This window comes from Amycolatopsis sp. A133 (genome assembly GCF_031082405.1).
Taxonomy (GTDB): domain Bacteria; phylum Actinomycetota; class Actinomycetes; order Mycobacteriales; family Pseudonocardiaceae; genus Amycolatopsis.
The window spans coordinates 165,556-222,008 of record NZ_JAVHJU010000015.1; the positions used below are offsets into that span (position 1 = coordinate 165,556).

Here is a 56,453-nt window from a genome sequence, read left to right on the forward strand (position 1 = left end):
ACCGCCGACGGCTCGCCCATGTTCTGCAGCGGCAGCAGCGCCATCGGGGCGTGCACGGTGAAGTAGGCGTAGGCCATCACGCCGGAGAGCAGGATCGCGGCCGGCCTGCTGGCGAGCCCGATCAGCAGCAGGACGGCGCCGGCGAGCTCGAGGACACTGCCCCACCAGCCGGGCCAGGAGCCGAACGGGACGCCGCCGCCCTGGCCGTCGATCCCGCCGAAAAAGCCGAATCCCTGCAGGCCGTGGAAGCCGAACAGGAACGAGATCACGATCCTGCTCGCGCCGACCACCATGCCGGTGACCTGGTTCTTCGCCTGGGTGGCGGTGGTGGTGGTCTGCGGGGCGATGGTGGCGGTCATGGTGGTTCCTTCCCTGGGTTCCGCTTGCCTTCTGCCCACGCGTCGATCGGGCCCCCGCCGGATTCGACACCCGCGCGGAAAAATCTTGAAGTCTTTCGGCAGACTGGGCGGATGGCGGGCAAACAGAGTGCCGGGCTCCTGCTCTACCGCGGCCGCGGCGACGACGTCGAAGTGCTGCTCGGGCACATGGGCGGGCCGTTCTGGGCCAAGAAGGACGCGGCCGCGTGGTCGCTGCCCAAGGGCGAACTCGAGCCGGACGAGTCACCGGAGAAGGCGGCCCGGCGGGAGTTCGAGGAGGAGCTGGGGCTGCCCGCGCCCGACGGCGAGTACGTCGAGCTGGGCGTGGTGAAGCAGTCGGGCGGCAAGGTCGTCACGGCGTGGGCGGTCGAAGCCGACCTCGACCCGGCCTCGGTGGTGCCCGGGACGTTCACGATGGAGTGGCCGCCGCGCTCGGGCCGTCAGCAGGAGTTCCCCGAGGTGGACCGGGTCGCGTGGTTTTTGCTGGAGGACGCCCGGGAGAAGCTGGTGAAGGGCCAGCTGCCGTTCCTGGACCGGCTGCTGGCGCTGGTCAGCGGCTGAGCAGGGCTTCGAGGGGCTTGGCGGTGAACGACGGCAGCACGATGTCCGCCTGCCCGAAGTCGAGGCTCTCGGTGATGGCGTTCGGCACGGCGACGCAGGTCAGCCCGGCGGCCTTGGCGGAGGTGACGCCGTGCGGGGTGTCCTCGAAGGCGATGGCCGCTTCGGCCGCTGTTTCGAGTGCGTCGAGGGCGGCGAGGTAGAGGTCGGGGTCGGGCTTGGCCTTGTGGCGGTCCCCGGTGAGGACGGCGTCGAAGTAGCCGTCGATGCCGAGCCGTTCGAGGTGCGGCCGCACCCAGCCCCCGGACGAGCTGGAGGCGACGGCCAGCTTGATGCCCCGCTCGCGCGCGGTCTCGAGGTAGCCGAGGACGCCTTCGCGCGGGCCGAGGGTCTCGAGCAGCGCGTGGACGCGGGCCTTGGTGACCGGGCGCAGCGCCTCGACGTCGATGTCCGGAGCGTGCTCGGCGAGCAGGGCGAACATCGCGGGCGTGGTGTGCTGGGTGCCGATCACGGCGTACCAGGCGGCCAGCGGCAGCTCGGTGCCGTGCTCCCGGAAGACCTCCTGCCAGGCCTGCAGAACGGCGGACTCGGTGTCGGCGAGCGTGCCGTCGAAGTCGAAGACCAGGGCGCGGGTGGGCACGCCTGCACCCTGCCCGCTCGGTGATCGTTCAGGCAAGGGAGTTGTGACGAGACCGAAAGGCCTGCACAGCCGCTTCGCCGCGCAGAGCGAAGACGACCTCTTCGATGGGGCCGGCTTCGGCTTCGGAGACCGTGGTGAGCGCGATCCCCGCGGCCGACTCGATGGGCCAGCGGTAGACGCCGGTGGAGATGGCGGGGAACGCCACGGTCCGGGCGCCGAGCTCCCGCGCCACCCGCAACGCGTTGCGGTGGCAGTCGGCGAGCAGTTCCGAGCGGTCTTCGGAGGCCGACCACACCGGGCCGACGGTGTGCACGACCCACTTCGCGGGCAGCTTCCCGGCGGTGGTGGCGACGGCTTGCCCGGTCATCAGGCCCTTGCCGTAGTGCCCGGCTCGCAGCTTCCGGCACTCGGCGAGGATCTCGGGGCCACCCTTGCGGTGGATGGCCCCGTCGACCCCGCCGCCGCCGAGCAGCGAGGAGTTGGCCGCGTTGACGACGACGTCGACCTCGAGCGTGGTGATGTCGGCGTCGAGGATCCGGATGCGCATGGTGCCATTCTCCACCGCTCAGCCGAGGAAGAACCCGGTCAGCACCGGGGCCAGCGCCGGAGCCTTTACGATGTGCGTCTGGCCTGGCAGCGTCCGGTACTCCGCCGACGGCAGCACCTTCGCCAGTGACGCCACGCCGTGGCGCATCCAGTCCGGGCTGCGGCCTCCGTCGATCGCCAGCACCGGGACCTCGACCTCCGGCCAAGCGGCCGGCAGGGGTTCGCCCGACTGGTGTTCGAGCACCAGCGCCGAGTCGTACGGGATCGTGTGGGCGACCCGCTTGAGCTTCGCCCAGAACGGCAGGACCCGCATCATCGCCACCGTCGTACCGCTCAGGCCGACGCCTTCGGTCATGAACAGCTTGACGGCCTTGCCACGCTTGCCTTCCCGCAGCGCCTCGTCGAGCCGGGCCGCGTGGTCGGCCGGGACGCGGGGACGGGTGTCGTCGACGACGAACGGCGGCTCGTACACCGCCAGCTTCGGCACGGGGAGACTGCGAGCCGCTTCGAGTGCCAGCGCGGCGCCGGAGGAGATGCCGAACAGGAACGCCTCGCCGCCCGCCTCCTTGAAGAGCGCGGCGAGGTCTTCGACCTCACGCCTGACCGCATAGGGCCCGGTGTCGGTGCTCTCGCCCCGGCCGCGGCGGTCGTAGGTGTACACGGTGAAGTGCGCGGCCAGCTCCTTCGCCAGCGCGTCGTTGGGCGACGAGCCGCGGTAGCACATCGCGCCGTCGACGAGGACGAGCGCGGGGCCGGCGCCGGTGCGGGTGTAGGCGATCTTCGTGCCGTCGGCAGCGGTCGTGGTGGTCATGCGGACAGCGTGACTCCGACGGTCTGATCTGTCAAGACAAAAAAAATTGTCGGTGGTGCCGTCCAAAGACGGGCCGGGAAAATCAGGCCGGACGCAGGGTGAGGAGCGTGATCTCGCTGGGCGCGAAGATCCGGAACGGCGGGCCCCAGAAGCCGGTGCCCCGGCTGTTGTACAGCTGGGTCTCCCCGTGCCGGGTCAGGCCGGACAGCGTCGGCTGGTCGAACCGCACCAGCAGGTGGAACGGCCAGATCTGCCCGCCGTGGGTGTGCCCGGAGATCTGCAGGTCGACACCGGCTTCGCGGGCCTCGCGGACCTGCTTCGGCTGGTGCGCCAGCAGCACCACCGGGACGTCGCCGGGCCGGTCGGCCAGCGCCGCGGCCAGGTCCGGGCCGTGGCCGGGCAGGCCCGACGCCGCGCCGGTCGGGTCGTCGATGCCGGCGAACAGGATCCGGTCGCCGCCGCGCTCGAGCAGCGTCGAGCGGTTGTGCAGGGTGTCCCAGCCGAGCCCCGCCATGTGGTCGAGCCACGCCTGGGCTTCGCCGAAGTACTCGTGGTTGCCGGTGATGTAGAACCGGCCGAGCCCCGCCTGGACGCCGCCGAGCGGGTCGACCTGCTTGCGGCGCTTGGCCACCGCGCCGTCGGCGAGGTCACCGGCGTGGCAGACGACGTCCGCCTCGAGCGCGTTGACCGCCGCGACGACCCGCTCCGACCACTTCGTCCGGTCGATCGGCCCGAAGTGGGTGTCGGTCAGCACGGCGACGCGCAGGCCGTCGAGCCCCGGCCCGAGCCGCGGGATGACGACGTCGACCGCCTTGACCGGCGGCACGCGCATGGCGACGCGGTTGCCGTGCACCAGCAGCCCGGCGGCGATCAGCGCGGTGGCGCCCGCGACGATCCGCGACCGCGCGGGGTCGTCGACGCCGAGCAGCGCGACCCGCAGCACCAAGCTCAGGATCGACCAGCTGAACAGCACCCAGATCACGGCGAGCAGCGAGTCGCCGAGGCGGGCGGCGCCGTCGAGCTGGCGCCGTCCGTGGCCGCGCACCAGGGCGACCGGCATGCCCACCAGGCCCAGCGCGAACAGCGCGGTGCCGGCGATCGTGCCGGCGGCGCCCCAGTCCGGCGCGAGCACCAGCGTCCACCACGGGACGGTGAACAGCAGGAGCAGCGCCAGGAGCGGCACGACGACCAGTGGGCCTCTCACCGAACCAGGTTACCGCCCATCGGGCTGTCAGCGATTTCGCTACTCTGGTGGGGAAGGAAGGGGGACGGCCGTGCACACGCTGCTCGAGCTGGCGTTCCCCGTGCTGACCGGCCCGACCGCGCTGGTCGCGTTCGCCTCCCTCGCCGCCGCGAGTCTCTTGATCGTGCTGCTCGTCGGCAGCACGCACCGCAGCGAACTGGCGTTGTGGTCGGCGCCGGTGCGCAGCCGAGCCGCGGCCCTGCGCCGTCGCGCCCGGCGCGCCGAGTCGATCCGGCTCCGCGATCCCGGCGCACCCGGGCGCAGCAGACCACGAGCACCCGGTTCCCGCAGCACGGCTGCGTAGGTTTTCGCCCGGCGCAGCCATTCCGCTCACCCCCATCCCTTCCACTCGTGCGGAGTGCTGCCCGTGTTCGCTTTTCTCGACGTGCCCGTCGAAGCGCGTACCACCTGATCCACGCGCTCACCGGCCCGCTTTCGGCGGCGCCGGCCATCGTCGTCTTCACCCTGTCCGTGCGGCTCCTGCTGCACCCGCTCGTCCGGTCGGCGGCCCGCGGCGAACGGGCCCGGACGGCTCTGCTGCCGGAAATCCGCGCACTGCAGGAGAAGCACGGCCGCGACCGCGAGCGGCTGGCCGCGGAGATGACGAAGCTGCAGCAGGACTCCGGGACGTCGCTGTTCGTCGGCTGTCTGCCGATGCTGCTGCAGCTGCCGTTCTTCACGGTCATGTACCGGCTGTTCACCACGGCCACGATCGGCGGTGAACCCAACTCGCTGCTCGGCGCGACGCTGCTCGGGACGCCGCTGGGCGCGCACGGCCTGGCCGGCAGCCCGCTCGTGTTCGTGATCGCGGCCGGCCTCGCCGTCGTCGCGTGGTTCTCGGTGCGCCGGCAGCCGGCCGCCGCCGAGGTCCCGGGCGGGAAGCTGCTTCGGCTGCTGCCCTACGGGACCGTGCTCGCGACGCTCGTCGTGCCGCAGGCCGCCGGGATCTACCTGCTCACCACGACGGCGTGGAGCGCGGCGGAGCGGGCGCTGCTACGACGCGGCTCGTGAGCGCCGCCAGTCCTCGACCGCTTCCTCGACGTCCACCAGCGCCACCGTGAGGGGCGGCCCGGTGTGGTGGTTGAGGTAGGCCTGGCGGATCCGCTCGTTGAGGTCTTCGACGATCTCCCGCACCTGCCGTTCGGTCCGCTCGGCGGCGAGCTTCCCCGGCAGGTCCTGCACTTCGCGTTTGAGCGCGAGCGCCGGCGGCAGCAACGCCTTCGTGTCGTGGCCGCCCTTCCTGACTTCGCGGAGCACCCAGTCGGTCGCCGCGTCGTTGCCGGTCGGCCTCGGCAGCGGCTTGCCGGTGCCGGGCAGGTCGTCGAACTCGCCGCGCTCCCGGGCTTCGTCGAGCTGCCGGTCGACCCACCAGCGGAAGGACACCTTGGGTGGTTTGCGCCCGCTCATCTCCTCACACCCCCTCCGTCTGCTTCCAGGGTAATGTCCGGGCGACAGCGAGGGGACCGCATGACCGCCGAACGCAGTGGCGCCGAGGACGTCGACCGGACGCTCGCGCTGCTCTGGCGCGCCCGCGGCGGCGCCGCCGAACCGACCAGGGGCCGCCGCCCGACGCTGACGATCGAGCGGATCGTCGCCGCGGCGGTCGCGGTCGCGGACGCCGACGGGCTCACCGCCGCGTCGATGCACCGCGTCGCCAAGGAGCTCGGCGCCGGCACGATGACGCTCTACACCTACGTGCCCGGCAAGGCCGAGCTGGTGGACCTGATGGTCGACGACGTGCTCGTCGAGCGGCGGCTGCCCGGGCCGGGCGAGCCGCGCCGCGGGGACTGGCGCGAGCAGGTCGCGCTCTACGCCGAGCGGACCCGGCGGGCCTACCGCGACCACCCGTGGCTGTGCGAGGTTTCCCGCGTCCGGCCGCCGCTGGGCCCCGGCCAGCTGGCGGGCCAGGAGTACCTGCTGTCGATCATGGACGCGCTCGGGCTGCCGCCGCGCCAGGCGGTCGCGGCGGCCAACGGGATCGGCACGTACGTCGACGCGAACGCCGCCCTCGACGCGGAGAACACCCGGCTGGAGCGCAGCACCGGCCAGTCGACCGAGGCGTGGTGGCACCAGCGGTCTTCGTTCTGGGAGAACTACTTCGTCGTCGACGCGCACCCGGCGATGAACCGCATCTGGCTCGGCGGCGGGTTCGACCAGAGTGCCAAGGCGCAGGGCGACACGGCCTACGAGTTCGGCCTGAACCGGATGCTCGACGGCATCCAGGCCCTGGTGGGCTAGCGCCGGCTGCGCCACCGCAACCGGCGGCGTTCCTGCCGGGGCACCGCGGACGCCGGGGCCCCGCGCAGGACGTCACGGCACACCGGGTCGAACCGGCCTGGTTCCTCGATCATCGGCGCCGCCAGCACGACGTGCCCGCACACCGCCCGGAACCGCCCGTCGTGCCGCCCCGACGCGAACTCGTCCTCGGTGACGGCGTGGGTGTAGCCGTCGGTGTCGCAGCGGATGTGCATCAGGAACGGTTCCACCGGGCTCAGCCGGCCGGGCTGGTCGAGGTGGTTTCGGTGGGCGCGTCCGTCGAGCCGGCCGGGGTGCCGGCCGCCGTCGACGAAGGCGGCGGGGTGGTGCTGGTCGTCGCCGGCGGCGGCGTGGTGGGCGTGGTAGGGGTCGTCGGAGTCGTCGGCTCGGTGGTCGGCGTCGTGGGGGTGGTGGGCGTGGTGGGGGTCGTCGGAGTCGTCGGCGTGGTGCTGCCCGGCAGTGTCGCGCCCGGCAGGGAACCCGGCGGCTGGGCGACGACCGGCGGGGCCGGCGGTGCGGGGACGCCGACCGGGGCACCGGCCGCGGCGGCGTCCGGCGCGTCGGGCGCGCCGATCGGCACCTGGCTGTCGGGCAGCTGGGCCACTCCGCCGCGGTAGGCCGACGCCCACGCCAGCACAGTGTCCACATAGGACTGCGAATTGTTGTAGCGGCGCACGGCGATGCGCTGCCCGGCGTCGGTCGAGAGGTCGAGGCCGCCCGAACACAGGTAGCGCCCGGTGGCCAGCGCCTCGTCGTAGATGTTGTTCGGGTTGGACACGCCGTCGCCGTTGCCGTCGGAGGCGTAGCCGCGCCACGTCGACGGGATGAACTGCGTCGGGCCGACCGCGCGGTCCCACTGGGTGTTGCCGTCGTACTTGCCGCCGTCGGTGTCCGGGATCGCGGCGAACGCGCCCGCGCCGTTGAGCACCGGGCCGAGGATCGGCTCCAGCGTGTCACCGTTGGCGTTGACGTACCCGCCGCGGGCGTGGTTGGACTCGATCCGGCCGATGCTGGCGATCAGCGCCCAGTCGAGGTGGCAGTTCGGCTGCTCCTTGGCGAGGATGTCGGCCGCGTTCTTGTACGCCTTCAGCATGCTGCCCGGGATGCCGAGCGACCCGGAGATGCCCGCGGAGCCGGCGCGCCCGCCCGGCACGACCAAGGGCTCGGGCAGCGGCGGCTGGGGCAGGCTGCCGTCGACGGCGATCGGCGGCATGACGATGTTCGGCTGCTGCAGCGGAGCCGCGCCGGCCTGGTCGGGCAGGCTGTCGCCGGCGTTGGCCACCACGACCGGCGCGGGCAGGCCCGTGGTCAGTGTGGGCAGCACGACGAGCGCTCCACCCGCGAGCGCGGCGGCGGTCCGGCGGACCGAACGCCCGCTCTTGCGACGTGGCCGGTGCTTGGGCATGGTCGTCCCCGCTTCCCTCGATCTGTCGCTGATCGCCTCACCCGATCGGCCTCACCCACCGGTACTGACCGGTAGGAGCAAGCTATCCGATGGAACCAAACTTTGGCGAATGGCACAGCGAAATCGGGCCGTGGCGGAGAAGTTCGTCTGGATGGCACAAAACCTTCGTAGGAAATCTGTCAATTTCACCAGGACTTGACGCGGTGTTGCGGGCGGACGGGCGGATCCGCGGGCGCATCCCGCTGCCTCTTGGTGCGTCCGCGGATCCCGCTGCGGAAAATCCGCGCCGCGAGCCCGGCTCTGCAACCGTGGGTGAACGAGCCTTTACACGGCCTTGAACCGTTCCTATGATCGGCCGTCCGGACGCGTTGCCGCCCGTCCGGACGGCCCAGGTGGAGGGTTTGATGGCACGCAGGGCTCCGCGCCGAGAGCAGGTCACCGTCGCCGAGCTGCTCGTCCGGTCCGACGCACCGCGCGACCGCTACCGCGACGAGGACACCGTTGTGCTCCCGCGGGCTCGTCACCGGGGAGAACCGCAGGTCCTGCGTTCGCTGACGCGGTTGCGGATGCTGTCGGTGGTCGCCGGAGCACTGGCGTTGACCGGCGGGGTCAGTGCGGCGGTGTCGATGCCGGTGCAGCGCCACGCGGGCGCGGCGTGGCCACCGGCCGGCCTGGAACCCCCGGCGGTGGCCTTGGTGCCGCTGCCGGCGGACGTCGTCGTGCCGCCGGCCAAGCCGGTTCCGAAATCCGTGGCGCCGCCGGTGGAGCCGGCCGGAATCACCCCGGCGGTCGTGGATCCGCCACCGGATCCGGGCCGTCCGGCCGCTCACCGCGCCACACTGGCCCGGGCGGTCAAGATCGTCGAGAAGGCGAAGGCGCCGGCGAAGGCGAAACCGAAGCCGACCGGGCAGGTGGTGCCGGTGCGCCACGAGATCCCGGACGTCCCGCTGTGGTCGCGCGGCCGCCCGAAGACGCCGGACTGGGCGACGATGTGGACCGGCCGCCGTCCCGCGGGCCACCACGAGTGCGGCGGCGGCCGTCACCGCCGCTGACCTCAGGCGTCCAGCGGGATCTGGTACTGCATGAACCCCTTGTCGAGGGCGACCTGGTCGTAGAGCCGCCGCGCGGTCGTGTTCGACGTGTGGGTGTGCCAGTAGACGCGGACGCACCCGCGCGCCCGCGCCCAGCCGGCGACGGCTTCGATCAGGGCCCGGCCGGCCCCGCGCCCGCGGGCTTTGCCGTCGGTGAAGAGGTCCTGCAGGTAGCAGACGTCGGCGGAAGTGGTGCTGACGTGCGTGAAGAAGTGGACGATGCCGACGAGTTCGCCGTCGAGCCGGGCGCCGAGGGCGTGCATGCGCTCGCCGCTCGCGAACTCGCGCCAAGCCCGGTCGACGAGCTCCGGGGCGAGTGTCCTGCCGTAGAACGTGTTGTAGCCGGCGAACAGCTTTTCCCAGGCTGCGCGGTCTTCTCCGGTGAGGCCCCCAACGGTGATCATGGGCCGAGGCTAACGCGCGGGGGACACGCACCGGACACAACTCGTCAGTAAGGTGACGAACCCGAAAGGAATTCATAGAATCGGGATCCGACCGGCGAAGGCAGCGGAGGTTCCTGATGGCGCGCACGGCGCACCGTGCCAGTGGCAGACCCGTCACGGTGGGGGAGCTGATGCTGCGACCGGACGTCCGTGGCCGGCGCCGTCCCGAAGACCTCGAAGTGCTCGAACTCGCCTACCGGATGCGCCGCCGGATCGGCCCGGAGGCGGCGGTCCGGACCCCGTCGCCCGGCGCCAGGGCGCTGGCCGTGGTCACCGGCCTTTGGCGGCGCAGGCCGCGGTAGCCGTCCCGCCGCGAACGGCGGTGGCCGGAAAATTGGGGCCGCGCGCGGGTTTTGGCGTTTCACGATGACGGAATCGCGCACCGCCGCGTGGCAGAAGAATTCCACCACGCGGCGGAACCGTCAAAACCCGATCGTCGACGGCGGTTTCGGCCCGGCGATCCTCGCCTGGGCCGTACCCGGTTCGACCGCGGCGCAGTGCGTGCCCTTGGCCGGGAGCCGGCCGGTGATCAGGTAGTCGTCGGTCGCCTTGACCACGCAGTCGCTCTTCTTGAAGTACGCGCCGTGGCCCCAGCCGTCGTAGGTGAGCAAGGTGCTGCCGCTCTGCCGAGCCGCTGTCCGCGACCACGCGTACGGCGTCGCCGGGTCGTGGCGGCTGCTCAGCATCAGCAGCGGCGGTGCCCCGTGGATCTGCGGCGGGTGCTGCGGGTTGCCGGTGCGGTTCGGCCAGCCGATGCAGCCGGTGACCGCGGTCCAGCCCAGCGAGTTGACCTTGACGTCCGGCGCGAGCGCCGCGGCCGCACGGCGGTAGACCTCGAGCTCGGCGAAGTTGTGCACGGGCAAGCGCCAGTCGTCGCAGAACACACTGGGGAGGACGTAGTTGACCGGGATGTCCGCACGCAGCCGCGTCGCGGCCCCGGCACCGTCCGCGAAGGACTTGAACACCGAAGCGAGCCGATCCCAGCTCGGGCCGTAGAAGTTGCTCTGGATGATCGTGGCGAGCGTCAGCGGCGTGACCGGATCACCGCTTCGCGGGTCTTTCAGCTCGCCGCGCGCGGCCTTGTCCTGCAGGTCACGAGTCAGCTCGGAGACGTCTCGGCCGTGCAGCGCGCAGCTCGGCGTCCGGTCGCACCAGGCGGCGAACTCGCCGAACTCCGCTTGCACCGACTGGGTTTCGCTCTTGATGAAGTCCCACGCGGTGAGCTGCGAATGGTCCATGTTGCTGTCCAGCACGAGCGCGCGGACCTTGTCCGGGAAGAGCTCGGCGTACTGCTGGCCCATCAGCGTGCCGTAGGAAACGCCGTAGTAGGTCAGCTTCCGCTCGCCGAGCGCGCCCCGGATGACGTCCATGTCCCGCGCGACGCTCTTGGTGTCGCCGAACTCCGCCAGCGGCCCGGTGAGCCGGGTGCAGCTTTCGCCGAGGTTCCGGTTGTACGCCGCGAGCTGCTCGAACTCGGCTTGGTTGCGGGGGACCTGCGGGTAGTCGGCGATCAGCTCGTCGAGCCCGCACTTGATCTGGGTGCTGCCGGCGACCCCGCGCGGGTCGAAGCCCACGGTGTCGAAGCGCTTGGTGATCTCGGGCGAGAGCGACCAGCCGGCTTTGACCTCACCGGTGCCCGAACCGCCGGGCCCGCCCGGGTCCATCAGGACCGAGCCGATCCGGGCCTGGGGATCCGTGGCCTTGCGCCGGGCGAGCGCGACGGTCGTGGTGCCCCGATCCGGGTGGGCCCAGTCGATCGGCACGGTTACCGTGCCGCAGTCGACGCCGGGCGCGTCCGCGCAGGGCTGCCAGTCGACCGCTTCCGCGGCCGAAGCCGGTGTCGCCGCCAGCAGGCTCCCCAACACCGCGGTTACGGCCGCGGCCGTCAGCCACCGCTTGTCGACCCCCGTCATGCCCAGCCCTTCCCCTCACCGACAGTGCACGATCGGCTCCAATAAATCACCGATCCGGTGATTACGCCACCCTCCGACCGACTCAAGCCGTGCTGTCCATTGTGGACGAACGCTCGGCGTGGCGGAGCCAGGCCGTGGCCAGCGCCCCCAGCACGCACAGCACCGCCAGCACGCCGAAGGCCCAGCCGAACCCGGTCGCCGGCCCGGTGGTCAGGCCCCGGGACAGCACGATCACGCACAGCGCGCCGCCGAGTGCGCCGCCCACGCGCAGCACGATGTTCACCAGCGCGGTGGCGTGGCCGAGTTCGGCGGCGGCGACCGACGCGTACGCCGCCGTCGACGCGGGGATGATCGACAGCCCCAGCCCGGCGCCACGGACCAGGAGCAGGGCCTGGATCAGCCACATCGGCGAGTCCGGGCCGAGCCACGGCATCGGCACCGTGCTCGCCAGCACCACCAGTGACCCGGTGAGCGAGACGGTGCCGCCGCCGTAGCGGTCGGTCAGCCGCCCGGCCACGAACACGAACACCGTCGTGGCCAGCCCCATCGGGGCGAGCAGGACCCCGGACTCGGCGGGCCCGGCGCCGAGCCGGACCTGGAACCACAGCGGGAGCAGCAGGACAGCGGCGAACATCCCGGCCCCGCCGAACAGCACGGACGCGAGCGCGGAGCCCAGCACCGGCCGCGCGACGAGGCGCAGCTGCAGCACCGGGTGGGGGGTGCGCAGCGACCGCCAGGTGAACAGGCCCATGGCGGCGGCGCCGACGGCCGTGAGTGCGATGTCGAGCGAGCCGGGGGTGGCGAGTTCGGTGAGCCCGTAAACCAGCAACGGCAGGCCGAGCGACACCAAGGCCAGACCACGCCAGTCCACCGGCGGCGGCTGCTGCCGGTCGCCGCGCGGCACGTACCGCAGCGCCAGCCCGAACGCGAGCAGCCCGATCGGGAGGTTCAGCCAGAACAGCACCGGCCACGAGAAGTGCGCGAGCAGGAACCCGCCGACGCTCGGCCCGACGACCGGCGCGAGCCCGACGACGAGCGCCAGCGTGCCCATGGTGCGGCCCAGCCGTTCCGGGCCGACGGCCAGCCCGATCACGGTCTGCCCGGCGGTGACCATGACGCCGGCGGCCATGCCCTGCACCGCGCGGACGCCGATCAGCGTGCCGGCGTCCGGGGCGAGCGCGCACGCCACCGACGTGAGCAGGAACGCGGCCAGTGCGCCGAGCCACAGCCGTCCGGCACCGAACTTGCGCCCGAGCCAGGGCGTGAGCGGCAGCGCGGCCGAGAGACCCAGCAGGTAAGCCGTGGCGACCCACTGGATTTCGACGAGCGCGGCACCGAGGTCGTCCCGCATCGTTTCCAGCCCGACGGCGACGATCGAGGCGTCCATGTTGCCGAGGAAGCCGCCGAGCGCCATCACGCCGGAGGCGATCCAGACAGTGCGCGGGATCGGGGGCAGGGCGGTGCGGAGTCCGGTCATGCCGCCGACGGTAAAAGCTCGAGAAAGGTTGAAGTCAACCGCGCCGGCCCCGGGGTAGCGGATCAGGCGCCGCCGGCCGGCCTGCGCCCGGACGCCCGACCAGCCGGCAGCCCCGCGGGCTCATGCGGCGGCCGGCGAAGACCGGCAGGACGTGGTTCCGCCGGTCCCGGCTGTGCGGGCCCGCCGCCTTCGCCGGGGCGTCCGGCAGCGCGGCGATCGTGTCACTGGGCCGGCCGGCGGCCCATCGTGCGGTCCCGGTAGTGCTCGAGCGCCGCCACGGACTCGGTGACCTGCTCGAAGCTGGGCAGCGCCCGCACGTTGGCCACCAGCGTCATGTCCTTGCGCGGGATCTCGACGAAGCACACCTCGACGCCGGCCTGCTCGGCGAGGGCGGCCACCTCGGTCCGCCAGCCGGGGAGATCGAGCTCGTCGCCGAGCCATTCGTGCAGGTAGACACCCCACTTACCGCGCAACAGCTCGCCTGCGATGGCTTCCAAGCCGACCAGGTACGGTTCCGTCACGTGCTCGGCCATGACCGTTCCCCGCAACACCAAGGCACTGCTTCCCTCCTGCACCCCGGCGGCGACCCATACCGCCGGGAAGCGCTCTCTCGGAGGTGGCCTCCCCGCTTCCACCGAGCAGCGCGTACCCCGGTGACCGATGGTCGAGCACCGGGGCCCGCCAACTTACCGGTGGATTTGGTTCCCAGCAACCGTTTCCCGAAGATCACCGGAAGCGCGTGCACAATCCGCGTGCGGATGCACGGTCATTTCAGCCGGGTGCGCAGCAGATTGGGCGATCCGCCGAAGTACGCGCTGTCGGCCACGTACAGCGTGTCACCGCGGACGGCCACCGACGTCGGGTTGGCCACCCCGTCCGAAGTGGACAGGATGGTCCGCGTGCGGCCGTGGCTGATCGTGACCACCCGGTTCTCCTGGTTGACGGCCGCGACGACGGTCCCGCCGTGGAAAGCGAAGTCGTCGACCGGTCCGAGCCCCTCGGCGACGACCCGGCCGGGTGTCCCGCTGATCGGGAACCGGACCAGCGTGCCCCGGTCCGGATTGGACACCCAAACCGCGCCGTCGTGGACTTTCACGCCGTTGGCGCCGAAGCCGTTCACCGGGGCGAGCAGGTCGCCGGTGGCCCAGTCGGTGACCTGCCCGGTGCGCGGGGAGACGCGCCGGACCACCGAGCCGAACGAGTCGGCGACGAAGACGTCGCCGCCGGCGGGATCCCGCGCGACGCCGTTGTGGAAGCCGGCCGGCGGCAGGGCGGCCACCTGCACCGGCGCGGTCCCGGGCCGCACGCGGTACAGGCCGGTGGCCGCCGTGCCGGTCGAAACGGCCACGTACAGGTCGCCGCCGGGGGCGCGGGTGATCCCGCCGAGGAACAGTTTCCGGTGGACCACCGGGACGTCGCCGTCGGCGGGGACCGGGATCCGGGCGAGCACGCCGACCCGGCCATCGGGAGTGACGCGGCCGATTTCGCCGGTGTAGGCGAAGGTGAGGTCGGCGGAGCCGTCGGGCTCCAGGGCGATGTTTTCCGGCTGCTGCCCGGCGGCGAGGTCGAGCGGAACGATCCTCGACGCCGCCTGTGCGGGTGCGGCCAAGACGGCGGTCGCGAGCACCGCGACGCCGATCAGCTTGAAGCGCAAGGGGAACTCCGGTTCGTGGGGGGAACGGCGGATCGCCGTGCCCCCGACGGTAGGCCCGGTGCGCGCCCGGCCGCCAATAGCTCAGCCTGGCGGGCCCATCGGAAAACCGATCACAGATCGCGAGCGAAGCAGCGCGAGATCGGCTCGCCGCGGTAGGGCCCGTACGCCTCGATCGGTTCGTAGCCTTCGCGCTGGTAGAAGCGGATGGCGTCCGGTTGCCCGGTGCCGGTTTCCAGCAGCAGCCGGCTGATGCCGAGGTTCCGCGCGTGGTTTTCGAGGGCGCGCAGCAGGGCGGCGGCAACGCCGGTACCGCGGGCCGCGGGTTCGACGTACATGCGCTTGACCTCGCCCGACCCGGGTCCGAGCGGCCGCAGGCCACCGCACCCGACGGCGCCGCCGCCGCCGTCGCGCGCGACGAGGAACACGGCGACGGTTTCGGCGGTGGGCAGCGCGCCGGGTTCGTGGTCGTCGGTGCCGTAGCGGGCGTCGAGTTCGGTCCGCTGGGCCTCGCGCAGGCGGACGGCGTCGGGATCGTCCCAGGCCACCGCGGTGATCGTCAGCGTGCCATCGAGCATCAGAGCGTCCTTTCCGTAACAGTTGTTACCGTAGCACCTGTTACGCTTCCGGGCGATGCCGAAATCACGTGACGTCCAGGCGCAGCGCGAACTGCTGTCGAACGCGACGTGGCAGGTGCTCGCCGAGGACGGCCTGCCGGGGTTGACGCTGCGCGCGGTGGCCGAGCGAGCGGGCTGCACGACGGGCTTGGTGCTGCACGCGTTCCCGACGAAGAAGGCGTTGCTGCTGCACGCGCGGGATCTGCTGTACGAACGAACGGCGATCCGGGCGGACGCGGCCGAGGCGGCGAGCGCCGGCGCGTTCGACGCGCTGGCGGCGGTCCTCGGCCAGGCGGTCGACCTCCCGCACGGCCACCACGAGGAATCCCGCGTGTGGGTGGGCTTCCTGGCGGCGGCATTGGCCGACAACGCCTTGGCCGAACGCCACCGCGCGGCAAACCGTTCCTTCCTGGCCAGGATCCGGCGGCTGGTGGCGGCGTGCCGTCCGAAGTGGACGGACGAACGGCTGGAGCTGACGACGAAGAGCCTGGTGGCGCTGGTGGAGGGGCTGAACGTCCTGGCCGCGGCCGACCCGCAGACGTATCCGGCGCGGGTGCAGCAGGCCGCACTGGCGGCGGCGCTCGCCGAGCTGGAAGCGCCGCCTGCTTGACGGCTGTCCGTCATCACCGAATGTAGCTCCGCCGAGTGGGTGAACCATTCGGCGAGATTCACCTGATGACGGTCCGGCGCTCGGCTTTCCCGCCGGACAACGGTTTTTCACGGCTGTCCGGGCGCTGGTCCCGGCTACCCTGCGATGGGTCGGCGGGAGGAGAATTCGTGGCGGAGAAACCGCCGCCGGAGGCGGCCAACCACATCAGCGGTGCCGTGACCGGGTCGGCGTTGCAGGTCGGTGCGCTCCACGGCGACATGTACGTCCGCCTCGCGGACGGGGCACCGGCGGCCGAACCGGTTCCCGTCGATCCGCCCGCGGACTGGTCGGACCTCCCCGAGCTGCCACCCAGGATCGGTTCCCTGCTGCGCGCGCAGATCCGGCACGCGGAGAGACTGCCTTACCGGCTGCGAGGGGCCCGTCGTCCGGCACTGTCGACCGTCTACGTCCGCCAAGACGTGACGACCGGGACGGAGCTGCAGCCGTCCGACCAGGTGCGGCCGCTCCCCGTGCTCGACAGCAAGGGCAGGCTCATCGACGTCCCCGTCCCGCCGGCGGCGCGGCTCACAGTGCGGCCGCCGTCGCGAAGCATGCGCGAAGCGCTCGACGGTGGTGAGCATCTGCTGGTGACCGGCGGGCCGGGGCAGGGCAAATCGACCCTGTCGCTGCAGCTGGCCGCCGAGGCCGCCCGGTGCTGGCAGGGTGACGGCGACACCCCGCCCTTGAGCGAGCCCGTCCTTCCGCTGCGGCTGACCGCGCGTGAGCTCGCGACCCGCCTCGAGCTGCCCTTTTACGAGGCGCTGTCCGAAACCGTCCGCGGCGAGTACGGCGCGATGCTCGCCCAGCCGCTGCGGCCGGACGACCTGGCCGGGCGCGTCGCCGGCTGCCGGTGGATGCTGCTCGTGGACGGGCTCGACGAGGTCGCCGACACCGCCCTCCGGGACCGGCTGGTCACGGTGCTGGCCGCATGGGCCTCGGACGCGGCCTACCGCGTCGTCCTCACCACCCGGCCGATCGAGGGGGCGACGCTGGCGCCGTTCCAGCGCATCGGCGCGGCACGCTACGAACTGCTGCCGTTCGGCGAGGAAGCGTTCCGCCTGTTCGCCGAGCACTGGTTCACGGAAAGCGCCGGTGCCGCGGAGAAGTTCGTCCGCCAGATCCGGGAGGCGCACCTGGACGAGCTCGTCCGGGTGCCGTTGCTGGCTACGATCGCAGCGATCATCTTCGAGCAGTATGCCGACCGGCCGCTGCCGGACAACCAGTACGAGCTCTACGAGACGTACCTGGAGTACCTGAGATCCGCGCATCACGTGCCGCCGGGGCCGTTCGACGAGTGCTGCGGGATGCTGCTGGAGCACCTGGGCCGGGTCCGGCTCGAAGAGGACACGTCCCTGAGCACCGCGGCCTGCCGGTGGGTGGGTGAGCAGCGGCCCGAACTGGGCGCCGAGGCCGGCTGGCGCGAACAGCTCATCGGTCACTTGGCGGCCGTGGGCCCGTTTCTCTTCCGTGCTGACGACCTGGGCTTCCTCCACCACAGTTTCGCCGAGCACCTCGCGGCGACGGCGAAGTCCCGGTTGCTTCCCGAGACCTTCGATGGGGCGCACCCCGGCTTCGCCGAGCTGCTGCACGCGGCCGAGCCCGACGAGCGCGGCCGCTACGCCCGGCGAGTCTTGGTGCACTACACGCGGCTGCATCCGGCTGAGGCGGACCACCTGATCCGGTACCTCCACGACGGCCGGCCGCTGCGGCACTTGCTCGCAGCGCGTCTGCTCGCCCGGCACGTGCCGGCGGGAACGGACGCCGTGGACGCGTTCCTGGAGACGGCGCGCGCCTGGGCCGCCACCTCCCAGTACCCGGGCGCGAAGATCCTCGCCGAAGTCAGCCGGGCCGCCCACCACCCCGGCTTGGTGGGCTGGCTGCGAAGCCTTTTGCGCGATGAGGGCGTGCCGTGGCCATCGCGGGTCGAGGCCGCCGTGGCGTTGGGGACGCGACTCGACAGCGATGCCCGCGCGGAGGCGGTGGCGATGCTTCGCACGGTCGTGCGCAGCACGGGCATCGACGTGCAGGCCCGGCTCGACGCCGCGGAGGCGCTTTCGCAGTGCGGTGCCGACGAGCGCGAGGCGGCGGTGGCCGGCCTGGCGTCCGTGCTGGAAAGCCCGGCTGTCACGGCGACGCAGCACGGCGATGCCGCGGTCGTCCTCGCCGGCTTGGGCTCCGGCCCGCGGGTCCGAGCGATCGGTGCACTGACGGCGGTGCTGGACAGTCCCGGCGCGACCGACCAGGACCTCGTGGCCGCCGCGGTCAGCCTGCTGGAAATCGACGTCGAGTTCCACGAACGCGGTGCGACGGTGTTCCGGGCCGTGCTGCATCGCCGCTCGTGGTCGACTCTCGGAGTCGAGGACGCAGCGGTGGGCTTGGCCTCGGTGGGACCGGGGTACCTGGTGGAGGCGGTGACCGCGCTCGAAAACCGGGTCGCCGACCGCCGGCGGCACTACTCCGGCAGGCTGTACAGCGCTCATGTCCTGGCCCGGTTGGGCTCACAGCACCGCATCAGGGCGGGCGAGCTGATCCTCGAGCTGGCGACCAGCTCGGCCGGGGCGGGGTTCGACCGGGCTTACACCGCGTCGCTGCTCGCCGATTGCGGGCCCGAGTTCCACGAGCAGGCTCTGTCACTGATCCGTTCGGTGCTGGACGATCCGGCCGCGGCCGACGGGTTTCTGCTCACCGCGGGGAGCAGACTGACCGACCTGGGGCCCGGCCACTGGCCGGAAGCCGCGCAGGCGTTCACTCGCGCCGCCGATCACCCGCTGGGCTTCGACCAGCTCACCATGAACGCACTCGGGTCCCTGGCCGCGCTGGGTGAACCGCACGAGGCGCCGGCCCTGGCCAGGCTCCGCTCCGCGATGAACCGGCCCGAATCGACCGTCGAGACGCGGTACCGGGCCGCCTTGGAACTTTCCCTCCTCGGCCCGGAATTCCATCCCGAAGTGATCGACCTGCTGATTCGCCTCTCAGGAACGCCGCTTCCGCTGACGCTCCGGTGCGAGATCTTGCGACAGCTCAGGCGGCTTGCCCCAGACCTGGCACAGCAGCCCCCCGCAGGGGTGATCGGGCAGCTGATCGGGCGAAAGGACAGTGAGAGCCGGGCCGAAGGGCTCCCGCATTACCGGTGGGACGTGCCCGATCCGGACGAGCTGGCCCGAATACTGGAAGAGGTGATGGACGACCGGGAACGCAGTGGTCGTCAGCGGTTCGACGCGGCGGTCAATCTGACCTTGATGCACCGCCGCTACCACGCCGCGGCCGGACGAGGATTCGTCAAGCTGCTCCGGGACGGTGTCGTCGAGGACAACGAGATCTTCTTCATGGGACGCCAGGTCAGCCGGGGTGGCGTCGAACTGCGCCGTCTGGTGTCCGGGGCGTTGCGCGAGGTGGTGCTTTCGCCGGCCAGCCGTCCTGGCCGGATATGCAGTGCTGCGGACGCGATGGACGCACTGGCCGCGTTGGACGACGATGGTGTGCTTTCCGTGCTGAGCAGGGTGGCCGCCGACTTCTCGGCCGACGCCCCGGCGCGGTGCGATGCGGTTGTTCTCCTGCTGCGGAACAACATTCTGCTGTCTGCGGATGCGGTCGACATGGTTCTCCGGCTTCGCTCCGGACTGGAGAATTTCGGCTGGACGCGCTATGTGCGCAATGTCGTCGAGTTCGGTGCGGATGTAGTGGACGAGGTACGCGCGGTGGTGCTCGATCACGACGTGGACTGCTATCAGCGGCAGCAATCAGCTGTTCTCATCACGGAGATGCTGCCGGTCCCGGGGGTGCCCGAGATGGCCGAACTGAGGTCGCAGGCCGAGGACCCGTTCATCGACACCGGTTGCCGAAGCGGTGCGATGACCAAGCTGGCCGGCCTGGATCCCACGACCGTCGCGGTGACCGCCGCCGCGCTGCGCGCGACGATGGCGGATGAGCGGAAGCCGATCGGCCAACGCTGCGATGCCGCTTACGAACTCGCGCGCATCGATGGACCGGCGGGGGAACTCGCCCGCCGGACCTTGCTGTCGATCGCCGGAGCGCCGGAGCCGACTCCGGCGGAACGGGGTGAAGCGCTGACGTTCCTCGGGTTCTTCCGGATCGACGGCTCGACGATCCGGTGCCGGCTGGCACTGGCTCACGACCCGGTGGTCACGTCCGGCGAAGTCCGCGCTGCCGTGGTGCGCCACCTCACGGGTGAGGAGCGCCGGTCGGCCGCACGCGCGCTGATATCGGACCGCCTGGTCTCACCGGCGACTTGGTCGGATTGCGTGAGCCGGTGGAAAGACGGTCCCTTCGCCCGGGAAGCCGAGCGGGTCCTCCTCGATCGGCTGGCCGGTCCGGAAACGGCGCCGGCCGAGCGGATCGACGCAGCTGTGGCCCTGAGCAAGATCTCCCCGGCGCTCGTGCCGGGAGCCGTCGAAGAACTCGAGAAGCTGAGCCGTGGTCGTGTGGCCGTTCGTCGCGCGCGCCGGGAACTGGCGTTGCTGGACCCGCGTTGGCGTGAGCGTGTCGTCGCCGACGCGCGAGCGGTGCTGGCGGATGCCGGACGGCCTGGGCGTGAGCGGGCCGAAGCCGGCCTCGTCCTGCTCGACGTCACCTCCGAACTCCCCGGGCCGTGCCGCAAGCACCTGGAAGACCTGCTGGACGACGGACGGATGGCCGGTCGTCTCCGGCTTCGCATCCTGTTCGGCTTGAGGCGCTTGGACGACGTCCGGGCGATCCGCGACGACCGGCGCTTCCCGTTCGCGCTGCGGCGGGACGCCGCCGGCAAGCTGTCCCGCTACGACCGCCAAGACCGCGTTGCGGCCGCCGGGCTCCTCCAGGCGATCGCCGCCGACCCGGACTGTCATCCCAGACTGCGCTGGTCGGCGGCGGACGACCTCGCCGGGCTGGGAGTTCGGGGCCACGAACTCGGGACGGCGGCGCTGGAGTCGTTGATGAAGGACGAAACGCTTCCCGGTCCCGCGCGGCGGGACGCGGCCGGCCGGCTGGGGGTGCACAGACCCGACTTGCGGGGCGAGGTGCTCCACGTGTTGCGCGGCTTTGAAGGCGAAGGAGACGCGCTGGTCTGGAAGACGATCGGTGACTTCCGACCCGAAGAAGCGGTACTCGGCCTCCTCGACATGGCCCGCGACCGAAGCCTCGGCCCGGTGGTCCGCTGCCGCAGCGCCTGGGCCGCTGCACGCCTGCACCGCGACCACCGCGAAGCCGCCGCCATCGTTGCCCGCGAGCTCGCCCACGACGAGCGGGCGCCGCTTCACATCCGCATCTCCGCCGCCCGATTGCTGGCCTCGGTCAGCGAACTGTGCCGCCCGGAGGCTCGTGAGCTCCTGGAGCGCTGGAAGATCAAGCCGCCGGGCCGAAGCGGCGGCGATAAGCGCTCGGGCTGAGACCCGTGTGACGCCGCAGCTGGGCCCTCAAGTTCGCCGCTGTTCCGAAGCCGCTCAACGCCGCCACTCGATCCAGCCTCAGCTCGCCGCGCTCGATCAAGCGGCATGCCAGCGTCACGCGTTCCGTTGTCAGCCACGCCAGCGGTGTGGTGCCCAGCTCCGCGCGGAACTTCCGGTGCAGCGTCGCCGGGCTGGTGGCCGCCCGGGTGGCCAGGTCCGCGACCGTCAACGGCGTGTCCAGCCGCTCCAGGGCCCACGCCAGGACCGGGGCCAGGGATGTCTCCGGCACCGCCGGGACCGGGCGGGCGATGAACTGCCGCTGGCCGCCGTCGCGGTGGCCGGTGAACACCAGGCGGCGGCTGACCGCGTTGACCACCTCCGCACCGTGGTCGCGGTGGATCAGGTGCAGGCCCAAATCCAGTGAAGCCGCGCTGCCCGCCGCCGTGAGGACGTTGCCCTCGTCGATGAACAGCACGTCCGGTTCCCAACGCACGAGAGGGAACCGCGAAGCCAGCGAAGCGGCCCACTGCCAGTGCGTGGTCGCGCGCCTGCCGTCGAGTACGCCCGCCTCGGCCAGCGCCAAAGCTCCGGTGCAGAAGCTGACCAGGCGGGCGCCGCGGGCGGCCGCCCGGCGGATGGCCGCGATGATCGCCGGGGCCGTCGGCACGTGGGTGTCCGGGCGGGCGGGCACGATCAGCGTGTCCGCTGTGTCGGCGGCCTCGAGACCGGCGACGCCGGACAGCGTGAACATCCCGAGGTTCATCCGGACCGAAGGTGTCGCCGCGCAGAGCGTGAAGTCGTACCAGGGCCGGTCGAGTTCGGGGCGCCGGAGGCCGAACAGCTCGGTCGCCACACCCATTTCGAACGGGTTCGACTCCTCGGTGACGATCGCGACGACCCGGTGCGAGAATTCTTGCGGCATGTGCGATTCCTAGCACTCGCGCCGGCGAAACACCAGGTCGAGCATGGGACGCATGAACCCGATCGACCTCAACGAGGTGCTGGCGAGCTTCGACGCCGCCTGGAGCCCGCGCATCGTCACCCGCGTCAACGACTACGACATCCGCCTCGCCCGGTTCGACGGCGAGCACGTCTGGCACGTCCACCAGGACACCGACGAGTTCTTCCTGGTCCTCGACGGCGAGATCGAGATCGGCCTGCGCGACCCGGCGGAACGGGTGGTCACGCTCGGCCGCGGGCAGGTCTTCGTGGTGCCGAAGGGCACCTTCCACAAGCCGTCGTCGAAGACGGGTGCGAGTGTGCTCCTTGTCGAACCGGCGGGGACGCTCTCGGTCGGCGACGCGCACGACGAGGTCCCCGGCCACGTCGACGTGACCACCGGCCACCTGGTCTAACGCCGGCACCATGCTGACTGTCGTGCCGGCCGACGAGGTGTCCTGGGCGGACCTGGAGGCGATCGCGGCGACGCGGCGGCCAGGACTTCGAGACACGCCCGTCGAGTGACGTTCGGACACCCCCGAAGAACGCGCCGAGCGGCTCCGCGCCCAAACCGCCGACCACGCGACCGGGCTCGTCGCCCACCTCGACGGCGAGCCCGCCGGCTGGTGCGCGGTCGAACCCCGCACGGCCTACCGCCGCCTGCTCGACAGCCGGCTGGTCTGGGCCGGTCGCGACGAGGACAAGGCGGACGGCGGCGTCCGGCGGTCACCTGCTTCGTCACCTGCAAGGGCTGCCGGCGCCAAGGGGTGAGCACGGCCCGCCCTCCCTGGGGGCTGCCCCCGCCTCCAGCGTATCGAGGGGGCCGGACGGAAAATCGGGAATCAGTTCGCCGAGGGCCCGGTTGTCCACACCCCGGCCGAACTGTGCACAACCAGACGTCCCCGCGGGTAGCGCCCCGCCTGACCTGCTGAGTCTTTCCCTGGAACGGCGTACCCTCAGCCGCATGAAACGGACATCGTTCGCGCAGTGGCCGTGCTCGATCGCGCGCACCATGGACCTGCTGGGGGATTGGTGGACCCCGCTGGTGCTGCGGGACGCCTTCTACGGCGTGCGCCGCTTCGACGAGTTCCAGCAGGCGCTCGGCATCGCACGCAACACCCTCGCCGACCGGCTCAAGCGGCTGGTCGACGAGGGGCTGCTGGAAAAGGTGCCGTACCAGGCCGAGCCCGTGCGCTACGACTACGTGCTCACCGAAAAGGGCCGCGACTTCTATCCGGTGCTGCTCGCGATGACCCGCTGGGGCGACAAGTGGCTGGCCACGGAGGCGGGCCCGCCGATCACCGTGCACCACCTCGCCTGCGGGCACGACACGCACGCCGAAATCGTCTGCGCCCAGTGCAAGGAACCGATGACGCCGGACGACACCCGGATGCGCCGGGGCCCCGGCTTTCCGCCCCGGCTGGCGCAGCGCCCGGACGTCGAAGAGCGGTTCTCGCGGCAGGAGTGACGTTGACACGCTAGGTCTATCTACGCAACTATCGTGGTCAACGGCTCTTCGAGAGGAGTGCGACCACGATGGAGTGGACGGGTGCGCGGTACGCCGACCGGCCGACGGCCGAGGTCTCGACCTGGATCGACGCCGCGCCCGAAGACGTCTGGCCGGTCGTCTCGGACATCTCGCTGATGCCGGAGCTGAGCGCGGAACTCCAGTCCGTCGAGTGGTGCGAAGCCGGCCGCAAGTTCCTCGGCCGCAGCAAGCACGACGCGTTCGGTGAGTGGGAGACGACCTCGTACGTCGTGGAATGCGAAGCGCCGCGGGTGTTCGCGTGGGCCGTGCAGGACCCCGATGAGCCCAGTGCTGTCTGGAAGTTCACCCTCGAGCCCGACAACGGCGGGACCCGCCTGAGCCAGTGGATGCGGATGGGCCCCGGCCGGTCCGGGTTGTCGTTCGCCATCGACCGGATGCCGGAGAAAGAACAGAAGATCGTCTTCGTCCGCATGCGGGAGTTCGAGACGGCCATGACGGGTAACCTCGCCGCGATCAAGGCCCGGGTCGAGAACCGATGAGGACCGCGACGACCGTCGAGTTCTCCACGGACACCCGCGCGACGCTGGACTTCGTGCTGGAAGCGGAAAAGCTGGGCCTCGACGTCTGCTGGGTGGCCGAAGCCTGGGGCTCGGACGCGCCGTCCGCGCTCGGCTACCTCGCCGCCCGCACCGACCGGATCCGGCTCGGCTCGGGCATCATCCAGCTGGGCACGCGCACGCCGGTCGCGATCGCGCAGGCCGCGTTGACGCTGGCCGACCTGTCCGGCGGGCGGTTCGCGCTCGGCCTCGGCGCGTCCGGGCCGCAGGTGATCGAAGGCCTGCACGGCGTCCCGTTCGCCAAACCGCTGACGCGCATGCGCGAGACCGTCGAGATCATCCGCCGGGCCTTCGCGGGGGAGAAGATCCTGTTCTCCGGCCGGGCGTTCGAGATCCCGCTGCCCGGCGAGAGCCGTCCGATGCGGCTGTCCACGGCGCCGAACCCGGACATCCCGATCTACCTCGCGACGCTGTCGCCGAAGCTGCTGGAGCTCACCGGCGAGGTCGCCGACGGCTGGCTCGGCACCAGTTTCGTGCCCGAAGGCGCCGAGGCGTACTTCGCCCACCTCGACGCCGGCCTCGCGAAGGCCGGAAGGCAGCGCGCGGACATCGACGTCTGCCAAGGCGCCGAAGTCGCCTTCGCGGACAACGAAGACGAGTTGCGCGCCATGGTCGGCAGCCGCAAGAAGGAACTCGCGTTCAGCCTCGGCGGGATGGGCTCGGCCAGCACGAACTTCTACAACAACGCCTACAGCCGGCAGGGCTGGGCCGACGTCGCCGCCGAAGTCCGCGAACGCTGGCAGGCCGGTGATCACGACGGCGCCACCGCGCTCGTCACCGACGAAATGGTGCTCGGCACGACGCTGATCGGCACCGAAGAGATAGTGCGTGAACGCCTGCGCGTCTGGCGCGGCGCCGGCATCGACACGGTCCGGCTGTACCCGGCCGGCGAAACACTCGAAGCGCGTCTCACGACGCTGGGCCGCGCGCTGGACCTGCTGTGAAGGGGACCGCCATGGGCGAGTGGCAGCGCACCGCGTGCAGCCTCTGCTACCTCAACTGCGGGCTGGAGGTGCAGCTCGACGGCCGGAAGATCACCCGCGTCCGCGGCGACAAGGCGCACCCGCGCTCGGGCGGCTACCTCTGCCAGAAGGCACAGCGCCTGACCTTCTACGGCGACCACGAGGACCGCTTGACGACGCCTCTGCGACGGCGTCCCGACGGCACGCACGAGCCGATCGGCTGGGACACCGCGCTCACCGAGATCGCCGCGAAGCTGCACACGATCCGGGACGTCGACACCGCCGCCGGGCGGCCGGGCTCGTTCGCCTACGTCGGCGGCGGTGGCCAGGGCAACCACTCCGGCGGCGCGTACGGCACGTCGCTGCTGAAGTGGATGAACTCGACGCGCCACTTCAACGCGCTGTCGCAGGAGAAGACCGGCGACTTCTGGGTCAACGGGCAGCTGTTCGGCTCGACGCTCGTGCACACCGCCGAGGACGTCGAGCACTGCGACCTGCTGGTCGTGCTCGGGTGCAACCCCTGGCAGGCCCACGGGTTCAGCAACGCCCGGCACGCGCTCAACACGCTCAAGAACGACCCGGACCGCCGGATGATCGTGCTCGACCCGCGGCGCACCGAGACCGCGGAGCTGGCCGATCTGCACCTCCCGCTGCGGCCGGGCACCGACGCCTACCTGCTGGGGGCGATCCTGGCGCTGCTGCTCGACCGCGGTGCGGCGGACGAGGAGTTCCTGGCCGAGCGGACCGAAGGCTTCGACGAGGTCGCCGCCGTGCTGGCGAAAGTGCCGGTGGACGACTGGATCGCGCACGCCGAAGTGTCCCGTGTGGACGTCGAAAGGGCCGTCGACCTCATGTGCGCGGCGAAGGCGATGACCGTGCGCGTCGAGCTGGGCATCCAGCAGGGACGGCACTCGACGCTCAACAGCTACCTCGAGAAGCTGCTGTACCTGCTCACCGGGCACTTCGGCCGCCGCGGCACCAACAACCTGCACTCGTGGCTGCTGCCGCTGTGGGGCGCGACGACCGGGCAGCGCTCCGAGATCACCGGCTTCGAGTACATCGGCGGCCTGCTGCCGGCGAACACCCTCGCCGAGGAAATACTCGCCGACCACCCGAACCGCGTCCGAGCGGTGTGGGTGGAGTCGTCGAACCCCGCCAACACGTTCGCGGGCACGCGGGAGGTCGAACGCGCTCTGGAGGCCGCGGAGCTGTCCGTGGTCGTCGATGTCGCCTACACCGAGACGGCCGCGCTGGCGGACTACGTGCTGCCCGCGGCGTCGCAGCACGAGAAGTGGGAGTTCACGCTCTTCACCTTCGAGTGGCCGACGAACTACTTCCAGCTGCGGCGGCCGTTGCTGGACCCGTTGCCGGGCACGCTGGTCGAGGCCGAGATCTACGCGCGGCTGTTCGACGCGCTCGGCGTGCTGCCGCCGTCCGGCGTCCTGGCCGAGCTGGCCGCCGGGCCGCGGCCGGAGCTGCAGGCGGGCCTCGGCGCACTGGTCCAGGCGATGCCGGAGCGCGCGGCGATCCTGCCCGTGCTGCTCTACCGCACTCTGGGCGCGTCGCTGCCCGACGGTGCGGCGTCGATCGCGCCCCTGTGGGCGGGCTGCCACCGCGCGGCGAGGTCGATGACCGTGCCGGTGCAGCGCGCGCTGGGCAGCTCCGCCACCGGGCCGCAGCTGGGGGAGGAACTCTTCGAGCGGGTCCTGGCCGGTCCGACGCCGTTTTCGGTCCACGAGCAGGACGAGGTCTGGAGCCTGCTGCGCCGCGAGCGCGTCCGGCTGGCCGTGCCGGAACTGCTGGACTGGCTGGCCGCGCTGGACCCGGCCGCCGAACGACCCGACCCGGCGTTCCCGTTTTCGCTGCTCAACGGGCAACGGCGGGCGCACAACGCGAACCAGATCCTGCGTGACCCGCGCTGGCGCCGCACCGATCCGGACGGCGCCTTGCGCGCGCGGCCCGAAGAACTGGCGTCGATCGGCGCGTCCCCGGGCGACTGGGTGGCCGTCGTGACGGCGGCCGGACGGGTGGTCGTCCGGGCCGAAGCCGACCCCGCGCTGCGGCCGGGGCAGCTCTCCCTGCCGCACGGTTACGGCATGGCCCACCCGGACGCCCACGGCCGCCGGGTGGTCAGCGGCCCGCGGATCAACCTCCTGACGGACGCGCTGGACCGCGACCCGATCGCGGGCACCCCGCACCACAAGGACGTCCCGGCGCGCCTGGAACCCGTGACCGAACAGGAGCGGGCCCGGGCGGAGGCGGACAGCGCGCGCGTGCGCGAGACCGTCGCGAGTGGACGGCGTGGACGTTTCGCCGGTTTATAGTGGGCCCATGCGCAAGATCGTCGCGAACCTGTTCATTTCGCTGGACGGCGTGGTCGAAGCGCCGGACAAGTGGTCGTTGCGGTACTGGAGCGACGAAATCGGCCAGGCGGTCGGCAGCGGGATGGCCGCGGCCGACGCAATGCTGCTCGGGCGCGTCACCTACGAAGGATTCGCCGAAGCGTGGCCCGGCCGGACCGTCGAGGACGACGAAGGCGCCCAGTTCATGAACAACGTCCGCAAATACGTGCTTTCGTCGACGTTGTCCGAAGTCGGCTGGAACAACTCGACGCTGCTGACCGGCGACCCGGCCGAAGCCGTCCGGACGCTGAAAGCCTCGCCCGGCGGCGACATCATGACCAGCGGCAGCACGACGGCGGTGCGGTGGCTGCTGTCCGAAGGGCTGGTCGACGAGCTGAACCTGCTGCTGTACCCGGTCGTCGTGGGCCGCGGAAAGCGCTTGTTCCCCGAAGAAGGGCCATCGTTCCCGCTGGAGTTGCGGAAGTCGGCGACGTTCGGCAACGGCGTCGTGCAGCTGACGTACGCGCCGGCATGATCACGCCGTTCCGGATCGAGGTCCCCGAGGCGGACCTCGACGACCTGCGCGCGCGGCTGCGCCGGACGCGCTGGCCCGAGGCCGAATCGGTGGACGACTGGAGCCAGGGCACGCCGCTGGGGTACCTGCGTCCGCTGTGCGAATACTGGGCGGCTTCGTACGACTGGCGTCGCACGGAAGCGCGGCTGAACCGGTTTCCGCAGTACCGCACCGAAATCGACGGGCTCGGCATCCACTTCCTGCACGTGCGCTCCTCGCGGCCGCACGCGCTGCCGCTGATCCTCACGCACGGCTGGCCCGGCTCGTTCCTCGAGTTTTCGAAGGTGATCGAGCCGCTGTCGGAGGAGTTCCACCTGGTGATCCCGTCGCTGCCGGGCTACGGCTTCAGCGACCGGCCGTCGGCACCGGGCTGGGGCATCGAGCGGATCGCGGCGGCGTGGGCTTCGCTGATGGCCCGTCTGGGCTACTCGCGTTACGGCGCCCAGGGCGGCGACTGGGGAACGTCGATCACGACGTCGCTGGCCCAGCTGGACGCGGCGCACCTGGCGGGCATCCACCTGAACCCGCCGATCGCGGCCCCGGACCCGGCGACGTTCGGCGACCTGACGTCGGCCGAACGTGCCGCGCTTGCCGCGTTGGAGCACGCGCAGCGCTGGGAGGACGGGTATTCGGTGCTGCAGTCGACCCGCCCGCAGACGATCGGGTACGGCCTGCTCGACTCCCCGGCGGGCCTGTGCGGCTGGCTGGTGGAGAAGTTCCACGCCTGGTCCGACGGCTTCCCGTTCACCCGTGACGAGCTGCTGGACGACATCACGCTGTACTGGCTCACGGGCACGGCGGCGTCCGCGGCCCGGCTGTACTGGGAGAGCATCCGCAAGGTCCAGAAGTGGTTCTCGGAGGCCACGGACGACACGGTCGACGTCCCGGCGGGGTGTTCGATCTTCCCGAAGGAGATGCCGAGGCCGTCGCGTCGGTGGGCGGCGAAGCGGTACACCGACATCCGGCATTGGCACGAGCTCGAGCGGGGCGGGCACTTCGCGGCTTATGAGCAGCCCGAGCTGTTCGCCGAGGAGGTGCGGACGTTCTTCCGGCTGGTCCGCTAGTTGACCTGCCTCGACTGCCCCCGCCAGAACGGCTCCCGCAGCTTGAACTTCTGGATCTTGCCGGTCGCCGTCCGCGGGAGCTCGTCCAGGAACTCCACCCGCTTCGGGCACTTGTACCCCGCCAAATACCCGCGGCAGTGCCGGATCAGCTCTTCCGCCGTCACCTCCCCCTCCACCACGACCAGCGCCGTCACCAGCTCGCCCCACTTCTCGTCCGGGGTGCCGATCACCGCGGCCTCGCGGATCGCCGGGTGCGAGTTCAGCGCGTCCTCCACCTCGATCGACGACACGTTCTCGCCGCCGGAAATGATCACGTCCTTCTTGCGGTCCGCGATCGTCAGGTACCCGTCGTCGAACGAACCGCCGTCGCCCGTGTGGAACCAGCCGCCTTCCTGGACCCGCGCGGTTTCCGCCGGGTTCTCCCAGTAGCCGTCGAGGTTGTGGTTGGACTGCGCGAGCACCTCGCCGTCGCGGTCGACGGCGATCCGGACGCCCAGCGCCGGCGTCCCCGCGCGGCCCAGCAGGCGGGCCTGCTCCTGCGGGTCGAGGCCCGCCCACTCGCTGCGCATCCGGTTGACCGTCAGCAGCGGCGCGGTCTCGGTGAGCCCGTAGATCTGGATGAACTCCCAGCCCAGCTCGGCCCGGACCCGCTCGATCGTGCGCGTCGGCGGCGGGGCGCCGGCCACGACGATCCGGACGCGGTCGCGGCCGGGGACCTCGCCGGTCCAGGTCGTGGCCGCGTCCAGCGCCGCCGTGACCACCGCGGGGGCCGCGCAGAGGATGGTGACGCCGTGTTCGTCGATGCGCCGCAGGATCTCGGCGCCGTCGACCTTCCGCAGCACGATGTGCCGCCCGCCGAGGCCGGTCACCGCGTACGGCATGCCCCAGCCGTTGCAGTGGAACATCGGCAGGGTGTGCAGCAGGACGTCGTTGTCGCTCAACGTCGTGTGCAGGCCGAAGACGGCGGCGTTCAGCCAGAGGTTGCGGTGGGTGAGCTGCACGCCCTTCGGCCGCGCGGTCGTCCCCGACGTGTAGTTGATCGTGGCGGTCGCCGACTCGTCGCCGTCCCACGGCCGGGGCGTTCCGTCGCCGCCCCAGATGGCCTCGTCGTCGCGGCCGAGGACGAACACGTGCTTCGCCGTCACCGTGTCCAGCAGGTGCGCCAGCTCCGGGTCGACGATCAGCACCTCCGCCCCGGAGTGCTCCACTATGTACTTGACCTCGGCCGCGGCCAGCCGGAAGTTCACCGGCACCAGGATGCGGCCCCAGCCGGACACGCCGAAGAACGACACGAGCAGGCGGGCGGCGTTGTGCGACACCACCGCGACGCGCCCGCCGGCCGGCACACCCAGCGCGTCGAGGTTGGCGGCCTGCGCGCGGGCCCGGCGCGCCACCTCGCGGTAGGTGAGCGAACCCCAGCTCGGGGCGGGCTGGTCCGGCTCGTCGACCACCGCGACGCGGTCCGGGTACACCGTTTCCGCGCGGTCGAGGAAGTCCCGGACACCCAGATCGAAGAACATCCCCCGATGATGACTCTTCGCAGGTGCCCGCACCAGTCCGATGTGGTTCGCTGGACCACGATGGACTTCGACACGGTGGCCGGCGAGCTCTACGGGGGTGACCTCGCGGAGTTCGTCAGCGCGCGCAACGCGGCGGCGAAGGCCGCGAAGGCCGAAGGAGACGCGGAGCTCGCGAAGCGGATCCAGGAGCTGCGGAAACCGACCACGGCCGCGGCGATCGTCAACGGCCTGGCCAGGGACGACTCCGCGCAGCTGCGCGAACTCGCCGAGCTCGGCGCCGAACTGCGGGACGCCCACACCCGCCTGGCCGGCGACGACCTGCGGGCGCTGACCCGGCGCCGCGGCGAGCTGGTGCGGCGGATCCTCCACGAGCTGCCGTCGACGAGCGATTCGGTGTCCCGCGAGGTCGAGGCGACCCTGGAAGCCGTCGCAGCCGACCCCGACACGGCCGCGCTGGCGCTGGCCGGGCGGCTGACGTCGGTGGCGCACCAGGACACCGACCAGTGGTTCAGCCTGGCCGCGAGTGTGCCGCCCGCCACCGGGAAGCGCCCGGGGAAGCTGGTGGACAAGTCCGAACCGGCCAAGCCGAAGCGGGACCACCGGCGCGAGGAAGAGGACCGGGCACGGGCCCGCGCCGAACGCGAGCGCCTGCGCAAGGAGGCCGCCGAGCGGGACAAGGAACGCGCGGCGGCCGAGCGCGACCTCGTCCGCACCGAGCGCGCGGCCGAGCAGGCCACGGCCCGAGTCGACGACCTGCGCGAGCGGCTCGCGGAAGCCGAGGAACGCGCCGGTCGGGCGACGGCGGAGTTCGAGACGGCGAAGGCGGCCTTCGACGAGGCCGACGCGGCCGCCACCGCCGCGCGGAAGGCCGCCGACGCCGCCCGCTGAGCTATGCGGTTAAGGGATGGCCGACGGCCGGCCCGGTTGGTAGCGTGTGATTGCGCCCCGGATGGGCCGACACACGGAGGTAGTGGCTACCAAGCCCCCTTGAGATCGACACGTTCCGCCTTTCCCTGGCGGAGCTGTGCCCTCCGTGTCGCCCTCTCGGCCTCCGGTGATTCCGTCATCGGAAAGGACAACCCAGCTTGATCATGCTCACCACGACCGGCGCCCGGACGGGCCGGAAGCACCGCGTTCCCTTGGGAGCCCTGGACATCGACGGCCGGCTGGTCGTCATCGCGTCGGCGATGGGGTCGCCGAAGCACCCCGCCTGGTACCACAACATCCGGCGCAACCCCCTTGTCCTGGTGGAAACGGACACCGAAACGTACGAGGCGATGGCGGCCCTCCCGCCCGATCGCGATCGGCTGTTCGCCGAGGTGATCGAGCGGGAGCCGGGGTTCGCGGACTACCAGGCGCGAACGACCCGGATCCTGCCCGTCGTCGAGCTGCACCGGTTCGACACCGCACGCCGCATGGGCGACTGGCTCGTCGAGATGCACGACTGGCTGCGCGGTGAGCTGAAGGAAATGCGCGCCGAACTGGATTGCGGCGTCCCACTGCAGCTGCGCACGCGGTGTGCCGGCTTCTGCACGGCCCTCACCCGGCACCACACCGGGGAGGCCAGGAACATCTTCCCGGTGCTGGCCGAGCGGTTCCCGGCCCTCAAGCCCACGTTGGACAAGCTCGACGAAGAGCACGTCGTCGTGGCCCGGCTGCAGGAGGAGATCGAGCGGCTCGTCGAGGAGGAAACCGACCCGGTCCGGCTCCGCGCGGAGTTCGACCGGCTCCAGTCCGCCTTGGACAGTCACTTCGCCTACGAGGAGCGCACGCTCGTCGCGGCGCTGAACGTCCTGCTGCCCGCGCCCGGCTGATCAGAGCAGCAGCTCGGCCAGCCGCCGCTGGTCCGCCAGCTCCGCTTCGGGTGACGCGCCGAGCACCTGGACGGCCACGTGGTCGGCGCCGGCGTCCAGGTGGGCCCGAAGTCCCTTGGCGACGGTTTCGGGTGTGCCGTGCAGGACGAGGTCGTCGATCAGGCGGTCGCTGCCGCCACCGGCGACGTCGGCTTCGGTGTACCCGTGGCGCAGCAGGTTGTTCACGTAGTTGCTCAAGCCCAGATAAGGGGTCTGGACGTACGGCCGCCCGATGGCGCGCGCGGCCACCGGGTCGTCGTCCACGACCACCTTGTGCTCCGGTGCCAGCAGCTTGCCCGCGCCCAGGATCGACCGGGCGTGCCGGGTGTGCGTGGCCGGCACGAGGTACGGGTGCGCGCCCGCGGTGCGCTCGGCGGCCAGCTTCAGCACGCGGTCGCCGAGCGCGGCGAGCACTCGGGCCTCGGCCGGGACGCCGGCCGCGTCGAGCCGGTCGAGGTAGTCGACGATCTTGGCGTACGGGCCGCGGTATCCGGTGACCGACTCGGGGTGGCCGACGCCGATGCCGAGCAGCAAGCGCTCGCCGTAGCGGCCGGCGAGCCGGTGGTAGGACTCGGCGAGCGTTTCCGGCTCGTCGACCCACATGTTGACGATCGCCGTCGCCACGGTGATCCGCTCGGTCGAGTCGAGGAGGTCCTCGACGAACGCGAGGTCGCCGACCGAGTTGCGGCCGGTACCGAGCCAGACCGTGCCGTAGCCGAGCCGGTCCGCCGCGACGGCGTGCGCCTTGCGCGTCACGTCGTCGCGGTGCGGGGCGAGGAACAGGCCGAACTGCTTCGCTACATTTGTCATAGCGAGCAATGTATCAAATGTAGCGGCGGCTGTCAGGTGGCCAGGCGGTGCAGCCATTCCCGCAGCATTTGACGCTCGGTGGTGGTCAGCGCGCCGGTGTCGTCTTCGAGGGCGGTCGACAAAGCGACAGCGAGGGCGCTCACGGACGAGCCCTCGGCGGGGCGGTCGACGAGCAGTCCGGCCAGCACCGACTCCCTGACCTGGGTCGACATCGCCAGATCCCGGCTGTCTTCGGGCTGGGCGATCAGGCTGAGCGTCACGCCGCTGTTGGCCGCCGCGAACTGCCGCGCGGCCTCCGCCGCCTCGACGCGCAGGCGGCCGTCGCGCGCCAGCGGCGTGAACAGCTCCAGCAGCATCGCTTCGGCGCTCGACGTGAGGTTGCACGGCACGCCCGGCTCGATCTGGCCGTAGAGCAGCACGTAGAACGCGGGGTGCTCCAGGCCGTATTCGACGTGCCTGTCCCAGCCCGTGCGGATCCGGTCGACCGGGTCGCCGTCCGGTGCCGGGGCCTGGACGTACTGGGTGAAGCCGTAGTTGACGACGGCGTCGAGCAGGCCCTGCTTGCTGCCGAAGTGGTGGTACAACGTCGGGGCTTGGACGCCGGCGCGCTCGCAGATCGCCCGCGTCGACACCGGGCCGTCGCCGGCTTCGTGCAGGAGCTGGCCGGCGGCCAGCAGCAGGCGGTCGCGGGTACTGGTGGCGTTGCTCGATCGTCCGGCCATATAGCAATTGTAACGCCGCACTTTCACGTGAAAGTGCCAGCTTGCAATGCCGCACTTTCAGGTGAAAGTGCGGCCTGGCGGGTCAGCGGAGGCGAAGCTGGACCCGCCGGAGCCCGGCGAAGGCGGCCAGCACCCCCGGGTCCGTCGTGGCCGCGGCCGGCCGCACCGACCGGTAGCCGTCCAGCAGCGCTTCGCGCAGTTCCTCCCGCTGCGGCAGGTGCCGGAGCGCGTCGAGCGCCACGGCGAGGTCGTAGGCGTAGTGCCCGTAGCCGCAGTCGTCGAAGTCGATCGCGTGCACGCTGCCGCGGTGCAGCAGGTAGTTCTCCTGGTGCAGGTCGCCGTGCACCAGGCCGAAGACGTCGGCGCCGTACCCCAGCTCCGCCCGCACCGCGCGAGCGCGCGCCACGGCGTCGCGGATCCGTTCGTCGCCCCCGGCCGCCGCGACGGCCCGGTCGACGACCGCCGGGGAGAAGCCGTCCACCTGTGTGCGGCCGAACTCGGTCAGGTCGTCGACGCGGCCGCGGTCGAGGCCGTTCATCCGCCCGCCGTGCAGGTGCAGCCGCGCGGTGAACTCGCCCACCGCGTACAGCTGCGGCGCGCTGAGCCGCTCGTCGAGGAACCGGCCCTCGACCCAGTGGCTGAGCACGCAGGTGCGGGGTTCGGGCACGGCCGGGTCGGCGACCACGGTGACCAGGTCCCGTGCGCGCGTCGGCACCGGCCACGGAACGACGAGGTCGGTCTCGCGGCGCAGCGTGGCGAGCCAGGCCATCTCGGCCCGCACCTGCGCAACACCGGGCCCGTCCGGGCGCTGCACCCGCAGCACGTACCGGTGGCCGTCCGCGCCGTCGACGCGGAACGTCGTGTTGTGCCCGTGGGCCAGCGGGGTCAGGCGGGCCACCGGCACGGCGTAGGCGGTCAACGCCGCTTCGGCGAGCCGGCGCAGGCGTCGCGTGCGGCCGGCGCGGTCGAGCTCGGCGAACGGCCGGGAGTTCGCCTGGAAGTCGGCCATCGCCCAGGTGCTCAGCTGATCGACCGTTCCGGCTCGCGGGCGTGGGAGACCAGCTCGATGGCCGGCGTCGTGTGCCGGCCGCCGCCCAGCCGCTCCACGCCGCGCAGTCCCTCGACCAGCCGTTCGACCTCGGTGTCCGGCCGCACCCCGAAGCGCATGAACTGGCTGGTCATGCCGATCTTGTTGCCGCACTGGCGCACCAGCAGGTGGTGCTCGGCGAGCAGGTAGTCGCACAGCTCGGCGCCGTCGACCGAAGCGGGCAGCTTGACGAGCAGGAAGTTGGCCTGCGACGGGAACACCGTCAGCTCCGCGAACTGCCCGAGCTGCGAATGCATCATGAACCGGTCGAGCGCGAGCTTCTTGAGGCTGTCCTCGTACTCCGCGCGGCGCTCGGCGAGCATGAAGATCACGGTCTCGGCGAGCGAGTTCAGGTTCCACTTCGGCAGCGCGGCCGACAGCTTGCGCGTCAGCGCGGGGTTCGAGACCTGGTAGCCGAACCGGATCCCGTGCAGCCCGAAGTTCTTGCCGAGGCTCTTCAGCACGATCACGTTCGGCCGGACGACGGCTTCGGCGGCCACCGACGGGTTCCGCTCGACCTCGACGAAGTCGATGAACGACTCGTCGATCACCACCAGGTCGAGGTCTTCCAGCGCGTCCATGAACCGGATCACCTCGCGGCGCGGCAGGTACCCGCCGTCGGGGTTGTTCGGGTTGCACAGCACCGCGACCCGCGAGCCGCGGCGCTTGATGAAGTCGAGGTAGTCGTCCACGCGCAGCTCGAAGTTGTCCGCTTCCTTAAGCAGGAACATGTCGACGCGCTTGCCCGTCTCCATCGGCTGGTCGGTCCAGCGGCCGAACGTCGGGATCGGCACGGCGACGCTGGAGCCGACCAGCAGCCGGTCGATCCAGGTGATCAGCTCGGTCGAGCCGTTGGCCAGCGAGATCGTCGACGGGTTGAGCCGCAGCACGCTCGCCAGCTGCGCGGTGATCGCGCCGGCGTCGCTCGGGTAGAACTTGAGGATCGTGCGGAGGTTCCGTTCGAGCTCGCCGAACATCTCGTCGGTCGGGAAGTACGGGTTGCAGGGGATGCAGAAGTCCGCGAGGTCGTCCGCGTGCTGCCCCATCGCCCTGGCCACCGAGAAGAACGACGGGCTGTGGGCCTTGTTCTGCTGGAAAAGGCCGTGGGTGGTCATACCGTGCCGCACGCGTGTTCTCCGTCCGCCGCTTTACCGGCCCCTTGCCTTCCCGTTGAGGACACGTGCGAATCGGGCAGCCGGTTCAATGCCGGACAGCGCGTGGATCCCGGTGCCCGCCAGCACGGCGGCGGCCAGCGCGGACAGCACCATGAGCGGCAGCGGTGCGGCCAGCGGGTCGATGCCGGTGAAGGACTCGACGCCGATCACGGCGGTGAGCAGGGCATCGGCGGCGACGGCGGTCTTCACGATGCGCAGCCGGTGTGGCTCGGGGTGGGGGGTGAAGCGCAGGATCCAGGCGAGCGCGGGCAGCACGAGGATGGCGTGCATGGCGACCGCGTGCAGCGGCTTGAGGGCACCGGCGGTCGTGTAGGCGAGCTGCGGATCGCCGCCGCGGGCCGCGACGACCCCGCGTCCGATCATCACCGCCCCGGTGGCCAGGGCGGCCACCAGCACGACCAGGCCGGCGCGGACGGCCAGGCGCAGGCTCGGCGCGTCCGGGCCGGGCTCGACGAGCGCGGTGGCCGTGAAGCCGACGACGGTCAGGACGAGCACCCCGCCGCCCGCGGCGAGCGTCATCGAAACGACGTTGTCGAACGGCGTCCCGAAGTTGAAGTGCGACGGGACGCCTCGCCACGCCTGCATGCTGACCAGTACGACCTCGGTCACGCTCGCCCAGGTGAACGCGCCGAGCAGGACACCGCGCAGCCGCGGGCGCATGGTGAGGAAGGACGTCGCCCAGGCGACCGACGCCAGCGTCAGCCCGAAGGACAGGCCGAACGTGACGGCCTTGCGCATCGACAGCGGGCCCAGCCACGAGCCGCCGGTGGCGACGAGCACGAGCGCGTGCACGACACCGCTCAGGAACAGTGCCGCGCCGACGGCGTAGGCGATCCGCTCGGCCGGTCTGCCGTCGTACCGGATCCGGGTCAGTGCGTTCATGTCCCGGAGTGTCGTCTCGCAACGGGGGCCGGCGCGTCGGCCCGGCGGCGACACCACGACGTACGACGACGGGCGTACGGTAATCGGCTGATATGTGGAAAAAGCGCTGGTAAAGGAATTCCGATGTTCTTGACGGAATATTAACGGAAAGGGTGCCCGGTGCCACTCGCCAGGCGGATGCGGTGGCGGCGCCAGCGTTCTACTCTGCGAACATGTACATCGCACTGTTGACCTATACGGCGCCCGAAACAGAAGTCGACTACGCACTGCCCGACCATTCGGAGTGGGTTCGCAAACAATTCACGAAGGGACTCTTCCTCGTTTCCGGAAAGGGCAACGGCGCGGCCGATCAGGTGATACTGACCCGCCCGGTGCTGCGCGGCAAGCTCGACGCCGTGCTCGCGAGCGATCCGTTCGTGGTCCGGCGGCTCGCTCGCTACGACGTCATCGAGTTCACCGCCACGCGCACCGCTCGGGAGCTGCTGGCGATCAACGAGGCCATTGCCTCCTGACGCTCCGTCATGGTCGGGTGGCCCGGCGACGTTGCCCCGCCACCTGACGGCGAAGAATGCTCACCCGCCGGCTCTCGCTTATGATCGCGAGGACGTCCAGCAGGGAGAGTGCGATGAAGACCCCCGACCTCGTTTTCCGGGGCCGCCGGTTGAGCAGTGACCGCGCGCTGGTGCTGGCCGCGATCGAGGTGCTCCCGGAGCCCGCGGCGGTCCGGGACGCCGTCCGCGCCGCCGTCGCCGACGGCGCCGATCTCGTGAGTTTCGCCGGAGCCGGCGCCGAGCCCCTGGTCGAGTGGGCACGTGAGACTTTTCCCGGCCTCTTCGTCGGAATCGACACCGCGGACCCGTCGGTCGCCGCTGCCTGCTGCGAAGCGGGCGCCGATCTGATCATCGCGCGCGCCGACCTCGCCGGCGTCGCGGCCCGGTTCGGTGCCGGTTATGCCGCTTCTTCGGTGCCTGCCGACGCCGGTTTGCCTGTTTCGGGCACCGTCTTGGACGTCGGTGTGCTGCGGACCGCGCTGCCGGAAGGCGTTCCCGTGCCGGCGGAAGGCTTTCCCGTGCTGGTGGAGGTGGCCGGGGACGGAACGCCCGCCGGGCTGGCCCGGGCGGCGCTCGCGGCGTCGGCCGGAGTGGCGATCATCCGCACGAGGCACGTGCGCGAAGTGCGGCACGTGGCGGAGATGGCGGCAAGCATCGCGGGCACGCGCCCGCCGGCGAAGGCGGTCCGGTGGGAGTGATCAGCCAGGTCTGGCCGTCCCCGCGCGACCTGACCGACGCCGACCTCGAGCAGCTCTACCGCTACCCGGCGGACCCCCGCTGGCTGGCGGTGAACTTCGTGTCGAGCACGGACGGCGCGATCACGGTGGAGGGCCGGTCGGGCGGCTTGTCGACCCCGGCCGACCGGATCGTCTACCGGCTGGGCAACGACCTGGCCGACGTGGTGCTGGTGGGCGCGGGAACGGCCATGGCGGAGGGTTTCGAGGGAATGCGCCCCGACGCGCGAACGGCCGACCGCCGCCGCCGGTTCGGCCTGGCCCCGATCGCGCCGGTGGCGGTGGTGACGACGGGCCGGTCCCTGCCACCGGACGCCCCGGTGATCACGAAGGCGGCGGTCCCGACGATGGTCTTCACGTGCTCGGCGGCGCCTTCGGCGTTGCGCGAAGCATGGGCGTCGAACGGCGCCCGGGTGTTCGTCGTCGGCGAGGCGGAGGTGCCGGCCGAGCGGGTGGTGTCGACGCTGGTGGCGGAAGGCTTGGGCCGCATCGATTGCGAGGGCGGGCCGAGGCTGTTCGGTTCGTTGATCGAGGCGGGAGCGGTCGACGAGTTCCGGTTGACGGTGGCGCCGTTCTTGGTGGCGGGAACGTCCGGCCGGGCTTCCTTCGGTGCGGCGGTCGACCCGGCCGAGCTGGAGCTGGCTTCGGTGCTCACCGATGGTGCCAGTGTGCTGCTGCGGTACCTCGCGCGTCGCTAGTTTTGTCGGTCCCTTCCGGTAGTGTGGAATTCGGGGGCACCCTGGCCCGTTTTCCGTTGTGGCACAAGGGAAACCTCTGCTCGGCGCCATTTCGGAGTTCACCCGGTTCAGCGATGATGTTCGAACCTCTGTTCGGGTACCGTCGGAGACATGACCACGACCCGAAGACCGCCGCAGCACCCCGAACCGGTGCTGCGCCAAGGAAAAACCCTATCGATCGAGCAGCCGCCGGAAGTGGTCCGGCAGCGCCAGGTCCCGGGCCTGGGCCCGCGTCAGCCAAGCGAAGTCGTCGTGCTCCTCGGGGTTGAGCACAACCTCGCCGGCTCCCTCTTCTTCCACCGTGTAAACGAAAGCGTGGATGCGCAGGGCGCGTCCCGCGACGTCCGGCCACGCGTCGCGCGCCAGCTCACCCGTCACGCGGACCGTCAACCCGGTCTCCTCCGCCGCTTCGCGCGCCGCTGTGTCTTCGAAGCGCTCGCCTGGCTCGGCCGTTCCGCCGGGCAGTTCCCAGCGGCCCGCGAGGAACACCCCCGGCCCGCGGCGGAGGAACAGCACCCGGTCGCCGCGGGCGATCCAGCAGTAGGCCAGGTGCTTGTGCGCGAGCTCGGTCATGCGCGCGATTCTCGCTCAGTTGGTCTTCGACGTCGGCAGGTGGGCGCCCAGGTACCCGACGTACACCGTGCCCGTGCGGTCGGTGTCGTCGAGGAAGTGCAGGCGCGGGGCGGGCGATTTGAAGCGCTCCAAGGCGATGTGGGCACCGAAGTAGTCGCGGCCCGCCGGGTTGGTCCGGGGATCGACGCGGAACGTGCGGGCCTGTCGGAGCCGCTCGTTCGTGGTCACCGTGTCGGACTCGGCCAGGGCGATGATGTTCGCGCTGATGAGCGAACCCGGCTGTCCGGTGCGGGCGAACGCGAGCACGTCCGACAGCTCGGGGCCCGGGTCCTGGCCCGCATCCAGCAAGGACGTCCGGGCACCCGCGTAGGCGTCGAGGGTGCGGAGCGCGTCCCACGCCTTGCGGCGCCAGGCGGCGGCCTTGGGGTGGTGGTCGAGGATCGCGGCCGGCGCCGGTTCGGCCGTGATGGCGAGGTGTTTGAGCGAGGCCGTCGCGGCGCCGATCAGCTCGGCGAAACTGGGGAATTCCTCCGGCGGCCGCTCGGCGGCGGCGACCTCGTCGTCGGCGTCGTGGTGGCGGGCGAGCCGGCCCGCCAGCAGCCCGTTGACGCGCCTGAGCTCGTCGCGCTCGGCCTCCGTCTCCTCGAACGCCCGCGCGTAGTCGTCCACCTCCGCCTGCAGCTGCGCGAGCTGCTCGCGCAGGCAGGCGACGTCCGTCGCGCACGCTTCCTCGAGGCGGCGGCGGAGCGTCTTCACCTCGCAGGCGTGCCGATCCCGTTCCTCGGCGTGGGCCTTGGCCTTCTTCCGCAGGATCGTGATCACGCCCCGCGCCTCGGCCAGCTCCCGCTCCGCGCGGCCGAGTTTCTCGAGCAGCTCGGCGTCGGGCTCGCGCTCCGGCGAAGCGAACGGATCGGCTTCGTACCAGGCTCGCACGCTCGGCACGTCCGCCCACTCCTCGGGCAGGGGCGTCCGGCCGCGTGCCTGGATGAGCCGCGTGATGGCCCCTTGGAGCGCCTCGCCGGACACCGGGCTCGCGGTTTCGACAAAATCCGGGAGCTGGTCGCACGGCGCCACGTACAGCCGCGCGCCCTGCGGCACCGCGCACCCGAGCGGAAGGTGCCGGTTGAGGGTGTGGCGGAAACGGTCGTCGACGTCGAAGACGTTGACCAGCCCGGGCCAGCCCTCGACCGGCACCGTCGGCGGCTCGGTGAGCACCAGCACGGCGGAAGACCGCCACGGCGCCACCAGCGCCTCGCCCAGGAGGTCGGCGAGGTGGTCGCACTCCTTGCGCGACCAGCCGCGCATCGCCAGCACCGGCGTTTCGATCGGGATTTCGTCGCTGCCGCTGGCGCCCAGTTCCTCCAGCCCGATCCGTTGCGCCGGTGCTTCGTGGCAGCTGCGCCACGGCCGCGTGCACGCTGCGGCCAGCAGCCACGTCACCCGGTCTTCGCCGGCGCGGTAGCAAAGCGAAAGCAATACCTGAACGGAGTAGCGGCCTTCGCCGTCCGCGTAGGCGAATTTGAGGTCGCACCGGCGCGAACCGCCGTCGTCGGACGAGCCGAGGTCGGTCCCCGTGTAGTCGTCGTGCTGCCGCTGGCGGCTGATCAGCCTGCTGCGCAACGCGTCCAGGGGGCGTTTTCCCTCGGTGGGGACCAGTCCGTGGTGCCAGATCCGGTGCACCCCCACAGGACTCAACTCCGTTCGCCGGGAACAGGACTTCCGCCGAACATAGCGGATCCTGTGACCGTTCGAACGCGGGGCGTCACCCCGAGCGGGTCCACAGGCAGAACGGGTGCCCGGCCGGGTCGAAGCAGACGCGGACGTCGTCCTGCGGCTGGAACTCGGCGACGACCGCGCCCGCCGCGGTCGCCGCCGCCGTCGCCTCCTGGAGGTCGCCGACCTCGATGTCGAGGTGCAGCTGCATCTGCTGCGCGCCGTCGGCCGGCGGCCACACCGGCGGGACGTGCCCGGTCTCCAGCTGGAACGACAGTCCCGCGCTGCCGTCGTCCGGACGCAAGGTCACCCACTCCGGTTCGTCGGTGCGGATCGGCCAGCCGAGGAGCTTCGAGTAGAACTCGGCGAGCGCACGGGGTTCCGGCGTGCCGAGCACGGTGGAGGTCAGCTTCATGATCGGACTGGTACCCGCGGGGCGGGCTTCCTACCGCGGTGTGCTCGCGTCGAAGCAGGCGACCGGCGTCGGTGTCCGCGGCCGGCCGGCGCGTCACGCGCTTGACCAGCGGCACTGCGGCACGCAGGCGACGGCTGTAGCCGGACTGGCCGGGCAGGAACCGCAACCAGCGAGCCTCGGAGGTGAACGCCCTGCGTCCGTCTCCGGTCACCACCCGGACTTACGCATCATTCGGCTAGGCCGTCACCGCCGCGTGGAGGGTGTGGATCAGGCGGGCGTTCTCCGGGGCCGCGCCACCCGGGAAGGCGAACCGGCGGCGGTTGTAGCCGTACGCGAGGCCGCTGCGCGGGTCGGCGAAGGCCTGGGAACCGGCCGCGCCGCTGTGGCCGAACGCGCCTTGGCCCAGCACCGGGTAGTCGTCCGACACGATCGCGAAGCCCAGGCCGAACGCGTTGTGGTTGCGCGTGGCGAGGTCGTCACCGATCGAGTGGATCTGCGCGAACTCCGCCGCGGTCTCCGGACGCAGGAGCGGCTCCGGCCCGCTGATCGCCGCCGCGTACATGCCGGCCAGCCCCCGCGCCGACGCGACGCCGCCCACCGACGCCGGGCTCAGCTGCCGGAACAGCTTGATGTTCGGCAGCTCCCAGAGCTCGGGCGCCTTCGGGTGGTTGCGGTTGAACGCGATCCCGGTGATGCTGTCCGGCCCGGTCGCGTTCGCCTCCAGCTCCGCCAGCTGCTCCGGCGTCGGCAGCATCGGCTGCGTGGTGAGGAACCGCGGCTCCAGCTCCTCCGGCAGCCCCAGGTAGAAGTCCAAGCCGAACGGCTTCCGGACGCGCTCCTCGTAGTGCTCCTGGATGCTGCGGCCGGTGACGCGCCGGACGACCTCGCCGGTCAGCGCCCCGATCACCAGCGCGTGGTAGCCGAACCCGGTGCCGGGCCGCCAGTACGGCCGCTGCGGGGCGAGCCGTTCGGCGATGACGCGATCGTCGGCGAGCTCTTCGCCCGTGAACCCGTCGTCCGCGCCGACGACGCCGGCGCGGTGCGCGAGCAGGTCCCGCAGGGTGATCCCGTCCTTGCCCGCGGCGCCGAACTCCGGCCAGCAGTGGGCGACTCGCTGGTCGAGGTCGAGCACGCCGTCCTGGACGAGCAGCGCGACCACCAGGTGCGCGGCCCCCTTGGTGGAGGAGAACACGCCGGTCAGCGAGTCGCCGGTGATGGCGGGGCCGGTCCACAGGTCGACGACGCGCTCGCCGTCGACGTGCGCGACGAGCTGAGCGGCGTAGTCACCGCCTTCCTCGCCCGCGACGGCGGCGAACTCCTCCCGGACGGACTCGAACCCCTCGGCGACGGTTCCCCGGATGTGCTCGGACGACATGGCAGCTCCCTCAGTGGTTTCAGCGCCTGGTGCCAGGGTGCAACCGACGCCTTGCCGAGGTATTCCGGTAGCGTGCCGCCGCTTCCCGGAGTCCGAAGCAGGGAACCCCGCGGGCCGGCCGCGGCACGACGATCGTGCACGGCGGACGCACCGTCGAAGGCGTCGCAGTCCGCATCACCCGACGCCTCCCGGCCCGGTCCACACAGGACACTGCGATCCGGACCGTCGTCACGTACCGTGGCCGGAGCGACACGCAGTCCGGCAGGCGGTGTCGCAGGTGCAGAATGCACGTCTGTAGTGGACGTCGTTACAGACTTCACTCTTTAGGACGTTCCGAGAGAGACATCAACCCTGCTCACGCGGTTGGGACTGACTTTCTGTAGCTAAAACTCTCCCGATCATTGCTCCGATGTGAAACCATTGGGCCGTTCGCGGGGAGAGGGCCTCGCGACGGGGGGACTCACCGTTACGGCAGCGTCCCCATGAAGATCCCCAGGGGAGAGGAGATCGACCATGTCGACGCCCACGGATGTCAAGCCGGAGGAAGTTCCGGAGCCGATCGTTCAGGCCGGCCCCGTTGTCCCGCACCCGGTGCCGGACGAGCACGGCTGGGTGCACATCGACCACGTTCCGGAGAAGCCGAAGGCCGGCCCGATCGCGACGCCGGACTGCGGCACGCCGTGCTACCAGGTGGTCAAGCCCTGACCTTGACCGATTCGTGACCGCCCGCCTGCCGATCTTCGCCTGGCAGGCGGGCTTCCTTATGCGACTCGCTGTGATGTCATAGGAGAGTGCCTGTGACAAACCTGGACCCGGTCTCCGTCATCGAGAGGGTCCGTGCGCTGCAGAAGGCTGCTACGGACGCATCCTGCCTCGGGCGTTATCGAGAAGGTGTCCGGCTGCTCAAGCGCGGGAAGAGCCTGCTCGAAACCGTCCGGCCGTCGACCGAGCGGCAGCGCACCGACTGGCTGGTCACCCGGATCCGCCTGGCGAGCACCCTCACGGCGATGTCGTCGGAGATCAGCGGCGACCTCGAGGCCGGCTTGGCCGGGTTGAACGAGGTGCGGCGGCTGATCGAGGACGTGCCCGATCCGATGCTGCAGGCCGAACTCAACGGCTCCTTGAACTACAACTACGCGGCGAGGCTGATGAGCGTCGGCCGCAACGAAGACAGCTTGGTGTCCTTCGACATCTCGGTGGAGCACCAGGAGTACCGGCTGGCCCACGGCCCGGAGCCGGAGTCTCGCATGGGCGGCTTCGTGCAGACTCTTTCGTCGAGGGCGTGGGTGCAGGTGCGGCTCGGCAACGTCACCGCAGCGCACGACGATCTCGCCCGCGCGCTCGAGCTCGCGGAAAAGTACGAACTCCGGTCGGTGGCCGCCGACGTCCGGCGGACGATGGGCATGCTCGCCCTGCGCGTCCGGGATGTGCCGGAAGCTCTCCGGTTCTACGACGAGGCCGAACGCACCTACCGGGCGCTGGAGATGGACGTGCCCGCCGCTCTGCGGTTCGAGCAGGCCGAGGCGCTGCTGGCGGCCGGCTTGGCCGACGAAGCCGCCTCGCACCTCGATGACGTGCTTCCCGTCCTCATCGAGGAGCAGAGCATCAGCAAGGAGCTCGCGCGGGCCGAGCTGTACCGCGCGTCCGCCGCGCTGCTGGCCGATGACCTCGAGCCCGCGCGCCAGATGGCGGACTCGGCCCGCCGCCGCATGCTGCGGGTCGGTTGCCGGACCTGCGTGGCCAACGCCACGATCATCGGGCTGCACGCCGATACCCGGGACGCCCTGCGGTCGGGTGAAGTACCGGTTGCGTTGCCCACCCGGGCCTTGCGCACCGCGGAGAAGATGCAGCTGCCCCGCCTGACCGAACAGGCCGCCACCGCCCGCATGCTCGCCGTGCGGCTGGACATCCGCCGCGGGAACCTCAAGCGCGCCGCCGAAACCCTCCGGAAGGTGCCTCGCCCCGGGCAGCTCACCCCCATCGACTACCGGATGCTGCGCCGGCTTTGCCGGGCCGAGCTCGCCGTGGCCCGGGGGGACCGGGCCAGGGCGCTCACCGAGATCCGGTCCGGGCTCACCGAGCTGGACGCCGTCCGGGATCGGATGGGTGGGCTGGACCTCGTCTCCGGGACCGCCCTGCACGGCCAGGAGCTCGCCGATCTCGCCGTCAAGCTCGTGCTCGACCGCCACGATGCCCGGCGGCTGTTCGTCTGGCTCGAACGGACCCGCGCCCAGACCTACCGCTACGAACCGCTCTCCGCCGGGACCGATCCCGCGCTCGCCGCGCGCGTGGCCGAGGTGCGGGGGCTCGGGCAGGCCATCCAGGAGGCCCAGCACGACGGGCACCCCATCGCCGGCCTGCGGGCGAAGTACAACGAACGGCTGCGGGAGGCCCAGCGGCTCGGCTGGCACACCGGGCGGTGGGGCCGGCCGCGGCCCGTTGCGGGGCTCGGCGAGGTCGTCGCGCGGCTCGGTGAGCGGGCCTTGGTCAGCTTCGCCGCTTCCGGGGACGAGCTCGTCGCCGTCGTCGTCGCCGGGGGTGAGTGCCGGCTCGTGCGGCTCGGGTCCGCCGGTGCCGCCGCCGAGTCGGCGCGCGTGCTGAACGTCGACCTCGACGCCCTCGCGCCGGACAACCTGCCCGAGCGGCTCGCCGAGGTTGTCATGGCTTCGGCGCGCAAGCAGGCCGACAAGCTCGACGTCCAGCTCATCCAGCCCTTGGCCGGCCTCATCGGCGACCGCGAGCTGGTCATCGTGCCGACCGGGCCGCTCTACGCCGTGCCGTGGGGCGTGCTGCCGGGCTTGCGGGGGCGGCCGACCGTCGTCGCGCCGTCGGCGACCGCCTGGCTCGCCGCCGAGCTGACGAAGTCCTCGCGCGCCCGCAGGATCGTGCTGGTCCGCGGGCCCGGGCTGGCCGGCGCCCGTGGTGAGCTCGAGAAGCTGACCACGCACTACCGCACCGCGACGACGATGACCGGCGCCAAGGCCACCGTGAAGTCCGTGCTGCGCGCGATGGACGGCGCGAAGCTCGCGCACTTCGCCGCGCACGGTGCCCACGAGCCGGAGAACGCCCTGTTCTCCCGGCTCGAACTCGCCGACGGTGCTCTCTTCGGCCACGAGATGGCCGGGCTGCGGCAGCCGCCGCGGCAGGTGGTGTTCGCCGCGTGCGAACTCGCGATGAACCGGATCCGGCCGGGCGACGAGGCGCTCGGCTTCGCCAGCGCCCTGCTGGCCAGCGGTTCCCGGACGGTGATCGCGCCGCTGTCGCGTGTCGGCGACCTCGCCTCGGCGGCCGCGATGGACGACTACTACCGCGCGCTGGCCGTCCGGGAAAGCCCGGCGCTGGCGCTGGCCGACGCGATCGCCGTCGACCCGTTCCGCCGCCCGTTCGTCTGCCTCGGCGCCGGTTAGGGCAGCTGCGCGGGCGGTGACCACACCAGCCGCGGGTCGGTCTGGACAAAACTGCCGAGCAGCTGGTCGATCCGGGTCAGCACGTCGAAATCGAGCCGGACGCCGGTGGCTTTGGCGTTCTCGGTGACCTGCTCCGGTGTGCTCGCCCCGGTCACCGTCGACGCGACCGTCTCGTGCTGCAACGTCCAGGCCAGCGCGAGCTGGGCCATCGTGAGGCCGGCGTCGTCCGCGACGCCGCGCAGCAGCTCCACCCGCTCCAGCAGTTCCGGCATGAGCAACGGCCGGGCGTGCGGCTGCTCGGCCGCCCGGGAGCCCGCCGGAATCCGGCCGTCGTGGTACTTGCCGGTCAGCACGCCCTGGGCGAGCGGTACCGAAGCGAACTGCCCGACGCCCATCCGCGCGCCCACCGGCATCACCTGGGCCTCGGGCACCCGCCACAGCATCGAGTAGTGCGGCTGGTTGGCGATCAGCGGCACGTCGTACCGCGAAGCGGCCTCGTGGGCCTGCAGCAGCTGCTCGGCCGTCCACTCCGACGTGCCGACGTACCGGACCTTGCCCTGCCGCACCAGGTCCGAGAGCGCGAGGAACGTCTCCGCGACGGGCGTCCGGTAGTCGAAGCGCAGCAGCTGGTAGACGTCGACGTAGTCGGTGCGCAGCCGGCGCAGCGAGCCTTCCAGCGACGCGATCACGCGCTTGCGGCTCAGACCCGCGTCGTTCGGTCCGGGGCCTTCCGGCCAGAACACGCCGGTGCACAGCACCAGGTCATCGCGGCGCACACCGGCGAAGGCCGCTCCGAAAGCGGTCTCCGCCGCGCCGCCGTCCCAGGCCGCCGCGGTGTGGAACGTCGTGACGCCGGCGTCCAGCGCCGCGGCGACGCAGCCGGGCGAGCTGTGCGTCAGCCAGTTGCCGTAGGCGAGCTCGCTGACGGCGAGCCCGCTCGTGCCGACCCTGCGGTACTCCACTTCAGCCTCCTTGGACAGCCATCTCGTCGATCCACGCGTCGACCGCGCCCGCCTTGCGGGCGAAGGACTCCCGCACCGATTCGTGCGGCAGGATCAGGAATTCTTCGTTGCCGAGCCCGCGAACGACCGCTTCGGCGACGTCTTCGGGGTCGAGCAGCGGGGCCGCCGCGGCGATGGCCAGCGCGGCCGGGTGGCCGGCGGCGATGCCGGGTTCGAGCAGCGCCGTCCGGACGCCGAGCGGGCACAGCGCGCTGACCCGCACCCCGCGTGGCCGGTAGGTGATCGCCAGCCATTCGGCGAGCCCGACGGCCGCGTGCTTGGTGACCGAGTACGGCGCGTCGCCGGGGATGCCGAGCAGGCCGGCGCCCGACGCGGTGATCAGCAGGTAGCCCTCGCCGCGGGCCAGCATCGTGGGCAGCACGGCCTGCGCGGCGTGGACGTGCTGCATGACGTTGATCTCCCACGACTTCTGCCACTGTTCGTCGGCCGCGTGCACGCCGGTGCCGAACGCCGCGCCCGCGTTGGCGCAGAACACGTCGACCGGGCCGAACTCGGCGCGGGCCGTCGCGACCAGGCCCTTGAGGTCCTTTTTGGACGTCGCGTCGGCGGCCACCGCGACGGCCCGGCCGCCCGCGGCGGTGATCTCGTCCGCCACCCGGGTGGCGCCCGCGGCGTCCACGTCGGACACGACCACCCCGGCCGCCCCCTCCGCGGCGAAGCGGCGGGCCATCGCGGCCCCGATTCCGTGTGCCGCGCCGGTCAGCGCGACCACGCGTCCAGTCAGTTCCACGCAAGCTCCAATATTTCAGATTCCCATTGTCACGTGCGTGCGGGAAATGTATTTCCCGGTTGCGACGTGGATGATAAAAGTGCTGGTCAGAGCCATGATCGTGCCTTGTTCCACGGTTTTGCACTTTAGCACGAGTATTGCGTTAACCGTGCTGTGTGCGTTATTCCTGAAGATCGCAACACCCCGCGTACAGGAGGTCCGCCGATGGCCGAGCTCGTCCCGCCGTCGCACGTTCGACGGCTGCGGTGCCTGGGTATCGGCGATCCGGACGTGGTCGCCGCGGTCGCCCGCGCCGGCGGCCTCGGCGTGCTCGACGGCGCCGATCCGGGCGACCTGCGGCTGGTCGCGGCCCGGGTCCGCGTGCCGTACGCGGTGCGCACCGACGGCCCGCTGCCCGCGGGTGCGGCCTTCGCTGTCCGCACGAAAGCGCCCTGGACCGGGGCGCTCGCCGAAGTCGCGGACGCCGCCACCGCCGCCGACGCCGTCCGCGGCGGCGCGGTGGGACTCGTCGCCCGCGGTGGCGAGCTGAGTGATTTCGTGCTGCTGCAACAGCTGCTGAACAGCTTCGACGTTCCGGTGTGGGGCACGGTCGCCGGGCCGCGGACGGCGGTCGGTGCGCTGGCCGGAGGGGCGGCGGGAGTCGTCGTCGAGTCCACAGTGGACGTGCGGCGGATCATCGGCGCGAAGGTGCCCGCGGCCGGGCTGGGCTCGCGCCTGTGCGAGACGCTCGGCAGCGCCCTGCCGGTCGTCCAGGGCCCGATGACGCGGGTGAGCGACCAGCCGGGCTTCGCGGCCGCGGTCGCCGACGCGGGCGGGTTCCCGTTCGTCGCGGTGGCCACGGCGAACGGCGCGCGCACCGCCGAGCTGCTCGCCCGGACCGCCGAGCGCCTCGGCGACCGGCCGTGGGGCGCGGGCATCCTCGGTTTTGTGCCCGACGACCTGCGCGTCGCCCAGCTCGCCGCGATCCGCCGAGCGCGGCCGCGGTGCGTGCTGGTCGCGGGCGGAAAACCGGGGCAGGCCAAGGCGTTGGAGGCCGAAGGGATCGCGACGTTCCTGCACGTCCCTTCGCCGGTCCTGCTCCGCCAGTACCTCGACGCCGGGGTCCGCCGGTTCGTCTTCGAGGGCGCCGAGTGCGGCGGGCACGTCGGACCACGGCCGAGTTTCGAGCTGTGGGAGGAACAACTGACCGTCCTCGGCGCCGCGAAGGACGTCGAGGTGCTCTTCGCGGGCGGGATCCACGACGCCCGCTCGGCCGCCATGGTCGCCGCGATGGCGGAGCCGCTCGACGCCGCCGGCGTCCTGATGGGCACCGCGTACCTCTTCACCGAAGAGGCCGTGGCGCACGGCGCGATCACCGGGCTGTTCCAGGAACGCGCGCTCGCCGCGGACGCCACGGTGACCCTGGAGACCGCGCCGGGGCACCGCACGAGGTGCCTGCCCAGCCCGTACACGGCGGAGTTCGAGCAGGTCAAAGCCGGTCTGGCCGAGACGCCCGAGTCGTGGCAGCGGCTGGAAGAGCTGAACACCGGACGGCTGCGCGTCGCGAGCAAGGGCGTCCGCCGCGACGGCGGGGCGCTCGACGCGGCCACCCAGCTGGCCGAGGGGATGTTCATGGCGGGCCAGGTCGCCGTCCTGCGGGACCGCCGGACGACGATCGCCGAGCTGCACCGCGAGGTCACCGCCGGGACGACCTTCGCCCGCGAAGAAGAACCGGCACCGGCCACGGACTCGGGCGACGTCGCGATCATCGGCATGGCCTGCACGTTCCCGGGGGCGCGCGACCTCGACGCCTTCTGGTCGAACGTCCTCCGCGGGGCCGACGCCGTCACCGAAGTCCCCCGCGACCGCTGGGACCCGGACGTCTACTTCGGACAGTCGGCGTCGAAGTGGGGCGGGTTCCTGCCGGCGCTGGACGTCGATCCGCTGGAATTCGGCATCCCGCCGTCCGCGATGGGCAGCATCGACCCGGCGCAGCTGGTGTCGCTGGAGACCGCGCGCCGCGCGCTGGCCGACGCCGGGTACGCGAACCGGGACTTCGACCGCGAGCACACGAGCGTCGTGTTCGGCGCGGAGGCGGGCGGCGACCTGGCGAACGCGGGCACGGTGCGTTCCCTGCTGGACGGCTACTTCGACGAAGTGCCGCCCGAGCTGCTCGCCCAGCTGCCCGAACCGACCGAGGACACCTTCCCGGGCACCCTCGCCAACGTCATCTCCGGGCGGATCGCCAACCGGCTCGACCTCGGTGGCGCGAACTACACGGTGGACGCCGCGTGCGGCTCGTCGCTGGCGGCGCTCGACCTCGCCGCGAAGGAGCTGCGGGCCGGGACGAGCTCGCTGGTCCTGTGCGGCGCGGTCGACCTGCACAACGGCATCCACGACTACCTGATGTTCACGTCGGCGGGGGCGCTGTCGCCGACGGGCCGTTGCCGCCCGTTCGACGCGGCGGCGGACGGCATCGCGCTCGGCGAGGGCGTCGCGTGCCTGGTGCTCAAGCGCCTGGCCGACGCCGAACGCGACGGCGACCGGATCTACGCGGTGGTCAAGGGAGTCGGCGCGGCCAGCGACGGCAAGGCGCTCGGCCTGACCGCGCCCCGCCCGGAGGGGCAGCGCCGTGCGCTGGAGCGGGCCTACCGGGACGCGGGGGTGTCCCCGGTGGACGTGGGACTGGTCGAGGCGCACGGAACCGGAACGGTGCTCGGCGACGCAACGGAACTGCGGACGCTGACGGGCTTCTTCACCGAGGCGGGCGCCGGGCCGGGATCGTGCGCGCTGGGTTCGGTGAAGAGCCAGATCGGCCACACGAAGTGCGCGGCGGGCTTGGCGGGGCTGATCAAGGCGGCGCTGGCGCTGTGGCACGAGGTGGTCCCGCCGACGCTGCAGCTGACCACCCCGAACGCCGAGTGGAACGCGGCGGCCAGCCCCTTCACGTTCACGACGACGGCCCGGCCGTGGGCCGACCCGGCCCGGCTGGCGGGGGTGAGCGCATTCGGCTTCGGCGGGACGAACTTCCACGCGGTACTGGGAGCCGGCCCGGTGGCCCCCGACCGCCGCCACGGCTTGCGCGACTGGGCCCCGGAAGCGGAGGAGGTTCTGGGCAAGATCCGGCGTAGCGATGCGACTCCCGGCAAGGTCGCCTTCCTCTTCCCCGGTCAGGGGAGCCAGCGCACCGGCATGCTCGCCGAGCTCTTCGTCCACTTCCCCGAGCTCGCCGACCTCCTCCGTCTCGCCCCCGACGTCGCCGCCAAGGTCTTTCCGCCGCGCGGCTTCTCCGCCGAGGTCGTCGATGCCCAGGAAAGCGCCCTCACCGATACCCTCGTCGCCCAGCCCGCGCTCGGGCTCGTCGAAATCGCCGTTGCCCGGCTTCTCGGCCAGGTCAACGTGCGCCCCGACTTCCTGGCCGGCCACAGTTACGGCGAACTCGTCGCCCTCTCCGTCGCCGGGGCCTTCGACACCGACACCCTCCTCCGCCTCAGCCGGGCCCGTGCGCAAGCCATCGCCCAGGTCGCCCGGCCCGGGACAATGGCCGCCGTCAAAGCGAAGCGGGACCTGCTCACCTCCACCCTCATCGGCCCCGATGTCGTCGTGGCCAACCACAACGCTCCCGAACAGGTCGTCCTCTCCGGACCCGTTCCCGCCGTCGAACGCGCCGTCCGGCGGCTCAAGGAGACCGGCATCGGCGCGCAGCGGATCCCCGTCGCCTGTGCCTTCCACAGCCCGCTGGTCGCCGCCGCCGGGGACGTCTTTGCGGAGGCACTCACCAACGAGTCCATCCAGGACCCGCAGGTACCCGTGTGGGCGAACCGGACCGCGAAGCCGTACGACGGCGATGTCCGCGGCGAACTGGCCGCGCAGATCGGTGCTCCCGTGCGGTTCCTCGACCAGATCGAGGCCATGTACGCGGCCGGGGCGCGCATCTTCGTCGAGGCCGGACCCGGGCGGGTCCTGTCCCGGCTGGTCGCCGACATCCTCGGGGACCGGCCGCACACCGTCGTCGCCTGCGGGCCCGATCTCGCCGCCTTCCTGACCGCGCTGCAGAAACTCGCCGAAGCCGGTGTCGACGTCCGTACCGAGCGGCTCGTCCGGCCGAAACCTCCCGAACCGTCCCCCACCGCCTGGGCCGTCGACGGGCGGTCCGCCCGCGCGCCCGGCTCCGGCGGTCCCGCCCTGCCCCCGGCCCGACGAATCCGGAGTACCGCCATGTCCCAGCCCGCGCCCGGCCGCGACCAGGCGATCGTGGACTTCCTGCGCACCACCCGCGAACTCGTCGCGGCGCAGCGGGAGGTCATGCTCGGTTACCTGGGCAGCGCGCCCGCCCCGCTGCCGGTGGTCGTCGACGAACCGGTCCTCACCGAGGAACAGCCGGAGGTGCCGCACCAGGAACCGGAAGCCGACGTCATGAGCACGGTGATCGACGTCATCAGCGAACGCACCGGCTACCCGGCCGAAATGATCGCCGTCGACCTCGACCTCGAAGCCGACCTCTCGATCGACTCCATCAAGCGGACCGAAATCGCGGGCACCCTGCTGTCCCGCCTCGGCCTGCCCGCCGACGACCGCACCGATCAGCTCAGCCGCGACCGCACGGCGAACGCCCTCGCCGCGCACCTCGAAGGCTGGCTGTCGCCGGCACCCCCGGCCGCCGCCCCGCGCCGGTACCGGCTCGACCGCGTCCCCGTCCCGCTCGACCCCGATCCCGCGCGGCTGCGCGGGAAGTCCGTGGCGATCCTGACCGACGACCACACGCTCCGAGCGGCCTTCAGCAGTGCCGGTGCCGAGATCGTCGAAGCCGGCGCGGACATCACCGTTGTGCCCGCCGCGGACGTCGTCGAGGTCTTCACGCTGCTCAAGACGCTGCGCGGCACCGTACTGGTGTCGGCTCCGCCGGGCACACCCGGGCTGCGTGGCCTGGTCCGGGCGGCCGCGCTCGAACGCGACGGCGTGACGCGGCTCGTCGAGGCCACGCAAGACGTTGCCAAGGTGCTGGTCGACGAAGCCCTCAGTGACGGGCCGTCCGTCGTCGGGCACGACGAAGGCGGCCGCTTCACGATCGAGCCGCGGCCCGCCGACCTGCCGTCGATCGCCTACGCCGGCGCCGGCCCGGGCGGTGGGGAGCTCGCCGCGCTCGGCCTCGGCGCGGATTCGGTGGTGCTGCTGCTCGGCGGGGCCCGCGGGATCACCGCCCGCGCGGCCGTCGCGTTCGCCGCCTCCGGCGCCCGGATCGAGCTGGCCGGGCGCACACCGTGGCCGGGCGAACCGGACGACCTGCCCGCCGATCCCGCCGCGATGCGGGCGGTGCTCGCCGGCCGCGGTGGCACGGTGGCCGGCATCGAACGCCGCGTGCGGACCGTGCTGGCCCAGCGTGAGATCGGCCGGACCCTCGAGGAGATCCGGGCCGCCGGCGGTGACCCGGCCTACCACGTGCTCGACGTCCGCGACGCGGACGCGGTGCACCAGCTGGTCAAGGGTTTCCACGGCCGGCTCGACGGCGTCGTCTTCGCCGCCGGTGTCCTCGACGACAAGCTGATGGCGGACAAGGACGAGCAGTCGTTCCGGACGGTCTTCGAGACCAAAGTGGATGGTGCGAGAGCGCTGCTCGCCGCGCTGCAGGACGTCGAGCCGCGGTTCGTCGCGTTCTTCGGCAGCATCGCCGCGGTGCTCGGCAACCGCGGCCAGACCGACTACGCCGCGGCCAACGACGCGCTCGAGACGATCGGGACGAACTGGCCGGGCCGGGCCGTGACCGTCCACTGGGGACCGTGGGCACCGGCCGGGGACCACGGTGGCATGGTGTCGCCGGAACTGGCGCGTGAGTACGAGCGCCGCGACGTCGCCCTGCTCGACCCGGCCGAGGCCACCGCGGCCCTGCTGCGCGAACTCGCTTACGGCTCGGACCGCTCGGTGCTGTACACGGCGTCGCTGTGGTGAGCCAGGAGCCGGTGGCGATCGTCGGCATGGGCGTGTTCCTGCCCGGTGCGTCCACAGTGGACCGGTACTGGCGGAACCTGGTGGACGGCACCGACGCCGTCACCGAGGTGCCGCCGCACCGGTACGACCCGGGCTTCCACGGCCGCGACGGCGCCGCACCGGACCGCACCCACGGCCGCCGCGGCGGCTTCACCGCGGACACCCTGGACTTCGACCCGGTCGCCCACGGCGTCCCGCCGACGTCGCTCGAGGGCACCGAGCCGGACCAGCTGACGGCGCTGGCGGTCGCCGTGACCGCCGTCGACGACGCCGGTGGCCTCGGCCGGCTCGGCGACCCCGAGCGGATCGGCGTCGTGCTCGGCCGCGGCGGGTACCTCTCGCCCGGGCTGCAGGGCTTCGAGCAGCGGGTCCGCACCGTCCGGCAGGTCACCCGCACGGTCGGCGAGCTGATGCCGTCGGCCGGGCCGGAGGTCCTCGAGCGGCTGCGGACGGCGTTGCTGGAGCCCCTCGGCGAATTCCGGCCCGAGACCGCCGCCGGGCTGGTGCCCAGCCTCGCCGCCGCCCGCGTGGCGAACCGGCTCGACCTCGGCGGCCCGGCGTACACGGTGGACGCCGCCTGCGCGTCCTCGCTGGTCGCCGTCGACCAGGCGATCGGCGAGCTGACCCGCGGCCGCTGCGACGTCGTGCTCGCGGGTGGCGCGCACCAGACGCAGGACGACACGCTCTGGTCGTTGTTCACGCAGCTCGGCGCGCTGTCGCCGAGCCAGCGGATCAGCCCGCTGTCCCGCGCCGCCGACGGCATGCTGATCGGCGAGGGCACCGCGATCGTCGTGCTCAAGCGGCTGGCCGACGCCCGCCGCGACGGCGACCGCGTGTACGCCGTGATCCGCGGCAGCGGCACGTCGAGCGACGGGCGGGGCGCGAGCCTGCTCAGCCCGTCCGTCGCCGGGCAGACCCTCGCCCTGCGCCGGGCCTGGGCGGGTCGCGACCCCGCGGAAATCGGCCTGCTGGAGGCACACGGCACGGCGACGCCCGCCGGGGACGCCGCCGAGCTGACCACCGTCGCCGACGTCTTCGGCCCGGCGGACGGGCCGCGCGCGGTGATCGGCTCGGTCAAGTCGATGATCGGGCACACCCTGCCGACGGCCGGGGTCGCCGGGCTGGTCAAGGTGGCCCTCGCCCTGCACCACGGCGTCCTGCCGCCGACGCTGCACTGCACCGACCCGAACCCGCTGCTCGACAAGACCCGCTTCCGGGTGCTGACCGAGGCCGAGCCGTGGGGCGCGCTGCCGCGGGTGGCCGCGGTCAACGCGTTCGGCTTCGGCGGGGTGAACGCCCACGTCGTGCTCGAAGCCGGTGACCCGGCGCCGAAGCGGCGCGTGCGTGTCGACGAGCCGGAACGCGTGCTGCGCGTGGCCGCGCGCACGCCGGAGGAACTCCTGGAACAGCTCGACCGGCCCGGTCCGGGCGACGGCCCGTGCCGGCTCGGGATCGTCGGCCCGGACGAGCGCAAGCTGGCCACCGCCCGCCGGGTGATCGCCAAGGTGGCGACCGGGGGCCGGTCGTGGCACGGCGCCGGTGACGTCTGGTGCAGCGTCGACCCCCTCCTGCCGGGCGGGAAGACGGTGTTCGTCCACCCCGGGCTGGAAGCCGACGCCGAACCGCGCCTCGACGACGTGGCGAAGCACTTCGGCCTCGACCGTCCACAGTGGTCGACGTCGAGCGTGCTCGACCGGGCGGCGAGCGTGTCGGCGACCGGGCTGCTGCTCGGCCGGGTCCTGCGGCGGCTGGAGATCCGGCCGGACGCGCTCGCGGGGCACAGCGCCGGGGAGTGGACCGCGATGCAGGCCGCGGGGATGTACCGGGCGGAGCCGGACGCCCTGGCGAAGTACTGGCCGGACGGCTTCGAGCTGCCCGAGGCGGACTACCTCGTGCTGGGCTGCCCGGCGGCGCGCGTGGCCGGGCTGCTGCCCGGCGACCTCGTCGTCTCCCACGAGAACGCCGCCAAGCAGACGATCGTGTGCGGCCCGCCGGACGCCGTCGCGGACTTCGCGGTGACCTGCCGCGGCCTCGGGATCGTGGCCAGGACGCTGCCGTTCCGGTCCGGCTTCCACACGCCGCTGATGGAACCGCACCTCGCGCCGTTCGCCCGGCTCGTCGCGGACCTGGACCTG

General features: G+C 71.9%; 51 protein-coding genes (2 of these 51 only partly in view). 24 read left to right on the plus strand and 27 right to left on the minus strand.

Features of this window, described 5'->3' with window-relative positions; all coding sequences use genetic code 11:
- Positions 1-359: the 5' portion of a DoxX family protein gene (locus tag Q5425_RS14895; protein WP_308672788.1), read on the minus strand. 82 nt of this gene lie to the left of the window's left edge; 359 of the gene's 441 nt are visible here — the first part of the coding sequence; its start codon is at positions 357-359; its stop codon lies beyond the left edge, outside the window.
- 111 nt (positions 360-470) lie between these two features.
- Here Q5425_RS14895 and Q5425_RS14900 point away from each other — a divergent pair, with 111 nt between their 5' ends.
- Entirely contained in the window at positions 471-938 is a 468-nt protein-coding gene (locus Q5425_RS14900; RefSeq protein ID WP_308672789.1) for an NUDIX domain-containing protein, read from the plus strand.
- Here Q5425_RS14900 and Q5425_RS14905 read toward each other — a convergent pair.
- The 4 genes from Q5425_RS14905 to Q5425_RS14920 form a co-directional block, all read right to left on the minus strand.
- Positions 928-1,575: an HAD family hydrolase gene (locus tag Q5425_RS14905; RefSeq protein WP_308672790.1), complete on the minus strand. Its 648-nt coding sequence runs from the start codon at positions 1,573-1,575 to the stop codon at positions 928-930. The genes Q5425_RS14900 and Q5425_RS14905 overlap by 11 nt on opposite strands.
- A 28-nt stretch (positions 1,576-1,603) precedes the next feature.
- Complete coding sequence (locus tag Q5425_RS14910; protein WP_308672791.1) at positions 1,604-2,122, minus strand: O-acetyl-ADP-ribose deacetylase; 519 nt, start codon at positions 2,120-2,122, stop codon at positions 1,604-1,606.
- An 18-nt stretch (positions 2,123-2,140) separates the two neighbouring features.
- Positions 2,141-2,932 carry an alpha/beta hydrolase gene (locus Q5425_RS14915; protein ID WP_308672792.1) on the minus strand — a complete coding sequence of 264 codons (792 nt, stop codon included), beginning with the start codon at positions 2,930-2,932 and terminating at the stop codon, positions 2,141-2,143.
- Positions 2,933-3,014: 82 nt separating this feature from the next.
- The gene (locus Q5425_RS14920; RefSeq protein WP_396135174.1) at positions 3,015-4,115 is read right to left on the minus strand and encodes a metallophosphoesterase; all 1,101 of its coding nucleotides are present in this window, start codon (positions 4,113-4,115) and stop codon (positions 3,015-3,017) included.
- A gap of 91 nt (positions 4,116-4,206) precedes the next feature.
- Between Q5425_RS14920 and Q5425_RS14925 the strand changes: the two genes are divergently transcribed.
- Positions 4,207-4,479: a DUF6412 domain-containing protein gene (locus Q5425_RS14925; protein WP_308672794.1), complete on the plus strand. Its 273-nt coding sequence runs from the start codon at positions 4,207-4,209 to the stop codon at positions 4,477-4,479.
- A gap of 47 nt (positions 4,480-4,526) precedes the next feature.
- Positions 4,527-5,186 (plus strand): membrane protein insertase YidC, encoded by a 660-nt coding sequence (locus Q5425_RS14930; protein ID WP_308672795.1) that lies wholly within the window; start codon positions 4,527-4,529, stop codon positions 5,184-5,186.
- Here Q5425_RS14930 and Q5425_RS14935 read toward each other — a convergent pair.
- The gene (locus tag Q5425_RS14935; RefSeq protein WP_308672796.1) at positions 5,169-5,582 is read right to left on the minus strand and encodes a DUF1992 domain-containing protein; all 414 of its coding nucleotides are present in this window, start codon (positions 5,580-5,582) and stop codon (positions 5,169-5,171) included. The two genes, Q5425_RS14930 and Q5425_RS14935, sit on opposite strands and share 18 nt — an antisense overlap.
- Before the next feature lie 60 nt (positions 5,583-5,642).
- Here Q5425_RS14935 and Q5425_RS14940 point away from each other — a divergent pair, with 60 nt between their 5' ends.
- Positions 5,643-6,413 carry a TetR/AcrR family transcriptional regulator gene (locus Q5425_RS14940; RefSeq protein WP_308672797.1) on the plus strand — a complete coding sequence of 257 codons (771 nt, stop codon included), beginning with the start codon at positions 5,643-5,645 and terminating at the stop codon, positions 6,411-6,413.
- Here Q5425_RS14940 and Q5425_RS14945 read toward each other — a convergent pair.
- A complete protein-coding gene (locus Q5425_RS14945; RefSeq protein WP_308672798.1) occupies positions 6,410-6,661 on the minus strand; it encodes a hypothetical protein in 252 nt (83 codons plus the stop codon). The two genes, Q5425_RS14940 and Q5425_RS14945, sit on opposite strands and share 4 nt — an antisense overlap.
- A gap of 5 nt (positions 6,662-6,666) precedes the next feature.
- Positions 6,667-7,836 carry a lytic murein transglycosylase gene (locus Q5425_RS14950; RefSeq protein WP_308672799.1) on the minus strand — a complete coding sequence of 390 codons (1,170 nt, stop codon included), beginning with the start codon at positions 7,834-7,836 and terminating at the stop codon, positions 6,667-6,669.
- A 404-nt stretch (positions 7,837-8,240) separates the two neighbouring features.
- Here Q5425_RS14950 and Q5425_RS14955 point away from each other — a divergent pair, with 404 nt between their 5' ends.
- Entirely contained in the window at positions 8,241-8,888 is a 648-nt protein-coding gene (locus Q5425_RS14955) for a hypothetical protein (RefSeq protein WP_308672800.1), read from the plus strand.
- A 2-nt stretch (positions 8,889-8,890) separates the two neighbouring features.
- Here Q5425_RS14955 and Q5425_RS14960 read toward each other — a convergent pair whose 3' ends face one another.
- Entirely contained in the window at positions 8,891-9,331 is a 441-nt protein-coding gene (locus tag Q5425_RS14960) for a GNAT family N-acetyltransferase (protein ID WP_308672801.1), read from the minus strand.
- A 170-nt stretch (positions 9,332-9,501) separates the two neighbouring features.
- On the opposite strand from Q5425_RS14960, the gene Q5425_RS14965 reads away from it, so the two are divergent.
- Positions 9,502-9,672 carry a hypothetical protein gene (locus tag Q5425_RS14965; protein WP_308672802.1) on the plus strand — a complete coding sequence of 57 codons (171 nt, stop codon included), beginning with the start codon at positions 9,502-9,504 and terminating at the stop codon, positions 9,670-9,672.
- 120 nt (positions 9,673-9,792) lie between these two features.
- Here Q5425_RS14965 and Q5425_RS14970 read toward each other — a convergent pair whose 3' ends face one another.
- The 5 genes from Q5425_RS14970 to Q5425_RS14990 form a co-directional block, all read right to left on the minus strand.
- Positions 9,793-11,283, minus strand: a complete 1,491-nt coding sequence (locus Q5425_RS14970) for an alpha/beta hydrolase (protein ID WP_308672803.1) — start codon at positions 11,281-11,283, stop codon at positions 9,793-9,795.
- An 82-nt stretch (positions 11,284-11,365) separates the two neighbouring features.
- Positions 11,366-12,760 (minus strand): MDR family MFS transporter, encoded by a 1,395-nt coding sequence (locus tag Q5425_RS14975; RefSeq protein WP_308672804.1) that lies wholly within the window; start codon positions 12,758-12,760, stop codon positions 11,366-11,368.
- 221 nt (positions 12,761-12,981) lie between these two features.
- The gene (locus Q5425_RS14980) at positions 12,982-13,293 is read right to left on the minus strand and encodes a hypothetical protein (protein ID WP_308672805.1); all 312 of its coding nucleotides are present in this window, start codon (positions 13,291-13,293) and stop codon (positions 12,982-12,984) included.
- A gap of 233 nt (positions 13,294-13,526) precedes the next feature.
- Positions 13,527-14,414, minus strand: coding sequence for a hypothetical protein (locus Q5425_RS14985; RefSeq protein WP_308672806.1), 888 nt, complete (start codon positions 14,412-14,414; stop codon positions 13,527-13,529).
- 110 nt (positions 14,415-14,524) lie between these two features.
- Positions 14,525-14,989, minus strand: a complete 465-nt coding sequence (locus Q5425_RS14990) for a GNAT family N-acetyltransferase (protein ID WP_308672807.1) — start codon at positions 14,987-14,989, stop codon at positions 14,525-14,527.
- 55 nt (positions 14,990-15,044) lie between these two features.
- Here Q5425_RS14990 and Q5425_RS14995 point away from each other — a divergent pair, with 55 nt between their 5' ends.
- Positions 15,045-15,638: a TetR/AcrR family transcriptional regulator gene (locus Q5425_RS14995; protein ID WP_308672808.1), complete on the plus strand. Its 594-nt coding sequence runs from the start codon at positions 15,045-15,047 to the stop codon at positions 15,636-15,638.
- A gap of 893 nt (positions 15,639-16,531) precedes the next feature.
- Positions 16,532-21,061: a hypothetical protein gene (locus tag Q5425_RS15000; RefSeq protein WP_308672809.1), complete on the plus strand. Its 4,530-nt coding sequence runs from the start codon at positions 16,532-16,534 to the stop codon at positions 21,059-21,061.
- Here the strand turns inward: Q5425_RS15000 and Q5425_RS15005 are convergent.
- A complete protein-coding gene (locus tag Q5425_RS15005; protein ID WP_308672810.1) occupies positions 21,018-21,983 on the minus strand; it encodes a helix-turn-helix domain-containing protein in 966 nt (321 codons plus the stop codon). The genes Q5425_RS15000 and Q5425_RS15005 overlap by 44 nt on opposite strands.
- A gap of 52 nt (positions 21,984-22,035) precedes the next feature.
- On the opposite strand from Q5425_RS15005, the gene Q5425_RS15010 reads away from it, so the two are divergent.
- From Q5425_RS15010 to Q5425_RS15040, 7 genes are all read left to right on the plus strand, one after another.
- Positions 22,036-22,416: a cupin domain-containing protein gene (locus tag Q5425_RS15010; protein WP_396135173.1), complete on the plus strand. Its 381-nt coding sequence runs from the start codon at positions 22,036-22,038 to the stop codon at positions 22,414-22,416.
- A gap of 548 nt (positions 22,417-22,964) precedes the next feature.
- Positions 22,965-23,468, plus strand: a complete 504-nt coding sequence (locus Q5425_RS15015; RefSeq protein WP_308672812.1) for a helix-turn-helix domain-containing protein — start codon at positions 22,965-22,967, stop codon at positions 23,466-23,468.
- Between the two features lie 68 nt (positions 23,469-23,536).
- Positions 23,537-24,028: an SRPBCC family protein gene (locus Q5425_RS15020; RefSeq protein ID WP_308672813.1), complete on the plus strand. Its 492-nt coding sequence runs from the start codon at positions 23,537-23,539 to the stop codon at positions 24,026-24,028.
- Positions 24,025-25,050 carry an LLM class flavin-dependent oxidoreductase gene (locus tag Q5425_RS15025; RefSeq protein WP_308672814.1) on the plus strand — a complete coding sequence of 342 codons (1,026 nt, stop codon included), beginning with the start codon at positions 24,025-24,027 and terminating at the stop codon, positions 25,048-25,050. The genes Q5425_RS15020 and Q5425_RS15025 overlap by 4 nt, the downstream gene beginning before the upstream one ends.
- Before the next feature lie 11 nt (positions 25,051-25,061).
- Positions 25,062-27,392 carry a molybdopterin-dependent oxidoreductase gene (locus tag Q5425_RS15030; protein ID WP_308672815.1) on the plus strand — a complete coding sequence of 777 codons (2,331 nt, stop codon included), beginning with the start codon at positions 25,062-25,064 and terminating at the stop codon, positions 27,390-27,392.
- Positions 27,393-27,399: 7 nt separating this feature from the next.
- Positions 27,400-27,945 carry a dihydrofolate reductase family protein gene (locus Q5425_RS15035; protein WP_308672816.1) on the plus strand — a complete coding sequence of 182 codons (546 nt, stop codon included), beginning with the start codon at positions 27,400-27,402 and terminating at the stop codon, positions 27,943-27,945.
- The gene (locus tag Q5425_RS15040) at positions 27,942-29,048 is read left to right on the plus strand and encodes an epoxide hydrolase (protein WP_308672817.1); all 1,107 of its coding nucleotides are present in this window, start codon (positions 27,942-27,944) and stop codon (positions 29,046-29,048) included. The genes Q5425_RS15035 and Q5425_RS15040 overlap by 4 nt, the downstream gene beginning before the upstream one ends.
- On the opposite strand, the gene Q5425_RS15045 is transcribed toward Q5425_RS15040, so the two are convergent.
- Positions 29,045-30,568, minus strand: coding sequence for an AMP-binding protein (locus tag Q5425_RS15045; RefSeq protein WP_308672818.1), 1,524 nt, complete (start codon positions 30,566-30,568; stop codon positions 29,045-29,047). The genes Q5425_RS15040 and Q5425_RS15045 overlap by 4 nt on opposite strands.
- Positions 30,569-30,628: 60 nt before the next feature.
- On the opposite strand from Q5425_RS15045, the gene Q5425_RS15050 reads away from it, so the two are divergent.
- Positions 30,629-31,456 carry a hypothetical protein gene (locus Q5425_RS15050; protein WP_308672819.1) on the plus strand — a complete coding sequence of 276 codons (828 nt, stop codon included), beginning with the start codon at positions 30,629-30,631 and terminating at the stop codon, positions 31,454-31,456.
- 197 nt (positions 31,457-31,653) lie between these two features.
- A complete protein-coding gene (locus Q5425_RS15055) occupies positions 31,654-32,382 on the plus strand; it encodes a nitroreductase/quinone reductase family protein (protein WP_308672820.1) in 729 nt (242 codons plus the stop codon).
- Here the strand turns inward: Q5425_RS15055 and Q5425_RS15060 are convergent, their stop codons facing one another.
- From Q5425_RS15060 to Q5425_RS15080, 5 genes are all read right to left on the minus strand, one after another.
- The gene (locus Q5425_RS15060; protein WP_308672821.1) at positions 32,383-33,231 is read right to left on the minus strand and encodes an LLM class F420-dependent oxidoreductase; all 849 of its coding nucleotides are present in this window, start codon (positions 33,229-33,231) and stop codon (positions 32,383-32,385) included.
- 32 nt (positions 33,232-33,263) lie between these two features.
- Positions 33,264-33,953 (minus strand): TetR/AcrR family transcriptional regulator, encoded by a 690-nt coding sequence (locus Q5425_RS15065; RefSeq protein WP_308672822.1) that lies wholly within the window; start codon positions 33,951-33,953, stop codon positions 33,264-33,266.
- A gap of 82 nt (positions 33,954-34,035) precedes the next feature.
- A complete protein-coding gene (locus tag Q5425_RS15070; protein ID WP_308672823.1) occupies positions 34,036-34,962 on the minus strand; it encodes a phosphotransferase in 927 nt (308 codons plus the stop codon).
- 11 nt (positions 34,963-34,973) lie between these two features.
- Positions 34,974-36,167 (minus strand): histidinol-phosphate transaminase, encoded by a 1,194-nt coding sequence (locus Q5425_RS15075; RefSeq protein WP_308672824.1) that lies wholly within the window; start codon positions 36,165-36,167, stop codon positions 34,974-34,976.
- Between the two features lie 21 nt (positions 36,168-36,188).
- Positions 36,189-37,097, minus strand: coding sequence for a hypothetical protein (locus Q5425_RS15080; RefSeq protein ID WP_308672825.1), 909 nt, complete (start codon positions 37,095-37,097; stop codon positions 36,189-36,191).
- Between the two features lie 212 nt (positions 37,098-37,309).
- On the opposite strand from Q5425_RS15080, the gene Q5425_RS15085 reads away from it, so the two are divergent.
- The 3 genes from Q5425_RS15085 to Q5425_RS15095 all read left to right on the plus strand — a co-directional run bounded on the left by Q5425_RS15085 (position 37,310) and on the right by Q5425_RS15095 (position 39,080).
- Positions 37,310-37,609 carry a hypothetical protein gene (locus Q5425_RS15085; protein WP_308672826.1) on the plus strand — a complete coding sequence of 100 codons (300 nt, stop codon included), beginning with the start codon at positions 37,310-37,312 and terminating at the stop codon, positions 37,607-37,609.
- 113 nt (positions 37,610-37,722) lie between these two features.
- Positions 37,723-38,346 (plus strand): dihydropteroate synthase, encoded by a 624-nt coding sequence (locus tag Q5425_RS15090; RefSeq protein WP_308672827.1) that lies wholly within the window; start codon positions 37,723-37,725, stop codon positions 38,344-38,346.
- Entirely contained in the window at positions 38,343-39,080 is a 738-nt protein-coding gene (locus tag Q5425_RS15095) for a dihydrofolate reductase family protein (RefSeq protein ID WP_308672884.1), read from the plus strand. Before Q5425_RS15090 ends, Q5425_RS15095 begins: the two co-directional genes overlap by 4 nt.
- Before the next feature lie 210 nt (positions 39,081-39,290).
- Here Q5425_RS15095 and Q5425_RS15100 read toward each other — a convergent pair whose 3' ends face one another.
- The 4 genes from Q5425_RS15100 to Q5425_RS15115 form a co-directional block, all read right to left on the minus strand.
- A complete protein-coding gene (locus Q5425_RS15100) occupies positions 39,291-39,692 on the minus strand; it encodes an NUDIX hydrolase (RefSeq protein ID WP_308672828.1) in 402 nt (133 codons plus the stop codon).
- A gap of 15 nt (positions 39,693-39,707) precedes the next feature.
- A complete protein-coding gene (locus Q5425_RS15105; RefSeq protein ID WP_308672829.1) occupies positions 39,708-41,378 on the minus strand; it encodes a hypothetical protein in 1,671 nt (556 codons plus the stop codon).
- Between the two features lie 76 nt (positions 41,379-41,454).
- A complete protein-coding gene (locus Q5425_RS15110) occupies positions 41,455-41,820 on the minus strand; it encodes a VOC family protein (protein WP_308672830.1) in 366 nt (121 codons plus the stop codon).
- Between the two features lie 235 nt (positions 41,821-42,055).
- Positions 42,056-43,195, minus strand: coding sequence for a serine hydrolase domain-containing protein (locus Q5425_RS15115; RefSeq protein ID WP_308672831.1), 1,140 nt, complete (start codon positions 43,193-43,195; stop codon positions 42,056-42,058).
- 513 nt (positions 43,196-43,708) lie between these two features.
- Here Q5425_RS15115 and Q5425_RS15120 point away from each other — a divergent pair.
- Positions 43,709-43,900, plus strand: a complete 192-nt coding sequence (locus tag Q5425_RS15120) for a hypothetical protein (RefSeq protein WP_308672832.1) — start codon at positions 43,709-43,711, stop codon at positions 43,898-43,900.
- A gap of 92 nt (positions 43,901-43,992) precedes the next feature.
- Positions 43,993-46,602: a CHAT domain-containing protein gene (locus tag Q5425_RS15125; protein ID WP_308672833.1), complete on the plus strand. Its 2,610-nt coding sequence runs from the start codon at positions 43,993-43,995 to the stop codon at positions 46,600-46,602.
- Here the strand turns inward: Q5425_RS15125 and Q5425_RS15130 are convergent.
- Together Q5425_RS15130 and Q5425_RS15135 are read right to left on the minus strand one after the other, a co-directional pair.
- The gene (locus Q5425_RS15130; protein WP_308672834.1) at positions 46,599-47,564 is read right to left on the minus strand and encodes an aldo/keto reductase; all 966 of its coding nucleotides are present in this window, start codon (positions 47,562-47,564) and stop codon (positions 46,599-46,601) included. The two genes, Q5425_RS15125 and Q5425_RS15130, sit on opposite strands and share 4 nt — an antisense overlap.
- Position 47,565: 1 nt before the next feature.
- Positions 47,566-48,354, minus strand: coding sequence for an SDR family oxidoreductase (locus tag Q5425_RS15135; protein WP_308672835.1), 789 nt, complete (start codon positions 48,352-48,354; stop codon positions 47,566-47,568).
- Between the two features lie 204 nt (positions 48,355-48,558).
- On the opposite strand from Q5425_RS15135, the gene Q5425_RS15140 reads away from it, so the two are divergent.
- Positions 48,559-54,279 carry an SDR family NAD(P)-dependent oxidoreductase gene (locus tag Q5425_RS15140; RefSeq protein ID WP_308672836.1) on the plus strand — a complete coding sequence of 1,907 codons (5,721 nt, stop codon included), beginning with the start codon at positions 48,559-48,561 and terminating at the stop codon, positions 54,277-54,279.
- Positions 54,273-56,453: the 5' portion of a beta-ketoacyl synthase N-terminal-like domain-containing protein gene (locus Q5425_RS15145; protein WP_308672837.1), read on the plus strand. The gene runs 1,665 nt beyond the window's last position; the window shows 2,181 of its 3,846 coding nt (coding positions 1-2,181); its start codon is at positions 54,273-54,275; its stop codon lies beyond the right edge, outside the window. The genes Q5425_RS15140 and Q5425_RS15145 overlap by 7 nt, the downstream gene beginning before the upstream one ends.

What these genes read in the sequence shown, in the direction of transcription:
- Q5425_RS14900 (WP_308672789.1), top strand. Translation starts at nt 471, where the DNA reads ATGGCGGGCAAACAGAGTGCCGGGCTCCTGCTCTACCGCGGCCGCGGC.
- Q5425_RS14910 (WP_308672791.1), bottom strand. Translation starts at nt 2,122, where the DNA reads ATGCGCATCCGGATCCTCGACGCCGACATCACCACGCTCGAGGTCGAC.
- Q5425_RS14915 (WP_308672792.1), bottom strand. Translation starts at nt 2,932, where the DNA reads ATGACCACCACGACCGCTGCCGACGGCACGAAGATCGCCTACACCCGC.
- Q5425_RS14935 (WP_308672796.1), bottom strand. Translation starts at nt 5,582, where the DNA reads ATGAGCGGGCGCAAACCACCCAAGGTGTCCTTCCGCTGGTGGGTCGAC.
- Q5425_RS14940 (WP_308672797.1), top strand. Translation starts at nt 5,643, where the DNA reads ATGACCGCCGAACGCAGTGGCGCCGAGGACGTCGACCGGACGCTCGCG.
- Q5425_RS14950 (WP_308672799.1), bottom strand. Translation starts at nt 7,836, where the DNA reads ATGCCCAAGCACCGGCCACGTCGCAAGAGCGGGCGTTCGGTCCGCCGG.
- Q5425_RS14955 (WP_308672800.1), top strand. Translation starts at nt 8,241, where the DNA reads ATGGCACGCAGGGCTCCGCGCCGAGAGCAGGTCACCGTCGCCGAGCTG.
- Q5425_RS14960 (WP_308672801.1), bottom strand. Translation starts at nt 9,331, where the DNA reads ATGATCACCGTTGGGGGCCTCACCGGAGAAGACCGCGCAGCCTGGGAA.
- Q5425_RS14965 (WP_308672802.1), top strand. Translation starts at nt 9,502, where the DNA reads ATGCTGCGACCGGACGTCCGTGGCCGGCGCCGTCCCGAAGACCTCGAA.
- Q5425_RS14970 (WP_308672803.1), bottom strand. Translation starts at nt 11,283, where the DNA reads ATGACGGGGGTCGACAAGCGGTGGCTGACGGCCGCGGCCGTAACCGCG.
- Q5425_RS14975 (WP_308672804.1), bottom strand. Translation starts at nt 12,760, where the DNA reads ATGACCGGACTCCGCACCGCCCTGCCCCCGATCCCGCGCACTGTCTGG.
- Q5425_RS14980 (WP_308672805.1), bottom strand. Translation starts at nt 13,293, where the DNA reads ATGGCCGAGCACGTGACGGAACCGTACCTGGTCGGCTTGGAAGCCATC.
- Q5425_RS14990 (WP_308672807.1), bottom strand. Translation starts at nt 14,989, where the DNA reads ATGCTCGATGGCACGCTGACGATCACCGCGGTGGCCTGGGACGATCCC.
- Q5425_RS14995 (WP_308672808.1), top strand. Translation starts at nt 15,045, where the DNA reads ATGCCGAAATCACGTGACGTCCAGGCGCAGCGCGAACTGCTGTCGAAC.
- Q5425_RS15000 (WP_308672809.1), top strand. Translation starts at nt 16,532, where the DNA reads ATGCTGCTCGTGGACGGGCTCGACGAGGTCGCCGACACCGCCCTCCGG.
- Q5425_RS15005 (WP_308672810.1), bottom strand. Translation starts at nt 21,983, where the DNA reads ATGCCGCAAGAATTCTCGCACCGGGTCGTCGCGATCGTCACCGAGGAG.
- Q5425_RS15010 (WP_396135173.1), top strand. Translation starts at nt 22,036, where the DNA reads ATGAACCCGATCGACCTCAACGAGGTGCTGGCGAGCTTCGACGCCGCC.
- Q5425_RS15015 (WP_308672812.1), top strand. Translation starts at nt 22,965, where the DNA reads ATGAAACGGACATCGTTCGCGCAGTGGCCGTGCTCGATCGCGCGCACC.
- Q5425_RS15020 (WP_308672813.1), top strand. Translation starts at nt 23,537, where the DNA reads ATGGAGTGGACGGGTGCGCGGTACGCCGACCGGCCGACGGCCGAGGTC.
- Q5425_RS15025 (WP_308672814.1), top strand. Translation starts at nt 24,025, where the DNA reads ATGAGGACCGCGACGACCGTCGAGTTCTCCACGGACACCCGCGCGACG.
- Q5425_RS15030 (WP_308672815.1), top strand. Translation starts at nt 25,062, where the DNA reads ATGGGCGAGTGGCAGCGCACCGCGTGCAGCCTCTGCTACCTCAACTGC.
- Q5425_RS15035 (WP_308672816.1), top strand. Translation starts at nt 27,400, where the DNA reads ATGCGCAAGATCGTCGCGAACCTGTTCATTTCGCTGGACGGCGTGGTC.
- Q5425_RS15040 (WP_308672817.1), top strand. Translation starts at nt 27,942, where the DNA reads ATGATCACGCCGTTCCGGATCGAGGTCCCCGAGGCGGACCTCGACGAC.
- Q5425_RS15045 (WP_308672818.1), bottom strand. Translation starts at nt 30,568, where the DNA reads ATGTTCTTCGATCTGGGTGTCCGGGACTTCCTCGACCGCGCGGAAACG.
- Q5425_RS15050 (WP_308672819.1), top strand. Translation starts at nt 30,629, where the DNA reads ATGGACTTCGACACGGTGGCCGGCGAGCTCTACGGGGGTGACCTCGCG.
- Q5425_RS15060 (WP_308672821.1), bottom strand. Translation starts at nt 33,231, where the DNA reads ATGACAAATGTAGCGAAGCAGTTCGGCCTGTTCCTCGCCCCGCACCGC.
- Q5425_RS15065 (WP_308672822.1), bottom strand. Translation starts at nt 33,953, where the DNA reads ATGGCCGGACGATCGAGCAACGCCACCAGTACCCGCGACCGCCTGCTG.
- Q5425_RS15070 (WP_308672823.1), bottom strand. Translation starts at nt 34,962, where the DNA reads ATGGCCGACTTCCAGGCGAACTCCCGGCCGTTCGCCGAGCTCGACCGC.
- Q5425_RS15080 (WP_308672825.1), bottom strand. Translation starts at nt 37,097, where the DNA reads ATGAACGCACTGACCCGGATCCGGTACGACGGCAGACCGGCCGAGCGG.
- Q5425_RS15085 (WP_308672826.1), top strand. Translation starts at nt 37,310, where the DNA reads ATGTACATCGCACTGTTGACCTATACGGCGCCCGAAACAGAAGTCGAC.
- Q5425_RS15090 (WP_308672827.1), top strand. Translation starts at nt 37,723, where the DNA reads ATGAAGACCCCCGACCTCGTTTTCCGGGGCCGCCGGTTGAGCAGTGAC.
- Q5425_RS15100 (WP_308672828.1), bottom strand. Translation starts at nt 39,692, where the DNA reads ATGACCGAGCTCGCGCACAAGCACCTGGCCTACTGCTGGATCGCCCGC.
- Q5425_RS15110 (WP_308672830.1), bottom strand. Translation starts at nt 41,820, where the DNA reads ATGAAGCTGACCTCCACCGTGCTCGGCACGCCGGAACCCCGTGCGCTC.
- Q5425_RS15115 (WP_308672831.1), bottom strand. Translation starts at nt 43,195, where the DNA reads ATGTCGTCCGAGCACATCCGGGGAACCGTCGCCGAGGGGTTCGAGTCC.
- Q5425_RS15120 (WP_308672832.1), top strand. Translation starts at nt 43,709, where the DNA reads ATGTCGACGCCCACGGATGTCAAGCCGGAGGAAGTTCCGGAGCCGATC.
- Q5425_RS15140 (WP_308672836.1), top strand. Translation starts at nt 48,559, where the DNA reads ATGGCCGAGCTCGTCCCGCCGTCGCACGTTCGACGGCTGCGGTGCCTG.